This is a genomic window from Streptomyces sp. NPDC036984, from assembly GCF_055607665.1.
The window spans coordinates 173,015-227,673 of sequence record NZ_JBVJRL010000006.1; the positions used below are offsets into that span (position 1 = coordinate 173,015).

General features: G+C 72.1%; 51 protein-coding genes and 7 tRNA genes (2 of these 58 running past the window's edge). 22 read left to right on the plus strand and 36 right to left on the minus strand.

Features of this window, described 5'->3' with window-relative positions; all coding sequences use genetic code 11:
• Both ACZ7DL_RS14265 and ACZ7DL_RS14270 read right to left on the minus strand, forming a co-directional pair.
• On the minus strand, nt 1-981 hold the 5' portion of the coding sequence (locus ACZ7DL_RS14265; protein ID WP_470774296.1) for a hypothetical protein. It extends 273 nt beyond the left edge of the window; 981 of the gene's 1,254 nt are visible here — the first part of the coding sequence; the start codon lies at nt 979-981; its stop codon lies off the left edge, out of view.
• Nucleotides 978-1,544 carry a DUF4365 domain-containing protein gene (locus ACZ7DL_RS14270; RefSeq protein WP_470774297.1) on the minus strand — a complete coding sequence of 189 codons (567 nt, stop codon included), beginning with the start codon at nt 1,542-1,544 and terminating at the stop codon, nt 978-980. The genes ACZ7DL_RS14265 and ACZ7DL_RS14270 overlap by 4 nt, the downstream gene beginning before the upstream one ends.
• 168 nt (nt 1,545-1,712) lie before the next feature.
• Between ACZ7DL_RS14270 and ACZ7DL_RS14275 the strand changes: the two genes are divergently transcribed.
• Entirely contained in the window at nt 1,713-2,438 is a 726-nt protein-coding gene (locus tag ACZ7DL_RS14275) for an exonuclease domain-containing protein (protein ID WP_470774299.1), read from the plus strand.
• A 142-nt stretch (nt 2,439-2,580) separates the two neighbouring features.
• Here the strand turns inward: ACZ7DL_RS14275 and ACZ7DL_RS14280 are convergent.
• From ACZ7DL_RS14280 to ACZ7DL_RS14320, 9 genes are all read right to left on the minus strand, one after another.
• A tRNA-Val gene (locus tag ACZ7DL_RS14280) sits at nt 2,581-2,652 on the minus strand.
• Nucleotides 2,653-2,691: 39 nt separating this feature from the next.
• Nucleotides 2,692-3,138, minus strand: coding sequence for an SRPBCC family protein (locus tag ACZ7DL_RS14285; RefSeq protein ID WP_470774300.1), 447 nt, complete (start codon nt 3,136-3,138; stop codon nt 2,692-2,694).
• A gap of 124 nt (nt 3,139-3,262) precedes the next feature.
• The gene (locus tag ACZ7DL_RS14290) at nt 3,263-6,001 is read right to left on the minus strand and encodes an exo-rhamnogalacturonan lyase family protein (protein WP_470774301.1); all 2,739 of its coding nucleotides are present in this window, start codon (nt 5,999-6,001) and stop codon (nt 3,263-3,265) included.
• Nucleotides 6,002-6,137: 136 nt separating this feature from the next.
• Nucleotides 6,138-6,728 carry a hypothetical protein gene (locus ACZ7DL_RS14295; RefSeq protein WP_470774302.1) on the minus strand — a complete coding sequence of 197 codons (591 nt, stop codon included), beginning with the start codon at nt 6,726-6,728 and terminating at the stop codon, nt 6,138-6,140.
• Between the two features lie 3 nt (nt 6,729-6,731).
• Complete coding sequence (locus ACZ7DL_RS14300) at nt 6,732-7,643, minus strand: carbohydrate ABC transporter permease (RefSeq protein ID WP_470774303.1); 912 nt, start codon at nt 7,641-7,643, stop codon at nt 6,732-6,734.
• Nucleotides 7,640-8,599 (minus strand): carbohydrate ABC transporter permease, encoded by a 960-nt coding sequence (locus tag ACZ7DL_RS14305; protein ID WP_470774305.1) that lies wholly within the window; start codon nt 8,597-8,599, stop codon nt 7,640-7,642. The genes ACZ7DL_RS14300 and ACZ7DL_RS14305 overlap by 4 nt, the downstream gene beginning before the upstream one ends.
• Nucleotides 8,600-8,610: 11 nt before the next feature.
• Nucleotides 8,611-9,915, minus strand: coding sequence for an ABC transporter substrate-binding protein (locus ACZ7DL_RS14310; protein ID WP_470774307.1), 1,305 nt, complete (start codon nt 9,913-9,915; stop codon nt 8,611-8,613).
• 862 nt (nt 9,916-10,777) lie between these two features.
• Nucleotides 10,778-10,849 (minus strand) — tRNA-Val (locus ACZ7DL_RS14315).
• A gap of 85 nt (nt 10,850-10,934) precedes the next feature.
• Nucleotides 10,935-11,399: a TIGR02611 family protein gene (locus ACZ7DL_RS14320; protein ID WP_470774309.1), complete on the minus strand. Its 465-nt coding sequence runs from the start codon at nt 11,397-11,399 to the stop codon at nt 10,935-10,937.
• A 191-nt stretch (nt 11,400-11,590) separates the two neighbouring features.
• On the opposite strand from ACZ7DL_RS14320, the gene ACZ7DL_RS14325 reads away from it, so the two are divergent.
• Complete coding sequence (locus ACZ7DL_RS14325) at nt 11,591-12,004, plus strand: SsgA family sporulation/cell division regulator (RefSeq protein ID WP_004002642.1); 414 nt, start codon at nt 11,591-11,593, stop codon at nt 12,002-12,004.
• 293 nt (nt 12,005-12,297) lie between these two features.
• The gene (locus tag ACZ7DL_RS14330) at nt 12,298-12,858 is read left to right on the plus strand and encodes a CGNR zinc finger domain-containing protein (RefSeq protein ID WP_470774311.1); all 561 of its coding nucleotides are present in this window, start codon (nt 12,298-12,300) and stop codon (nt 12,856-12,858) included.
• A gap of 70 nt (nt 12,859-12,928) precedes the next feature.
• On the opposite strand, the gene ACZ7DL_RS14335 is transcribed toward ACZ7DL_RS14330, so the two are convergent.
• Entirely contained in the window at nt 12,929-13,081 is a 153-nt protein-coding gene (locus ACZ7DL_RS14335) for a hypothetical protein (protein WP_164932512.1), read from the minus strand.
• Nucleotides 13,082-13,235: 154 nt separating this feature from the next.
• A complete protein-coding gene (locus tag ACZ7DL_RS14340; protein ID WP_470774313.1) occupies nt 13,236-13,679 on the minus strand; it encodes a hypothetical protein in 444 nt (147 codons plus the stop codon).
• Between the two features lie 281 nt (nt 13,680-13,960).
• On the opposite strand from ACZ7DL_RS14340, the gene ACZ7DL_RS14345 reads away from it, so the two are divergent.
• Nucleotides 13,961-14,494 (plus strand): DsbA family protein, encoded by a 534-nt coding sequence (locus tag ACZ7DL_RS14345; RefSeq protein ID WP_470774316.1) that lies wholly within the window; start codon nt 13,961-13,963, stop codon nt 14,492-14,494.
• Nucleotides 14,495-14,561: 67 nt separating this feature from the next.
• On the opposite strand, the gene ACZ7DL_RS14350 is transcribed toward ACZ7DL_RS14345, so the two are convergent.
• The 3 genes from ACZ7DL_RS14350 to ACZ7DL_RS14360 form a co-directional block, all read right to left on the minus strand.
• Nucleotides 14,562-15,386 (minus strand): GNAT family N-acetyltransferase, encoded by an 825-nt coding sequence (locus ACZ7DL_RS14350; RefSeq protein WP_470774318.1) that lies wholly within the window; start codon nt 15,384-15,386, stop codon nt 14,562-14,564.
• A 91-nt stretch (nt 15,387-15,477) separates the two neighbouring features.
• A complete protein-coding gene (locus ACZ7DL_RS14355) occupies nt 15,478-16,299 on the minus strand; it encodes an aminotransferase class IV (RefSeq protein WP_470774320.1) in 822 nt (273 codons plus the stop codon).
• The gene (locus ACZ7DL_RS14360; RefSeq protein ID WP_470774321.1) at nt 16,296-17,339 is read right to left on the minus strand and encodes a chorismate-binding protein; all 1,044 of its coding nucleotides are present in this window, start codon (nt 17,337-17,339) and stop codon (nt 16,296-16,298) included. Before ACZ7DL_RS14360 ends, ACZ7DL_RS14355 begins: the two co-directional genes overlap by 4 nt.
• Nucleotides 17,340-17,517: 178 nt before the next feature.
• Here ACZ7DL_RS14360 and ACZ7DL_RS14365 point away from each other — a divergent pair.
• The 5 genes from ACZ7DL_RS14365 (at nt 17,518) to ACZ7DL_RS14385 (ending at nt 17,988) form a co-directional block, all read left to right on the plus strand.
• A tRNA-Gly gene (locus tag ACZ7DL_RS14365) sits at nt 17,518-17,590 on the plus strand.
• A gap of 38 nt (nt 17,591-17,628) precedes the next feature.
• A tRNA-Cys gene (locus ACZ7DL_RS14370) sits at nt 17,629-17,702 on the plus strand.
• 1 nt (nt 17,703) lies between these two features.
• Nucleotides 17,704-17,775, plus strand: a tRNA-Val gene (locus ACZ7DL_RS14375).
• 40 nt (nt 17,776-17,815) lie between these two features.
• Nucleotides 17,816-17,887 (plus strand) — tRNA-Val (locus tag ACZ7DL_RS14380).
• Between the two features lie 29 nt (nt 17,888-17,916).
• Nucleotides 17,917-17,988 (plus strand) — tRNA-Val (locus tag ACZ7DL_RS14385).
• A 52-nt stretch (nt 17,989-18,040) separates the two neighbouring features.
• On the opposite strand, the gene ACZ7DL_RS14390 is transcribed toward ACZ7DL_RS14385, so the two are convergent.
• From ACZ7DL_RS14390 to ACZ7DL_RS14400, 3 genes are all read right to left on the minus strand, one after another.
• Nucleotides 18,041-18,337 carry a TFIIB-type zinc ribbon-containing protein gene (locus ACZ7DL_RS14390; protein WP_470774322.1) on the minus strand — a complete coding sequence of 99 codons (297 nt, stop codon included), beginning with the start codon at nt 18,335-18,337 and terminating at the stop codon, nt 18,041-18,043.
• A gap of 104 nt (nt 18,338-18,441) precedes the next feature.
• Nucleotides 18,442-19,398, minus strand: a complete 957-nt coding sequence (locus ACZ7DL_RS14395) for a phosphotransferase (protein ID WP_470774323.1) — start codon at nt 19,396-19,398, stop codon at nt 18,442-18,444.
• A gap of 271 nt (nt 19,399-19,669) precedes the next feature.
• Entirely contained in the window at nt 19,670-19,846 is a 177-nt protein-coding gene (locus ACZ7DL_RS14400; RefSeq protein ID WP_361214742.1) for a hypothetical protein, read from the minus strand.
• Nucleotides 19,847-20,449: 603 nt separating this feature from the next.
• Between ACZ7DL_RS14400 and ACZ7DL_RS14405 the strand changes: the two genes are divergently transcribed.
• Nucleotides 20,450-21,934, plus strand: coding sequence for a serine/threonine-protein kinase (locus ACZ7DL_RS14405; protein ID WP_470774324.1), 1,485 nt, complete (start codon nt 20,450-20,452; stop codon nt 21,932-21,934).
• 99 nt (nt 21,935-22,033) lie between these two features.
• Here ACZ7DL_RS14405 and ACZ7DL_RS14410 read toward each other — a convergent pair whose 3' ends face one another.
• The 9 genes from ACZ7DL_RS14410 to ACZ7DL_RS14450 all read right to left on the minus strand — a co-directional run bounded on the left by ACZ7DL_RS14410 (nt 22,034) and on the right by ACZ7DL_RS14450 (nt 34,795).
• Complete coding sequence (locus ACZ7DL_RS14410) at nt 22,034-22,852, minus strand: TrmH family RNA methyltransferase (protein WP_470774325.1); 819 nt, start codon at nt 22,850-22,852, stop codon at nt 22,034-22,036.
• Nucleotides 22,853-22,946: 94 nt separating this feature from the next.
• Nucleotides 22,947-24,176 carry a uroporphyrinogen-III C-methyltransferase gene (gene cobA / locus ACZ7DL_RS14415; RefSeq protein WP_470774326.1) on the minus strand — a complete coding sequence of 410 codons (1,230 nt, stop codon included), beginning with the start codon at nt 24,174-24,176 and terminating at the stop codon, nt 22,947-22,949.
• A gap of 142 nt (nt 24,177-24,318) precedes the next feature.
• Nucleotides 24,319-28,674, minus strand: coding sequence for a nicotinate-nucleotide--dimethylbenzimidazole phosphoribosyltransferase (gene cobT / locus ACZ7DL_RS14420; RefSeq protein WP_470774327.1), 4,356 nt, complete (start codon nt 28,672-28,674; stop codon nt 24,319-24,321).
• A 342-nt stretch (nt 28,675-29,016) separates the two neighbouring features.
• On the minus strand, nt 29,017-30,240 hold the full coding sequence (gene cbiE / locus ACZ7DL_RS14425; protein WP_470774328.1) for a precorrin-6y C5,15-methyltransferase (decarboxylating) subunit CbiE: 1,224 nt from the start codon (nt 30,238-30,240) through the stop codon (nt 29,017-29,019).
• Nucleotides 30,241-30,344: 104 nt separating this feature from the next.
• On the minus strand, nt 30,345-30,983 hold the full coding sequence (locus tag ACZ7DL_RS14430) for a GNAT family N-acetyltransferase (protein WP_470774329.1): 639 nt from the start codon (nt 30,981-30,983) through the stop codon (nt 30,345-30,347).
• Nucleotides 30,984-31,137: 154 nt separating this feature from the next.
• Entirely contained in the window at nt 31,138-31,968 is an 831-nt protein-coding gene (locus ACZ7DL_RS14435; protein ID WP_470774331.1) for a MetQ/NlpA family ABC transporter substrate-binding protein, read from the minus strand.
• A 64-nt stretch (nt 31,969-32,032) separates the two neighbouring features.
• The gene (locus ACZ7DL_RS14440) at nt 32,033-32,770 is read right to left on the minus strand and encodes a methionine ABC transporter permease (protein WP_470774333.1); all 738 of its coding nucleotides are present in this window, start codon (nt 32,768-32,770) and stop codon (nt 32,033-32,035) included.
• Nucleotides 32,767-33,858, minus strand: a complete 1,092-nt coding sequence (locus tag ACZ7DL_RS14445) for a methionine ABC transporter ATP-binding protein (RefSeq protein ID WP_470774335.1) — start codon at nt 33,856-33,858, stop codon at nt 32,767-32,769. Before ACZ7DL_RS14445 ends, ACZ7DL_RS14440 begins: the two co-directional genes overlap by 4 nt.
• 286 nt (nt 33,859-34,144) lie before the next feature.
• On the minus strand, nt 34,145-34,795 hold the full coding sequence (locus ACZ7DL_RS14450) for an HAD family hydrolase (RefSeq protein WP_470774337.1): 651 nt from the start codon (nt 34,793-34,795) through the stop codon (nt 34,145-34,147).
• A 69-nt stretch (nt 34,796-34,864) separates the two neighbouring features.
• Here ACZ7DL_RS14450 and ACZ7DL_RS14455 point away from each other — a divergent pair, with 69 nt between their 5' ends.
• Nucleotides 34,865-35,224: a hypothetical protein gene (locus ACZ7DL_RS14455; RefSeq protein WP_470774339.1), complete on the plus strand. Its 360-nt coding sequence runs from the start codon at nt 34,865-34,867 to the stop codon at nt 35,222-35,224.
• Nucleotide 35,225: 1 nt separating this feature from the next.
• Entirely contained in the window at nt 35,226-35,645 is a 420-nt protein-coding gene (locus tag ACZ7DL_RS14460) for a hypothetical protein (protein ID WP_470774341.1), read from the plus strand.
• A gap of 93 nt (nt 35,646-35,738) precedes the next feature.
• Here ACZ7DL_RS14460 and ACZ7DL_RS14465 read toward each other — a convergent pair whose 3' ends face one another.
• From ACZ7DL_RS14465 to ACZ7DL_RS14475, 3 genes are all read right to left on the minus strand, one after another.
• Nucleotides 35,739-36,236 carry a GNAT family N-acetyltransferase gene (locus ACZ7DL_RS14465; protein ID WP_470774576.1) on the minus strand — a complete coding sequence of 166 codons (498 nt, stop codon included), beginning with the start codon at nt 36,234-36,236 and terminating at the stop codon, nt 35,739-35,741.
• A gap of 45 nt (nt 36,237-36,281) precedes the next feature.
• Nucleotides 36,282-36,788, minus strand: a complete 507-nt coding sequence (locus tag ACZ7DL_RS14470) for an RNA polymerase sigma factor (RefSeq protein ID WP_470774342.1) — start codon at nt 36,786-36,788, stop codon at nt 36,282-36,284.
• Between the two features lie 91 nt (nt 36,789-36,879).
• Nucleotides 36,880-38,055: a glycerophosphodiester phosphodiesterase gene (locus ACZ7DL_RS14475; protein WP_470774343.1), complete on the minus strand. Its 1,176-nt coding sequence runs from the start codon at nt 38,053-38,055 to the stop codon at nt 36,880-36,882.
• Between the two features lie 293 nt (nt 38,056-38,348).
• On the opposite strand from ACZ7DL_RS14475, the gene ACZ7DL_RS14480 reads away from it, so the two are divergent.
• Both ACZ7DL_RS14480 and ACZ7DL_RS14485 read left to right on the plus strand, forming a co-directional pair.
• On the plus strand, nt 38,349-39,071 hold the full coding sequence (locus ACZ7DL_RS14480) for a lysophospholipid acyltransferase family protein (protein ID WP_470774344.1): 723 nt from the start codon (nt 38,349-38,351) through the stop codon (nt 39,069-39,071).
• Nucleotides 39,072-39,196: 125 nt separating this feature from the next.
• Nucleotides 39,197-40,843 (plus strand): multicopper oxidase family protein, encoded by a 1,647-nt coding sequence (locus ACZ7DL_RS14485; protein WP_470774345.1) that lies wholly within the window; start codon nt 39,197-39,199, stop codon nt 40,841-40,843.
• A gap of 2 nt (nt 40,844-40,845) precedes the next feature.
• On the opposite strand, the gene ACZ7DL_RS14490 is transcribed toward ACZ7DL_RS14485, so the two are convergent.
• The 5 genes from ACZ7DL_RS14490 to ACZ7DL_RS14510 all read right to left on the minus strand — a co-directional run bounded on the left by ACZ7DL_RS14490 (nt 40,846) and on the right by ACZ7DL_RS14510 (nt 46,892).
• Nucleotides 40,846-42,369 carry an MFS transporter gene (locus tag ACZ7DL_RS14490; RefSeq protein WP_470774346.1) on the minus strand — a complete coding sequence of 508 codons (1,524 nt, stop codon included), beginning with the start codon at nt 42,367-42,369 and terminating at the stop codon, nt 40,846-40,848.
• Nucleotides 42,370-42,383: 14 nt separating this feature from the next.
• Complete coding sequence (locus ACZ7DL_RS14495) at nt 42,384-42,932, minus strand: TetR/AcrR family transcriptional regulator (RefSeq protein ID WP_470774347.1); 549 nt, start codon at nt 42,930-42,932, stop codon at nt 42,384-42,386.
• Nucleotides 42,933-43,014: 82 nt separating this feature from the next.
• Nucleotides 43,015-43,986 carry an aldo/keto reductase gene (locus ACZ7DL_RS14500; protein WP_470774348.1) on the minus strand — a complete coding sequence of 324 codons (972 nt, stop codon included), beginning with the start codon at nt 43,984-43,986 and terminating at the stop codon, nt 43,015-43,017.
• A 152-nt stretch (nt 43,987-44,138) separates the two neighbouring features.
• Nucleotides 44,139-45,572: an argininosuccinate lyase gene (gene argH, locus ACZ7DL_RS14505; RefSeq protein ID WP_470774350.1), complete on the minus strand. Its 1,434-nt coding sequence runs from the start codon at nt 45,570-45,572 to the stop codon at nt 44,139-44,141.
• Nucleotides 45,573-45,698: 126 nt separating this feature from the next.
• Nucleotides 45,699-46,892 carry an argininosuccinate synthase gene (locus ACZ7DL_RS14510; RefSeq protein ID WP_470774351.1) on the minus strand — a complete coding sequence of 398 codons (1,194 nt, stop codon included), beginning with the start codon at nt 46,890-46,892 and terminating at the stop codon, nt 45,699-45,701.
• 200 nt (nt 46,893-47,092) lie between these two features.
• Here ACZ7DL_RS14510 and ACZ7DL_RS14515 point away from each other — a divergent pair, with 200 nt between their 5' ends.
• The 8 genes from ACZ7DL_RS14515 to ACZ7DL_RS14550 all read left to right on the plus strand — a co-directional run.
• Nucleotides 47,093-47,956 carry a hypothetical protein gene (locus tag ACZ7DL_RS14515; RefSeq protein ID WP_470774352.1) on the plus strand — a complete coding sequence of 288 codons (864 nt, stop codon included), beginning with the start codon at nt 47,093-47,095 and terminating at the stop codon, nt 47,954-47,956.
• 136 nt (nt 47,957-48,092) lie between these two features.
• Nucleotides 48,093-48,680 (plus strand): pyridoxamine 5'-phosphate oxidase family protein, encoded by a 588-nt coding sequence (locus ACZ7DL_RS14520; protein ID WP_470774354.1) that lies wholly within the window; start codon nt 48,093-48,095, stop codon nt 48,678-48,680.
• A 3-nt stretch (nt 48,681-48,683) separates the two neighbouring features.
• A complete protein-coding gene (locus tag ACZ7DL_RS14525) occupies nt 48,684-49,388 on the plus strand; it encodes a L,D-transpeptidase family protein (protein WP_470774355.1) in 705 nt (234 codons plus the stop codon).
• A gap of 228 nt (nt 49,389-49,616) precedes the next feature.
• On the plus strand, nt 49,617-50,999 hold the full coding sequence (locus ACZ7DL_RS14530; RefSeq protein WP_470774357.1) for a ferredoxin reductase family protein: 1,383 nt from the start codon (nt 49,617-49,619) through the stop codon (nt 50,997-50,999).
• A 16-nt stretch (nt 51,000-51,015) separates the two neighbouring features.
• Nucleotides 51,016-51,774 carry an FMN-binding protein gene (locus tag ACZ7DL_RS14535; RefSeq protein WP_470774358.1) on the plus strand — a complete coding sequence of 253 codons (759 nt, stop codon included), beginning with the start codon at nt 51,016-51,018 and terminating at the stop codon, nt 51,772-51,774.
• A 52-nt stretch (nt 51,775-51,826) separates the two neighbouring features.
• A complete protein-coding gene (locus ACZ7DL_RS14540) occupies nt 51,827-52,567 on the plus strand; it encodes an FAD:protein FMN transferase (RefSeq protein ID WP_470774577.1) in 741 nt (246 codons plus the stop codon).
• A 155-nt stretch (nt 52,568-52,722) separates the two neighbouring features.
• Nucleotides 52,723-52,890: a hypothetical protein gene (locus ACZ7DL_RS14545; protein WP_470774359.1), complete on the plus strand. Its 168-nt coding sequence runs from the start codon at nt 52,723-52,725 to the stop codon at nt 52,888-52,890.
• An 87-nt stretch (nt 52,891-52,977) separates the two neighbouring features.
• A protein-coding gene (locus ACZ7DL_RS14550) for an ABC transporter ATP-binding protein (RefSeq protein WP_470774361.1) crosses the window boundary here: on the plus strand, nt 52,978-54,659 show its 5' portion. The gene runs 133 nt beyond the window's last position; only the first 1,682 of its 1,815 coding nucleotides appear in the window; the start codon lies at nt 52,978-52,980; its stop codon lies beyond the right edge, outside the window.

Genomic DNA, 54,659 nt, shown 5'->3' on the forward strand with positions numbered 1-54,659 from the left:
CTCGGCACCGGCGAGGACGCGCAGGCGTACGGTGCCCTCGCCGCCGGGGCCGGAGCGGCGCATGCGGACGACGGAGCCGGTGACGCGGACCGGCACGGAGGGTTCGGCGCGCAGATAGCGGGCGGCGGCCTCGCGGAGTGCGGGCAGGTCGCCGGGCGAGAATTCGACGGGTTCGGCGGAGGGGGCGCAGCCTTCGGGGACGCCGGCGCCGGGGGCCCAGGCGACGGCGACGCGGGCGCCCTCGCTGCCCCGGACGAGCGTGCTGAGGGCCTCGGTCAGTTCGCGGCTGACGCCGGCCTCGACCGCGCCGTCGAAGGCGTCCATGCCGCCGGTGGCCCGCTGGTAGTCGATGGCCTCGCGGGCGGCGTGGAGGGCATGGTGGAGGCGGACGGCGAGGGTGCGGCCGGTTGGTACGGGCGCGAAGGCGGTGAGGGTGCGGCCCTCGGCGGCGGGGCCGACGAGGACGTCCGCCAGGAGGGCGGCCGCGGCCCGGCGGTGGCGGGCGCCGTGGTAGCCGGCACGCGCGCGGGTGGCGAGAGCGGCGGCGAGCAGCAACTGCCGGGCGGCGCCGCGCAGGCGGTCGTCTGCGGACCAGGGGGCGGCACCGGCGGGGCCACCGGGGGTGTCGCGCCACCAGCGGATCTCGTCGCTGGGTACGGCGAGGGAGATCAGCACCTCGCGGGCGGCGGGGGTGTCGCTGCGGGTGAGGGCGTCGAGGGCTTCGCCGAGCAGGTCCTCGCTGTCGGGGAAGGAGCGGCTCTCGGGGACGAGCAGGCTGGTCCCGCCGCCGCCCGGGCCGGGCGGGGTCCAGCGGCCGTACCGGCCCGCGGCTCCGCCGCGCCGCTGCCAGCCGTGCCGGTGCAGCAGGGCGCCGAGCACGGCGGGGTCGACCTCGGCGGGCTGCGGGGGCCGGTGCCAGGGGAGGTCGTCGGGGTGGGGCCGGACCAGCCGTACCGGCTCCTCGGGGTGACGGTTCCTCATGGCCTGCCTCCCGTCCCGACCCGGGTCATGATCTCGCAGAGCGCCCGGTCGTCGAAGATGCGTGAGGTCGGGATCCGCACGGTGGTCCGGTGCCGGCCGGTGACGGGGTGGCCGGCGAGGTTGACCCAGTAGCAGCAGTGCCTGAGGTCGAGCCGGTCGTGGCTGGCGCGCAGCCAGTCGTCCTGGGAGCGCGGCACCAGCATGACGACCAGGATCTTGTGCACCGAGACCGGGGAGCGGGCGAGCTTGCGCAGGTGGTCGTTGTCGAGGGTGAAGGAGAAGAAGCGGCCCGGAGGGTTCGGCGCCACCTGGTAGGTGGCCTTCAACTGCACCTTGATGGTGACCTCGTCGTCGACGGTGTGTCCGGGCGCGCTGTGGCTGACGTGCCAGTCGATGCCGTTGTCCGGAAAGGGCTGGGACAGCGAGCAGCCGGCCGCGGCGGCGACCGCGTGCAGATAGCCGACCTGCAATGTCTCCATGCAGGCGGTGGTGGCGAGTGTGCCGCGAAAGGTGCCCGGACGCTCGGGCAGCAGCCCGCCCCGCTCGGGCTGCGCCATGGCCATGACCAACAGCCCTCCCAACCAGGAGTTTCCCCGTTGCGGGCCGCTGAACTGCAAAGACCCGTACTCCTGTTGTCTCCTCCCGGCGTACGGCGCAAACGGCCCGGGTATCACCAAACGGGCAGAAGACGGAACGTCACCTGCCATGGGCGGACGAGGAGTTGGGTTGGGATGACGACCTGGTACGAAGGGCCGCTGGCCGCCTTCGACACGGAGACGACGGGCGTGGACGTCGAGACCGACCGGATCGTGTCGGCCGCCGTCGTCGTCCAGGACGCGCCGGGGACCCGGCCCCGGGTCACCCGCTGGCTGGTGAACCCGGGCGTGCCGGTGCCGGAGGCGGCGACGGCGGTGCACGGACTGACGGAGGAACACCTCCAGCACAACGGCCGTTGGCCGGCGCCGGTGATGTACGAGATAGCCGAGCAGCTGGCCGAGCACGCGGCGCTGGGCCGCCCGCTGGTGGTGATGAACGCGCCGTTCGATCTGACGCTGCTGGACCGGGAGTTGCGCCGGCACCGCGCCTCGTCGCTGGACCGCTGGTTCGAGGCGACCCCGCTGCGGGTGCTGGACCCGCGGGTGCTGGACAAGCATCTGGACCGGTACCGCAAGGGCCGCCGCACCCTGACCGACCTGTGCGCGCACTACGGCGTGACACTCGAGGGCGCGCACGACGCGGCGGCGGACGCGCTGGCCGCGCTGGACGTCGTACGGGCCCTGGGCCGCCGGTTCGCGACCCGGCTGGAGCGCCTCTCCCCCGCCGAGCTGCACACGCTCCAGGCGAACTGGCACGCGGCCCAGGCGCGGGGGCTTCAGGCGTGGTTCGCGCGCAGCGGCTCGGAGGAGACCGTCAGCACGGAGTGGCCGCTCAGGCCGGAGCTGCCGGCAGCGGCGTGAGCCTCGCGGCTCCGGGCCGCGGCGACACCGAGGACGGGGGTGTGGGTGGCGGAGCCCCCACTGCGCGCGGCGTGGCCGCGCGCAACACGAAAAGAGCGACGTGGTCCGCGTTTTCTGCGGACACACGTCGCTCTCGCGAGCGTGGGCGATACTGGGTTCGAACCAGTGACCTCTTCGGTGTGAACGAAGCGCTCTCCCACTGAGCTAATCGCCCGGGAACGCACTGAACAATACAGGCCCCGGCAGGGTTCCTTCAAACCGCCTTCAGGTGGCGCAGCAGTCCGCGCCGCCCGGCCCGCATCATCAGGCGGTGATTGAGGCGGAAGAGGGGCCGTCCCACCACGGCGAGCCGCCTGAGCAGGGGTTTGCGTACGTGGACCTCCTGGTCGTACCGGGCGAGCGTGCCGGGGCCGCTCGCGGTGACCGTCCAGCGGGCCCAGCCGTCGATGTCCCCGGACAGGGTGACCTGGAGGACGCCGGCGGCGGGGTCCCGGCGGACCTCCCGCATGGTGGACGTGAGGCGGTACGGCAGCACGGACCGGATGGTGATCACGCCGGTGCCGTCCTCCAGGCGGGTCGCCGCCCGCACCTGCGGCCACCAGCGGGGATACTCCTCGGCCCGCTCCAGCGCCGCGTACACGGCGGCCGGCGGAGCGGGCAGGGACCACAGGCTGCGGAAGCGGTAGTGGTTCCGGTCCATGGGACGAGTGTGGCGCGAACCGGTGCATAAATCTGAGTACGCGTACTCATGCGCCAGATCGTGGCCGACGTCACACTGGGGCCGCGAGCGCCGCCGCCCGTGCGACGGCGCTCCCCCGATCCCGCTAGGCCGGCATCTTGTCCCCGAGCAGGGCCAGGTTCTCGATGGCGGCGAGGCCGTAGAGGGCGGTGTCGTTGGAGGACACCCAGGCCGCCTCGCTGCCCTGGACCAGGGTGGCCGGGCCGGTCAGCTTCTCGGTCTTCCACGGCGCGGACTCGGTGTAGCCGTCGGAGCCGTAGAACTTGGCCCAGGCGCGCTTGGCGAGGGCCGCGTCCCCGGTCTGTACGGCGGCGTAGGCGTCCAGGCGCGAGTGGCCCTGGAAGAGCAGCAGCGTGCCGAAGCCGGAGCCGTAGCGGGCCGCCTGTTCGGCCTTGGTGGCGTTGAAGTAGCGGCAGTAGTCGAGGTAGGCGTCCTTGAACTTCGGCATGTCGACGAGGTGGATCAGCTCGGCGCACAGCTCGCCCAGGCCGAAGACCGCCGAGAGGTGGGAGACGGACACCACGGGCTTGTCGGCGACGGCGAACCTGCCGGTGTCGATGTCGTACAGGCCGCTGCCCTGCACGAAACCGTTGGGCTGGGCGGCGATGGTCTCCATGGTCGACAGGACCCGCGCCTTGGCCTTCTCCCACTTCGGGCCCTTGCGCTCCCACTCCGTCAGCCAGGCCGACACCAGGCCGCTCCAGTCGGTGCCGAAACCGATGGACAGGGCGTGCGGGTCGGGGGTGTAGGGGTCGGTGCGGACCTTGCGCTGCGGGTCCAGGACGAGGAAGGTCTCGTCGGAGTCGACGTTGGCGTGCATGAGGTCGCCGACGCGTTCGTCCGCGGTGAGGAAGTAGTAGAAGCGCCGGTACGTCGTGTTGGCGATGCGCTGCTGCTTGGCGCTGTCGGCGAAGTGCTGCACGCCGTGCCGGGTGCCAAGGCCCGCCCACTTCCCGAGGTGGTAGACGTCGACCTCGCCGGTGTGCCGGGTCATCGCCTCGGCGAAACGGAAGATGTCGGAGCGGCCGCTTCTGAGATACGCGTACCAGAGCCACAGGTCGGGTGACAGCTCGGAGTTGTCCCAGGCGTAGCCGCCGACGTCGTACCGCCACACGTGCCGGGCCGAGTCGTAGGTGTGCATGATGTCGCCGTAGTCCCAGAAGCCGTACCAGCGGCGCATCTCCACCTGGTCCCGGTAGTAGGTGAAGAGGAAGTCGAGGTGGTCCTCGATCTTCGCCTTGGCCGGGGTGGAGCGGTCCGGCTCGGAGTACAGGCCGGGGCCGAAGACCTTGGCCTTGATGAGCTGCCTGGGCGGCGCGGCGAGCTGGGGCAGCACCCGTACGGCTTCGGCCTGCCGGGCGAGGGTCTCGGCGGCCGGGGTGGACTCGTTGGCCCAGAAGAGGAGTTCGGAGGTGCGGGCGATGCCGTAGGGGGTGCCGAACTCCGGCTCGTAGTCCTCGTAGGTGATGTTGAGACCTTCGAGCTGTTCGGCGTGCGTGTCCTGGCCCATGCCGTCGTGGTAGAAGCGCAGGTCCATGGGCTGGGCCTCGGGCGACCAGAGCCAGAGGGTGACGGTGGCCTCGTCGGTATGGGCGTCGCGGATGTCGAGCTGGGCGGGGAACTTCTCCCAGAAGTCCCTGAGGCCGAAGGAGAGTCCGCCGCTCGCGCCACCGACGTAGCCGAAGCCGGAGGCCCGCCTGCCGCCGCCGGCGCCGATCCAGCCGTAGCCCTTCTTGGTGCGCTTGCGGACGGTGAAGCCGTCGGCGGAGAGCTGGGCGAGGGTGTAGTCGCCCCAGTGCGGGATGTACTGGAGACGGGTGGTGACCCGCTGGTCCCAGGTGGCGGGGTCGGGCAGCTTCCTGCCCTCGTACTGGGCCGTCTGCACGGCCGCGCCCGGGTCGCGGCGCAGGCCGGTGATGCCCTGGACGGCCTCGCGCAGCAGGCCGGTGCCCTCGCCGCCGATGCGGATGTGGCGGTCGTAGGCCGCGTCGCGCATCGGCACGGTGAAGCGGACGCCGAAGCCGCGGATGAAGTCCCCGCTCGCCTTGCCGGGTTCCTGGGTGCCGTCATAGGTGATGGTGTGCACCATGCGGAAGGAGTCGGAGCCGGCGTAGAAGTAGAGGCGGAGGGAGAACGGCAGCCAGCTGCGGCTTCCCTTGCGGTGCTTGCCGTCGATGCGGACGACGGCCCGGACCGGTCCGTCCTGTTCGACGGTGACATCGGAGACGGCGCCGTCGAAGCGCTCGGTCTTGACCGCGCCCTGGTCCTCGTCCTCGATCTCGGGCTGCCGGACGAGGACGAGCCTGCCGTTCCTGGCGATCTCCGTGGTCCCGCGGGTGACGGACTTGATGATCGTGGAGCCGTTCTTGCCGATCTTCGCCGTGATGACGCCGGTGGAGACGTCGATGGTGCCGCCGCTTGCGTCGACGGTCACCTTCTTCGCGGGCTCCGCGGGAGTGCCCACGGCGAGCGTGAGCTTGCCGTGACCCGAACTCACCGCATGAGCCGTCCACTTCAGGGAGCCGTCGGGCCAGTAGGCGAGCGGCCAGGTCTGTACGGGGACGTCCTTGCCGTCGGAGTCCGTGACGGCGAAGGTCCGGTCCTCCTGGTGGGCGCCCATCGGCCAGGGCACGCCGACGGTGGCGCCGGGAGCGGCGCCGAGGCCGCCGTCCTCCAGCCAGTCCAGGGTGACCGGGTCGGCGCCGTCGGCGGCGGCGCTGGGCGCGGCCTCGGCGTCCTCGGCCCCCAGGGCCCAGCTGAACTGGGCGGCGGCTCCGGCGACGGCGGCGGCCTTGAGAAGGGACCTGCGGGGGATCGGGGACATGGCCTTTCCTTCCGAGTCAAACTGACCAGGGGCATGACAGAAACAGGTGCGGCGCGCCGGGCACCGACCTCGGACACGGGCCCGCACCGACCTCGGACACGGGCCCGCACCGACCTCGGACACGGGCGTCACCGGCTCAGCGGCGCCGGTACCGCTCCTCCACGGCGACGGCCGCCGCCGCGACGGCGCCGAGCACCGGGACCGCCAACGGCGCGATCAACAGGGCGGAACAGCAGGTCAGGACGGCTCCACCGACGAGCAGGAAGGAGCCGGCGGGGTCTCGGACGGTACGCCGCCCGGCGCCGGCGAGCAGTACCCGCCAGCGCTCCCCCGGTGCCCAGACCGCCGCCGCGCGCAGCCCGGCCACGGCGAGCCCGATCAGCGCGAAGAGGACCGCGGCCCCCACCAGCGGTCCGCCGGGCAGCCCGGCGCGTACGGCCTGGACGTCCACCCAGGCGAGCAGCGCGGCGGCCCACCCGGCGACGCCGACCACCCATCCGCCGCGCAGCGCGGACCGGAAGTCGGCGGTGAACTCCCGCCAGCCGCCGCCCTCATAAGCCGTCCGCCGACGCAGATGCCGGGCTCCGGCGGCGAACGCGGCCGGGTAGGTGACGACACCGAGGGAGGCGACCGCGATCCACACCCCGGTCAGCAGCGACTCGGCGAAGATCCCGAACCGCTCCGCCGGCAGGGACTCCCGGCGCGGCTTGACCCGGCTTGAGGACATGACTCAGCCCTTCAGTCCGGAGGTCGCCATGCCGTCGATCAGATAGCGCTGGAAGGCGAGGAAGAACAGCAGCACCGGCAGCAGCGCGACCAGCGACATGGCGATCATGCCGCCGTAGTTGGCGGCCACGCCGTCGGAGTCGCGGAACATCATCAGGCCCAGGGAGACGGTGTACTTGCCGGGCTCGTTCAGGTAGATCAGCGGGCCCATGAAGTCGTTCCAGGCGTTGATGAAGGTGAAGATGGCGCTGGTGATGAGCGCGGGCCGGCACAGCGGCAGCACGATCGACCAATAGATGCGCAGGTGCCCGCAGCCGTCGAGACGGGCGGCCTCGTCCAGTTCACGGGGCAGGTTCCGCATGAACTGCACCATGAGAAAGACGAAGAACGCCTCCGTGGCGAGGTATTTGCCGATCAGCAACGGCACATAGGTGTTGACCAGCTCCAGCTTCTGGAACATCACGTACTGCGGGATCAGCAGCACGTGATACGGCAGCAGAAGCGTGCCGATCATCAGGGAGAACAGCAGGTTGCGGCCCGCGAACCGGATGCGCGCGAAAGCGTACGCGGTCAGCGAGCAGGAGATCAGGACGCCGACCACTGCGCCGACCGCATAGAAAAGGGAGTTCTGGAAGAACGTCCAGATCGAGATGTCCGCGATGCCGTCGGCGAGGCCCTTGAAGTTGGACAGGATGGGACGGGACGGGACCAGCGTGAGGCTGTTGATGATGTCCTTGCTGGGCTTGACCGAGGCGCCGATCACCCAGACGACCGGGTAGAGGATCACGGCCAGGATGAGCAGGGCGCCGAGGTGCCAGGCGAGGGACCCGGTGCGCCGGCGGGTGAGTACGGGCCGCTTGGTGGCGGAGGGGGGTACACCCCGATCGAGCGGAGCCGAGAGAGGGGGGGTACTCATCGGGCGTCCTCCTCGTAGTGCACCCACTTCTTCTGGGACCAGAAGAGGACGGCCGTCACCAGGGCCACGGCGAGCAGCAGCATCCAGGCCATGGCGGAGGCGAAGCCCATCTGGGAGTTCTTGAAGCCCTGCTGGTAGAGGTAGCAGGTGTAGACGAGCGTGGCGTCCGCCGGTCCGCAGTAGGTGTTGGAGACGACGTAGGCCGAACCGAAGATCTGGAAGGAGTGGATGGTCTCCAGCAGCACGTTGAAGAACAGCACCGGGGAGATCATCGGCAGGGTGATGTTCCAGAACTTCCTGAGGGGCCCGGCGCCGTCCATCTCCGCCGCCTCGTACAGCTCCCTGGGCACCTGCTTGAGCCCGGCCAGGAAGATGACCATGGGCGCACCGAACTGCCACACCGTCAGCGCCACCAGGCTGTACAGCACCCAGTCCGCGTTGCCGACCCAGCCGCCGACGTGCCAGCCGAAGAAGGACTGTGTACGGTCCACGACCGCGCCGTCGGAGAACAGGGACCGCCAGACGAAGCCGACCGAGACGCTCGCACCGATGAGCGAGGGGGCGTAGAACGCGGCCCGGTAGAAGGCCTGGCCGCGGCGGCTCTGGGCGAGGAGCAGGGCGACACCGAGGGCGAGCAGCAGCTTCAGCGGGGTGCCGATGACGACGTACTTGGCTGTCACCTCCACCGACTTCTGCCAGCGCGGGTCGTCGAACATCTTGGTGAAGTTGTCGAACCCGACCCACTTCGGGGTGTTGAAGAGGTTGTAGTCGGTGAACGCGAAGTACAGCGACGCGACCATCGGGCCCGCGGTCAGCAGCAAGAAGCCGGCGATCCACGGGGACATGAAGAGGTAGCCGGCGAGGTTCTCCCGCCGGCGGCCCGGCCGCCCCGTTCTCGCGGTGGTGGCCGAGCGTGCGGTGCGGGTCGCGGGCGCGGAGTCCTTGACGAGCGTCACGGCGTTTCCCATCAGGCCTGGAAGGCGGCCTCGGCCTCGGTGAAGAACTGCTTCACCGCGTCCGAGACCTTCGCCTTGCCCTGTCCGAGGTCGCCGCCGATGCGCAGGAAGGCGGCCTCGATGGTGTCGGCACCGGAGGGGTGCGGGGTGATCGTGCCGAGGACGCCGGCCTTGGCGGTGTCCTCCTCGTACTGCGCGATCTCCTTGTTGATCGCGTCGGTCGGCCGGTACGCCTGGTACTGCTCGGTGCTCGCGAGGATGCCCCGGTCGTAGCCCATGATCTTGCCGACCTCGGGGTCGTGCACCATGAAGTCGATGAACTGCGCGACCTCCTTGGGATGCGAGGTGCGGGCGGAGGCGCTGAGCATCAGGGAGGCGAGGTACTGGCCGGTCTGCTTGCCGTCGGTGGTGGGGATCGGCGCGAGGCCGTACTCGCTGCCGCCCTCCGTCGAGTAGCGGACGGTGAAGTTGTCCCAGGTGAACTCCGAGGCGCCGTGACCAGCGGAGAGGGAGGACTTGGGCTGGTCCTGGGAGACGACCTTCGGGTCGGTGACGATGCCGGCCTTGACGCGGTTGTAGCCGTCGGTCCACCACTCCGTCAGGTCGGCCTTGTCGAAGCCGAGTCCGTCGTCGGTGAAGAACGCCTTGCCGTTCTGCCGGAGGTAGAGGTCGTACAGGTACATGATGGCGAAGTAGCCGGTGTCCCCCGGGACCTTCGTCTTGTCGTGGATGGTCTTCAGGGCTTTGAAGTACTCGTCCCAGGTCCAGCCCGGCTGCGGCTCGACGCCGGCCTTCCGGAAGACCTTCTTGTCGATGACGAGCGCCATGGTGTTGGAGCCGACCGGAATTCCGAGCTGCTTGCCGTCGACCTCGCCGACCTTCGTGACGCCCTCGCGGAAGTGATCCAGGCTCAGATTTTCGGCCTGCACCTGTGACTTCAGATCGAGGAGAATTCCTCGCTTGTCGTACTTGCGAAGGAATGTGACGGCGTTTTGGAAAACGTCCGGCGGATTTCCGCCGGCGGCCTGCGTCTGGAACTTCTCCCAGAAGGACTGATACGTCTGGAAGTCCGTCTTGACCTTGATCTTCGGGTACTTCTTCTCGAAGAGTGCGATCGTCTGATTGATCTTCTTGGCGCGCTCCTCGGCACCCCACCAGGAGTAACGGATCGTCACCGTCCCGTCCCCGGAACCGGTGCCGCTTCCGCAGCCGGTCGTCGCGGCGAGCCCGAGCGTGGCCGCCGAGGCTCCGGCCGCCTTCAGGATCGTACGCCTCTCAAGATTCCTGCTTCCCACAGTCGGGCCCTCCCGCAGCATCGTCGCCGCCGCCGGTCAACTGTCCTGAACGATGTCGAGCGACGTCATGAATCGTTTCAAGTAAGCGCTTGCTGGCACAAGGTACGGAGGGGTCCGGGGTGCGTCAATGATTCGGACAGGATTTTCTTGCGGGCGGCGGGGCGGGAGGCGGGCGCGGAGGCCGTTCGCGCAGGTGGGGGCAGCGGGGTCGACGGGGGGGGACCGGGGTGCGTGGGTGGCATCGGTGGCCGGTGGTCGGGGTGAGGGTGCGGGGAGGGCTGCCAGGGGGCGCTCCGAGCCGGTGGCGTGGCTGCCGGTGAGGCGGGGGTGCCCAGGGCTCCGGGAACCCGTGCGCCCAGGGGGGCGAAGCCGGGGGTTGTGCAACCGGCGGCCAGGTGAGGCTGGTCGCGGCGCTGCGGGCGACAGCCGGGGCGGGCACCGGTGGGGCAGGGCGGGCCCGGCGAGCGAGCGGGTGGGTACCGAGGGTCTGAAACGGTCGGAACGAGTACGTCCGACACCCAGGCCGGGGCCCGTCGCCCGCACCGGCCCGCGGGCTCCGGCTGCGCCGGCCCGGAGCCGCGCCCTCGGCGGGCGCCGGGCGACGGGCACGCCGGGCCGGGGGCACGCCGGACGGGGTCCACACCGGCCCGGGGGACGCCAACCGGGGGCGCGCCGAGGCCGCTGCCTGGGGTCCGGTCACGCTGATCCGGTGGTGGAGCGGCGGGCACGAGGAGTGTGAGCGGGCCGTCCGGACGCGGTGGAGTTCCAGGGATCGGCCCGGAACCCGCCCGCCTCAGGCGTCGGCCGACCCCGTGGCCGCCCGCCCAAGGCCCGCACACGCCGACGGCCCACCTGCTGGTAGCAGATGGGCCGTCGGTCCGGGTGGGCGATACTGGGTTCGAACCAGTGACCTCTTCGGTGTGAACGAAGCGCTCTCCCACTGAGCTAATCGCCCGGGCGCAGGAAGAACATTACCCCATGTCAGGGGGTGCTTCCGAACCAGGGCCGGGCGGCGGGCGCCGCCCCGCCCCGCGCCGGCGTCACTGATCCTTGATCTTCCAGGGCATGACGAGGCCGAACTTCCACAGGTAGATCCCGACCAGCACGCCGATGATCACCAGGCCGATCGCGGTCAGGGTGATGTTGCGGCGGCGCACCCTGGGGTCGAGGGCGCGCTGGGCCGCCTCGGTGACCTTGCGTTTCGTCCAGCGGAGCACCAGCTGGGCCCAGACGAACTCGGTCGCCCAGATCGCCATGCCGCCGAAGATCACCACCCAGCCGGGGCCGGGCAGCGGCAGCATGACGATGCCCACGCCGACCACCGCAAGGCCGACCACGAAGACGCCGACCTGCCAGCTCAGATGCAGGAGCCGGCGGGCCTTGATGAATTCCGGCGCGCGTGAGCCGAGCCCGCGCTCGGCCCCTTCGCCGGCCTCGGGCCGGTCCGTCTTCGCCTTCTCCGCTGTCACGGCGACCTCGCCCAGCTCGTCACTCCCCGTATTCATACAGACAAACCCTACCGGAGTGAATCAGGTCACCGGAATGGACGTAGGTCTGGTACGAGTTCTCGGCCGGAAGAGTTACGTAAAGGCACGCAAAACCCTCAGAGGGGTTTACAACGGCACCGTAGGTGGCATGTCGATTTCGCCGACGTGCGAATCCCCGAGCGCACACTGAGCGAAAGGCCCTGGCGCTTATGAACACCACGGTCAGCTGCGAGCTGCACCTGCGCCTCGTTGTGTCGAGCGAGTCCTCCCTGCCTGTCCCCGCAGGCCTGCGGTACGACACGGCCGACCCCTACGCCGTGCACGCCACCTTCCACACCGGAGCCGAGGAGACCGTCGAGTGGGTGTTCGCCCGCGACCTCCTCGCCGAGGGGCTGCACCGGCCCACCGGCACCGGCGACGTCCGCGTCTGGCCATCCCGCAGTCATGGTCAGGGCGTCGTGTGCATCGCCCTCAGCTCCCCGGAGGGGGAGGCCCTGCTCGAGGCCCCGGCGCGGGCCCTGGAGTCCTTCCTGAAGCGAACCGACGCCGCTGTGCCGCCCGGCACGGAACACCGGCACTTCGACCTGGATCAGGAGCTCTCGCACATCCTGGCGGAGAGCTAGGTCGCCGCCCTCCAAGCAGCCCGGCGCCGTCCACTCGGGGAGACGGCTCGGGCCAAGACAGCCGTATACGGCAACAGGCCGGCGCCGTCACCGTGAGCGTTCACGGGGCGGCGCCGGCCTGTGTGCGGGCTGCCGCCGCCGCTCGGGCGGCGGGTTCGGGAACCGCCGGCGGCACGCAGGCGTTCTACGGGCAGTAGAGGCCGGGCACGGGCCGGTACGGTGGGCGCGGTTGTCGCTACCATCGGCCAGCATCGGCGGGCGCCCGCCCGACCCCTCAGGCCAGGGAGCGAAACGTGCTGATCACCCACGACACCCGGTGCGCCCTCGACACCGTGGTGGATCTGGTGAACACCGCGCCGGAGGACGACGCGGCGGCGGACGGACTGCCCGATGTCCCGGCCCTCACGGAGTTCGTGCGTAACCACAAAATCAGCGATGTCGGCATGCTGTCGGAGTTCGACCTCTCGGCGGTGCGCCGGGTCCGGGGACGGTTCGCGGCGATCTTCGCGGCCCCGGACGCCCGGTCCGCGGCCGGGATGATCAACGACCTGGTGGCCGCGGCGGGCACCACCCCCCGGCTCACGGACCACGACGGCTACGACTGGCATGTGCACTACTTCGCACCAGGTGCCTCCGTCGCCGACCATCTCGCCGCCGACTGCGGGATGGCGCTCGCCTTCTTCGTGGTGGCCGGCGAGCAGGAGAGGCTGCGGCGCTGCGAGGCGCCGGACTGCCGGCGGGCGTTCGTGGATCTGTCCCGCAACCGCTCGCGCCGCTACTGCGACAGCCGCACCTGCGGAAACCGGCTGCATGTCGCCGCCTACCGGGCCCGGCGCAAGGAAGCGACGGGCTGAGACCCGCCGAGACACGGCGCCCGGTGCGACGTCGGTCCCGGCGGGTGACGCCGGGACGGACGTGTACGGCTCACAGCAACAGCAGGTCGTGCAGCGCAGCCATGAGGATCAGACACCCGATCACCGCAAGGAAGATCATCAGCGGTGGCTGGGAAAGGGCGAAGAGGCACCCGCGCGGCTCGTCCTTCGGCGGCGCGGCCTCGCTCTGTGTCGTGTCCAGCATCTCGCGGCAGATCATGACGCACCCGGCACCCCGCCCGCGATCACCGCAGAGGATCTTGCGGGAGTTCGCCGAATCCCGTGAGGTCTCGTTCGGCTGGTGAACGATTCCGGACGCCCGCGGACCCACTGTGTCGTTTCAGCGAGTCATGTGACTGTCATATGCCGTGCTTCTTGAGGATGGCCTCGATGTCGCTGAAGTCCTCGGAGGAGTCACCGGCCCGGGGGGCGGCGGCGGGGCGCGCCGCGGGGCGAGCCGTCCCGCCCAGCGACGGCGCCGAGGCCGCGGGCGCCACCGCGTCCCGCCCGGAGCGCCCGGCCGCCTTGCGCCCGGCACCGGCATCGCCGCGCCGGCGCTCCACGGCACGGGTCCCGGCGAACAGGAGCCAGGCCGCGCCCAGCACCCCGAAGCCCGCCCAGGCGGTGGGGCTCAGGGCGGTGTCGGCGAGCCAGCCGACGACACCGGTCATCACCAGGCCGATCGGCACGAGCGAGTAGGCCGCGATGCGGGCGGCGGCCAGGAAGCGCCTGCGGTAGGCCGTGACCACCGCGATGCCCAGGCCCGCCGCGGACACGGCGGAGCACACTGTCTCGGCAATCATCCGGTCCTCCTGGCGGGCTCGGGTTCGTCGCTTCCATCCTGCCTCGTCCGCTCCCCGCGATGCCACGCTCCGGCAGGACATCAGGGACATCTCCGGGTCGCCTCCTCCTGGAGTGCGGGTCCCGCAACGGGGCCGGGTGCCGAGGTCCGAGCCCCCTGGCCTCAGGAGCCGCCCAGATCCCCGGGGGAGCGGTCCCGAGCCGCCGGGATCCGCAGGGAGCGGTCCCGAGCCGCCGGGATCCCGATTGGGTCGCCCGCGTCCGGCCTGGAAGACTGGTGGGCATGAGCAACCCCTCCCCCGCACGCACCGATGCCCTCGTCCTCGACGTCTGGTGCGAACTCCAGTGCCCCGACTGCCGCAGCGCCCTGGACGACGTCCGCGCCCTGCGCGCCCGCTACGGCGACCGGCTGGAGCTGCGGCTGCGGCACTTCCCGCTGGAGAAGCACAAGCACGCCTTCGCCGCCGCCCAGGCCGCCGAGGAGGCGCTGGAGCAGGGCAAGGGCTGGCCGTACGTGGAGGCCGTGCTGGAGCGGGTCGAGGAGCTGGACCGTCAGGGAGAACCCTTCCTGGTCGAGGTGGCCCGGGAACTCGGGCTGGACGCCGAGGAGTTCGACACTGCGCTGATCGACGGCCGGCACATCCTGATCGTGGACGCCGACCAGGCCGAGGGCAAGGCGATCGGCGTGACCGGCACCCCGACGTACGTCATCGGCGGCGAACGCCTCGACGGCGGCAACGGCCAGGAGGGGCTGCGCGCGCGCATCGAGGAGATCGCGGACCGGCTGCTGGCGGAGCGGGACGGCCAGGAGGCCTGAGCCCGGAGGACCTGCTCCCCTCCCGGCCCTCGGGGAGCCTCGGGGTGACGTCCTGGTCGGACTGCGGCTACAGCAGGGGCTTGGTCAGGGAGTGGGTCACCGTCTCGTAGCCGAGTGACGCGTACAGCCGCTCGGCCGGGGTGTTGCCCGTGAACACGTTGAGGCCGAGGACCGTCCGGCCGGTCTCGATCGCCTGGCGTTCCGCCAGCAGCATGAGCGTACGGCCGTGTCCCCGGCCGCGATGGGCCGCGTCGGTCGCGACGTCGAACACGAAGGCCCGGTCCTCCTCCAGCGACAGCCACAGCGTGCCCACCCGGTCGCCCGCGTGTTCCAGCACGCTGAAGAGCACGCCGTCGGTCGCGAGCCCGTGCGGCAGCAGCCGCGTGTGGTCGGCGGCGGCCTTGGCGCGGGCCGCGGCGTCGGAGATGCCCCGCTCGATCCACGAGCGCGCGTACCGCTCGCTCTCCGTCTCCCGCCAGGCCGCGAACTCCGCCTCGGTCATCGGCCGTGCGTGGCTGCCCGGCGGCAGCGCGGGCGGAGCGGCGCCGAGGCGTTTCTCCATGCCGCGGTTGCGCAGGGTGTAACCGAGGGTGCCGAACAGGCGCAGGGCCGTCTCCGCCGCGGCCGGAACCACGGTCTCCATCTGGGCGCAGCCCCAGCCGCGGGCCACCTCCTCCGCGGCGAGCGCGGCCACGGTGCCCCGGCCGCGCCGCCGGTCGGGCTCGGCGATCCGCAACTCGATGATGCGGGCCACCGAGTCGCCGAGGGCCGGCGAGGTGCCGAGGTGGATCTCGCCGACGGGACGGCTGTTCACGCACACCGCGTAGCGGCGGGAACGGGTTCCGTCGGGGTGTTGCCGGAGCGGCTCGGCCGGCCGCAGGGTCGTGGTCATCACAGGTGTTCTACCCGCGACGACCGGCCGCGTCAGCCCGTTTTCCGCAGCGCTTTTCCGGCAGCCTGCCGGGCGTGGTCGTCGTCCGGGATCAGGGGTCCAGGTCGTGTCCGGAGCGCTCGGCGAAGATCCGCACGGCCTTGGCGGTCACCGGGCCCGCGGTGCCGGGCAGTTCGCGGTCGTCGACCTGGTGCACGGCCTGGACGTCCCGCAGTGTGGAGGTGAGGAAGACCTCGTCGGCGCGCTGGAGGACGTCCAGCGGCAGGTCGGTCTCCTTGGCGCCCGTCCACTCGGTCACCAGGGCCCGGGTGATGCCGGCCAGGCAGCCGGAGGCGACCGGCGGGGTGTGGATCTCGCCGTCCAGGACGACGAAGACGTTCGACCCGGTGCCCTCGCACAGCCGGCCCAGCGTGTTGCCGAACAGCGCCTCGGACGCGCCGCTTTGGTGGGCGCGGGCCAGGGCGACGACGTTCTCGGCGTACGAGGTCGTCTTCACGCCGGCCAGAGCACCGCGTTCGTTGCGGGTCCACGGGACGGTGATCACCGCGGTGGAGTCCGGGCGGCGGGTGGTCTCGCCGACGGCGACCACCAGGGTCGGGCCGTGCTCGCCGCGGTCGGAGCCGAGCGGGCCGTGGCCGCCGGTGTAGGTGATCCGCAGCCGGCCGAGCGGCATCGGATTGGCCTCCAGGACGGCCGCACAGGCGCGCCGCAGCTCGTCGTGGTCCGGGCTGGGCAGGCCGAGGGCGTGGGCCGAGCGGGTCAGCCGGTCGAGGTGCCGGGTGAGGGCGAACGGCTTGCCGTCGACCGCCTTCACGGTTTCGAAGACGCCGTCGCCGACGGTCAGCCCGTGGTCGAAGACCGAGACCCGGGCCGATTCCACGTCCCGCAGTGCGCCGTCCAGCCAGATCCTCATGTGAACGCCCCTTCGGTGTCCTCGTACGTCCCCGACGCTACCGCGAGCAGCCGGGAGGCCTTCAGCTCGGTCTCCCGCCACTCCCCCTCGGGGTCGGACCCCCAGGTGATGCCGGCCCCGCTCCCGAAGCGCAGGAGGCCCTCGGCCCGGTCGATCCAGAAGGTGCGGATGCCCACGGCGAGCTCGCCGGTGCCCCGATCGGCGTCGACCCAGCCGATGCCGCCGCAGTACGGGCCGCGGGGTGCCGTCTCCAGCGCCTCGATGATGCGCAGGGCGCTCGACTTGGGGGCGCCGGTGACCGACCCGGGCGGGAAGGCCGCGGCCAGCAGCTCCGGCCAGCCGGCGTCCGCCCGCAGCTCGCCGCGGACGGTGGAGACGAGGTGGACGAGCCCCGGGTGCTTCTCCACGGCGCACAGATCGGGGACGGTCACGCTGCCGGTCGCGCAGACGCGGCCGATGTCGTTGCGGACCAGGTCCACGATCATCACGTTCTCGGCGTAGTCCTTGTCCAGGAGGTCCGCCTCGGTGCGCCCGGTGCCCTTGATGGGGCCCGACTCGACGGTACGGCCGTCCCGGCGCAGGAACAGCTCCGGTGAGGCGGTGGCGATCTCCAAGCCGTGCTCCGGCAGCCGGATCGTTCCCGCGTACGGCGCCGGGTTGCCCCGGGCCAGCAGGGCGGTCAGGGCGTCCACGTCGGCGCCGGGGGCGACGGACGCGCTGAGCACCCGGCAGAGATTGGCCTGGTAGACCTCGCCGGCCGCGATGTGCTCGCGGATCCGGCGGACGGCCGCCGTGTACGCGGCGCGGTCCAGGGAGGAGATCCAGTCCCCCGGCTGCGGGCCCCGCCATCCTCCGGGCGCCGGCGCGGGCACCGGCTCGTGCCGTACGTCCGCGAAGCGGGCGCAGGTCAGCCGGCCCTCGAAGTCCGCGCAGACGGCCCAGAAGCCGGCGGAGTCCAGGGCGGCCGGATCGCTCGTGACGTCGAGGAGGCCGGTGGCGACACGGTCGCCGAACCGGGCGAGAGGAGGGTGGTGAAGCACGTGGTCGAGTCTAGGTCGGGTGTCCGGGAGGCGGCCCCGGGATATCCCGGAGGGGGCCCTGACCACGGGGTCCGCCGGGTGCACCGCAGCACGCTGCGCAAACGCGTTTTTGTGCTGGCCCGGGAATCCGCTAGAGTTCAACACGTCGCCGGGACGCGGAAGCGGACCGAAACGACAAGCGGACGTAGCTCAGTTGGTAGAGCGCAACCTTGCCAAGGTTGAGGTCGCGAGTTCGAGCCTCGTCGTCCGCTCGAAGGAAGAAGGGGTCATCCCGATCCCCTACACTCCTGGTGGAGTGGCCGAGAGGCGAGGCAACGGCCTGCAAAGCCGTCTACACGGGTTCAAATCCCGTCTCCACCTCCAAGGACGATTAGCTCAGCGGGAGAGCGCTTCCCTGACACGGAAGAGGTCACTGGTTCAATCCCAGTATCGTCCACTGGATCTACGGATCCTGGGTCTCTCGAAGATCCCCACCCGCGCGATTAGCTCAGCGGGAGAGCGCTTCCCTGACACGGAAGAGGTCACTGGTTCAATCCCAGTATCGCGCACTGTCTGTGACTCGTGAGTCACAGTCCGCGGACGATTAGCTCAGCGGGAGAGCGCTTCCCTGACACGGAAGAGGTCACTGGTTCAATCCCAGTATCGTCCACACAGCAAGAAGCCCCCGGCCGTCTCGTACGGCCGGGGGCTTCTGCGTGTGCTCAGCTGGAGAAGAGCATGTGGCCGAAGCTCTTGTGGCGGTGGTGCCCGTAGTGACCGTGGCCACCGTGCTGACCGCCGTGCGGGGCGCCCCAGGCGGGCGCGGCCGGGGCCGCCGGGTAGGCCTGCGGAGCGGGCGCGGGCGGCGGGGCCGGCTGGGACCACTGGGACTCCAGGCGGGTCAGCGCCTCCAGCTCGCCGTAGTCGAGGAAGATGCCGCGGCAGCCGCTGCACTGCTCGATCTGGACGCCGTTGCGGTTGTAGGTGTGCATCGGCGCATGGCACTTCGGACACTGCATGGTCGGCTCAACTCCTCGCCGGTCGGTCTTGCTTCGTGTTTCCCCAGGACAGACTCCGTGCGGCCCCGGGCGGTTGCAGCCTAGTGCGGGAATCCGGGCGCCGGTCAGGGGGTGGCGGACGGCATGCGCGCGCAGGCGTCGACGAGGGCCTGCTCCACCTCGTCCAGCGGGCGGTCCGCGGCGAGCGCCTTGGTGATCGCCAGGGCGGCGGTCTGCACGGTCAGCGCGCGGGCCGGGACGTCGAGGGCGGGCCAGGGGTCGCCGGCCGCGGGCACGGCCGGGCCGCGGGCCTGCCGGTACGCCGTCAGGAAGCGGGTCCACTCCTCGGGCGGGAGAAGTCCGCAGGCGTACCAGGCGGCGGGGCGGGCGAGGTCCCAGGCCGGGACCCCGGCCCCGAGATCGTCCACGTCGATGAGCTTCCACGGTCCGTCCGGTGCCGGGTGCCGGACGAGCTGGCCGAGGTGCAGATCGCCGTGGCAGAGGGCCGCGGGGGCGGGCATCGGGGCCGCTGCCCGGGCCCAGGCGGGCAGGGCGGCCCAAGCGCCCAGTACGGGGCCGGCGGCGGTGTGCGGCGCGGTACGGAGCGCCGCATGGAGCCGGCCGAGCGCGCGGGCGGCCTTGGCGGGGCCGCGCATCGGGGGCAGGCCGGTGGGGACGGGGCTGCGGTGCAGCCCGGCCAGGAGAGTGGCGACAGCCTCCCAGGGGGCCGCGTCCGGGTCGTCCGGGTCCACCGGGACGCCGTACGGCCAGCACGTCACGAGACGGTCGTGCAGGGGGGCCGGGGCGGGGGTGAGCGGGGGCAGGAGCAGGTCGGGAAGGCGCGCGGCCGTGGCGACGCGAAGGGTGAGCGCGGTGCGGTCGGTGTCCGGCGCGTGGGCCTTGGCGACGGTGCCGGCGTGGCGGACGACCGTGGTGTCGGAGCGGGTGGCGAGGGGGGTGCTGCCGCAGATGCAGGGGGTGGTGGGGGCGTGGGGGTGGGCGGTGGCTCTGGCCTTCGCGGCCAGCGCGGATATGAGGGCGGGCGTGTTCGGGTCTGCGGCGGGGTCGATGTCTGCGGTCAAGGCTGCCTCGGGCGGGGTGGACTGTTCGGCCGAGGGTACTGGGGGGCGGGCGCCGGGGGTTCGCTTGCCCGCGCCGGCGGGGTGCGCCGTGCTGCCGACGGGCGGGCATGGCTGCGGTCGCGGGGTGGGTGCCGAGGGGGTGGAACGGCTAATGCCGGCGCAGCTCCCCAGCTGCGCCGGCATTTGTGCCGTCCGCCGTACCCCCGTCCCCACGGGGTTTCATGGATGGATGTCCCCGCCCGGACCGCTCTTCCGGGCCTGGGGTCGCCGCTCAGCGCCCCAGCATCACACCCACGGACGACGCCTGTGTGGCCACCGTCTCCCAGCCGTCGAAGACGAGCAGGAGCAGGGCCGCCAGGGGAAGGGCCATGAGCGTCGCCACCAGGGGGTGGCGGCGGCCCGTGCGGCGGGGGGCGAACGCCGTGCGTCGCGGTGCCGTGTGGGCCATGGTCCCTCTCCTGACCGTTTCGGTTGTCATCGGCAGCGGCGGGTGCCTGACCTCGGGGGACGAGTGCTGCACCCGCCGCTTGACCTCAAATCTAGGCGCGCGACATCCGGCGGGCGTCATGCCTTCGTACCGAATCGCGGGCCTCCCGGAGGATGAGCCCTGACCTGTGGAGTACTCCCCTGGGTGGAGACGCGGTCCTACGTCTCGGGGTCTTCCCTGAGGAGGCGCCCGCTGTGTCCGGTCATTTCCGATGCGTCCTCCGGGGCGATCGGGGTGACTTCGATCACTGCGGGCGGGGCCGGGAGGGGTGTCCGAGACGGCTCGCGATCCGGGGCGCGGCCGGTCCCCCGGGCCGGCCGTGACCGTCGGCCGGCGGGCGGGCGGAGCCGGGCACGGTGTCCTCATGGAAGCCCAACCGCCCTTCGGCACCAGGTGGTTGGTCCCACCTGTGGTGTGAAGTCGCCCTCCCTCCGGGGTTCCTGACCGCGTTTCACCTGCCCCGTACGGCCCGCACAATCCGTCCGGCCGAGAGGGCGCGGCCTCTGCGCGCAGGCGGCCGTGGAAACGTAAGCTGTGCCTCGTCACAGGGACCGGGCAGCGGGGATGAACATGGCGATGATGCGCCTGAGGCGCGAGGACCCGCGCGTCGTCGGCTCGTTCAGGCTTCACCGACGGCTCGGCGCGGGCGGGATGGGCGTGGTCTATCTCGGCTCCGACAAGAAGGGGCAGCGGGTCGCGCTGAAGGTGATCCGGCCCGACCTGGCGGAGGACCAGGAGTTCCGGTCGCGGTTCGCGCGTGAGGTGTCGGCGGCCCGGCGTATCCGCGGCGGCTGCACGGCCCGGCTGGTCGCCGCCGACCTGGAGGCCGAGCGGCCCTGGTTCGCCACCCAGTACGTGCCCGGCCCTTCCCTGCACGACAAGGTCGCCGACGCGGGCCCGCTCGGCGCGGCGGACACGGCGGCGGTCGGCGCGGCCCTGTCCGAGGGGCTGGTCGCCGTGCACGAGGCCGGGGTCGTCCACCGGGACCTGAAGCCCTCCAACATCCTGCTGTCCCCGAAGGGGCCGCGGATCATCGACTTCGGCATCGCGTGGGCCACCGGTGCCTCCACGCTCACCCACGTGGGCACCGCGGTCGGCTCCCCCGGCTTCCTCGCCCCCGAGCAGGTGCGCGGCGCGGCGGTCACGCCGGCCACCGACGTCTTCTCCCTGGGCGCCACCCTGGCCTACGCCTCCACCGGTGACTCGCCCTTCGGACACGGCAGTTCCGAGGTGATGCTGTACCGGGTGGTGCATGAGGAGCCGCAGCTGTACGGCGTGCCGGACGCGCTCGCCCCGCTGATCCGGGCCTGCCTGGCGAAGGATCCCGACGAGCGCCCGAGCACCCTCCAGCTGTCGCTGCGGCTCAAGGAGATCGCCGCCCGGGAGGCGCAGGGCCTGACCGACGTACGACCGCCCGTGCCGCGCGCCGCCGAGGCGGACCGGCCCACCGGGCGGCTCGCCGACACCTATCCCGACCAGCAGCGCGTCCAGCGGCGTACCTCCCCGGGTACGCCGCTGCCGCGCGGGGGCACCCCGTCCCGGGGCGTGCCGTCGCGCGGCGGTCCGGCCTCGCGGGGCGATGTGCCGTCGCGGGGCGGGCCGTCCTCGCGCGGTGACGTCCCGTCCCGTGGGGGCGTGGCCTCGCGGGGCGGCAGCGGTGCGCGCGGTGGCGGTGCCGTCTCCTCCCGGCCGGGTGTGCCGCGTCACACCCCGGCGCCGCGCGGCGGCGGCCCGCGCTCCGGCAGTGGCGGCCGGCCCGCTCCGCGCAGCGGTTCCGGGCGGCCGGGGCAGCGGCCCTCGTGGACCTGGTGGCGGCCGGCCAATCCGCGGCTGCTGCGGCAGCGGCTGTTCGTGTTCGTGGTGGTGACGCTGCTGGTGGCGCTGGGCATCGCGGTGGCCCAGGGCTGCCAGGGCCCGGCGCGCGGGCTCGGCGGCGACGACGGCGTCCAGCGGCAGCGGCACGCACAGCCGAGCTACGTGCTGCCGGGCGACGGCAAGGTCATGCCGGACCCGTACAAGTCGACTCTGAGCCACGACGCCGGGAACTGAACGGCAGACGGTCGAGACGGCCGACGCCGCTCCGGCCGGGCAAGCAGCTGTGCCGGAACGTCAGCCCGGACCGGGAATCCAGCTGTGCCGGACCGCCGGTCAGGACGCCGGCCGGCCCGTCGCCACCGCGTAGAACGCCACCGCGGCCGCCGCGCCCACGTTCAGGGAGTCGACGCCGTGGGACATCGGGATGCGGACCCATTCGTCGGCGGCTACCAGCGCCTGGGTGGAGAGTCCGTCGCCCTCGGCACCGAGCATGAGCGCCACCCGGTCCATCCGGTGCGGAGCGGCCTCGTCCAGGGTGCGGGCCTTGTCGTCCGGGGTGAGCGCGAGCAAGGTGAAGCCGGCCTCGCGGACCGATTCCAGGCCCTTCGGCCAGGTCTCCAGACGGGCGTACGGCACCGAGAACACCGCGCCCATGGAGACCTTGACGCTCCGCCGGTACAGCGGGTCGGCGCAGTCGGGCGACAGCAGGACCGCGTCCATGCCGAGAGCCGCCGCCGAGCGGAAGATCGCGCCGATGTTGGTGTGGTCGTTGACCGACTCCATGACGACGACCCGCCGGGCGGAGCGGAGCAGTTCGACGGCCGTCGGCAGCGGCTTGCGCTGCATGGAGGCGAGGGCGCCGCGGTGCACGTGGTAGCCGGTGACGCGTTCGGCGAGTTCCGGGCTGACGGCGTACACCGGGGCCGGGAGCTCGTCGATGACATCGCGCATGACGTCGATCCACTTGGCCGAGAGCAGCATCGACCGCATCTCGTAGCCGGCTTCCTTGGCCCTGCGGATGACCTTTTCGCCCTCGGCGATGAACAGACCCTCGGCGGGCTCGCGCTTGCGGCGCAGCTCCACGTCGGTCAGGCCTGTGTAGTCGGAGAGGCGCGGGTCGTCGGGATCCTCGACGGTGATGAGATCGGCCACAGGGTGATACTGCCTTGTCCTGGGTGTGGTGCCAACGGCTGGGCGGGGGTGGGTTACCCCGGGTTACGCGAGATCAAGCCAAGGTCGTGGACCGTCACGGCGTCTCGGGGCCGACCCGCACGACCTCGCCGACGACGATGACCGCCGGCGGCTTCACGTCCTCGGCGCGTACCGTCTCGGCGACCGTGGCCAGGGTGGCGTCCACGCGCCGCTGGGCGGCCGTGGTCCCCTCCTGGACCAGGGCGACCGGGGTCTCGGGGGACTTGCCGTGCGCGACGAGCGTCTCGGCGATCTTCCCGATCTTGTCGACGCCCATGAGGATCACGAGCGTGCCGGTGAGCTTGGCCAGCGACGGCCAGTCGACCAGGGAGCGCTCGTCGTCGGGCGCCACATGGCCGCTGACCACGGTGAACTCATGGGCCACTCCCCGGTGCGTGACCGGGATGCCGGCCGCGCCCGGCACCGAGATCGAGCTGGAGATGCCCGGGACCACCGTGCACGGGATGCCGGCCTCGGCCAGCGCCTGGACCTCCTCCATGCCCCGGCCGAAGACGAACGGGTCACCGCCCTTGAGCCGGACGACCGCCTTGCCCTGCTTGGCGTGCTCGATGAGCGCGTTGTTGATGGCCTCCTGGGCCATGTAGCGGCCGTACGGGATCTTCGCCGCGTCGATCACCTCGACATGCGACGGGAGTTCGGCGAGCAGGTCGCGCGGGCCGAGCCGGTCGGCGATGACGACGTCCGCCTCGGCGAGGAGGCGCCGGCCGCGGACCGTGATCAGGTCGGGGTCGCCGGGGCCACCGCCGACCAGGGCCACGCCAGGGGTGCGGGTGCGGTGGTGCGGGGCGACCAGCGTGCCGTCGCGCAGGCCCTCGACGACCGCGTCCCGGATGGCGGCGGTGTGCCGGGGGTCACGGCCACGCGCGTGCGTGGTCAGTACGGCCACGGTGACGCCCTCGCTGTGGCCGGTCGCCGGGGTCCACGCCGTCGCCTGGTCGGCGTCGTCGGAGCGGACACACCAGACACGGTGCCGCTCCGCCTCGGCGGAGGCCCGCGTGTTGGCCTCGGGGTCGCTGGTGGCGATGAGGGCGTACCAGGCCTCGGCGAGGTCGCCGTCCTCGTACGCGCGCCTCAGCCAGGTGATCTCGCCCGCGTCCGCCATGGCCTCCACCGAAGGGGTGGCCTCGGGAGACACGAGGACGATGTCCGCGCCTGCTGCGATGAGCGCCGGGAGGCGGCGCTGGGCGACCTGGCCGCCACCGAGGACGACCACGCGGCGGCCGGAGAGGCGGAGGCCTACGGGGTAGGCGGGGTGTTCGGCCATGAGGGGCGACTCCTCGTGCAGCTGTGCGATGGGCGCGCTGCACCTTCGGAGCGGCCCTGACGTGCAGATTTTAGGGTGTGGGCAGGGACCGGGACACGGGTGGTCCGACAGCTGAAACACCGGACCACCCGTCCTGCGGGGCCTACTTCTCGGTGACGCCCGCCGAATCGAAGGTGGCCACCTCGTGCATCGCCCGCGCCGTGCTCTGCACCAGCGGCAGCGCGAGCAGCGCGCCCGTGCCCTCGCCGAGGCGGAGGTCGAGGTCGACCAGCGGGCGCAGGCCGAGCTTGTTGAGGGCGGCGACGTGGCCGGGTTCGGCGCTGCGGTGGCCGGCGATGCAGGCCGCGAGGACCTCGGGGGCGATCGCGCGGGCCACGAGAGCCGCCGCACCGGCGCTCACGCCGTCCAGGATCACCGGCGTGCGCAGCGAGGCTCCGCCGAGCAGCAGACCGACCATGGCCGCGTGCTCGAAGCCGCCGATCGCCGCGAGGACGCCGATCGGGTCGGCCGGGTCCGGCTGATGGAGCTCCAGGGCGCGGCGGACGACGTCGGTCTTGCGGGCGAGGGTCTCGTCGTTGATGCCCGTGCCGCGGCCGGTCACCTCGGCCGGGTCGGCACCGGTGAAGACGGAGATCAGCGCGGCCGACGCGGTGGTGTTGGCGATGCCCATCTCACCGGTGAGCAGGGCCTTGTTGCCGGCCGCCACCAGGTCGCGGGCGGTCTCGATGCCCACCTCGATGGCCGCCTTGACCTCCTCGCGGGTCATGGCGGGGCCGGTGGTCATGTCGGAGGTGCCGCCGCGGATCTTGCGGGGCAGCAGGCCCGGGGTGGCCGGCAGGTCGGCGGCGACACCCACGTCCACGACGCACACCTCGGCGCCGACCTGGTTGGCGAAGGCGTTGCAGACGGCTCCCCCGCCGAGGAAGTTGGCCACCATCTGGGCGGTGACCTCCTGCGGCCACGGGGTGACGCCCTGGGCGTGCACGCCGTGGTCCCCGGCGAAGATGGCGACGGCGGCGGGCTCCGGGATCGGCGGCGGGCACTGCCTGGACAGCCCGGACAGCTGGGCGGAGATGATCTCCAGCATGCCCAGCGCGCCGGCCGGCTTGGTCATGCGCTTCTGACGCTCCCACGCCTCGCCGAGCGCCTTGGCGTCCAGCGGGCGGATCTGTGCGACGGTCTCGGCGAGCAGGTCGTGGGGTTCCTCTCCGGGCAGGGCGCGGCGGCCGTACGTCTCCTCGTGCACCACCCAGGACAGGGGGCGTCGCTTGGACCAGCCGGCCTGCATCAGCTCGGGCTCGTCCGGGAACTCGTCGACGTACCCGACACACAGGTAGGCGACGACTTCAAGGTGCTCGGGCAGGCCGAGCGCGCGGACCATCTCCCGCTCGTCGAAGAAGCTGACCCAGCCGACGCCGAGGCCTTCGGCGCGGGCGGCGAGCCAGAGGTTCTCCACCGCGAGCGCCGAGGAGTAGGGCGCCATCTGCGGCTGGGTGTGACGGCCGAGGGTGTGACGGCCGCCGCGGGTGGGGTCTGCTGTGACGACGATGTTGACCGGGGTGTCGAGGATGGCCTCGATCTTCAGTTCCTTGAACTGCTTGGCCCGGCCCTTCGGCAGCGACTTGGCGTAGGCCTCGCGCTGACGCATCGCCAGTTCGTGCATGGTCCGCCGGGTCTCGGCGGACCGGATCACGACGAAGTCCCAGGGCTGCGAGTGGCCGACGGAGGGCGCGGTGTGCGCGGCCTCCAGGACTCTGAGCAGCACCTCGTGCGGGATGGGATCGCTGCGGAAGCCGTTGCGGATGTCGCGGCGCTCGCGCATCACCTTCAGCACGGCCTCGCGCTCGGCGTCGGCGTATCCGGGCGCGGCCGGGCCGGTGGACTCTCGTGCTTCCGCCACTTCGGCCGTGCCCTCTTCCTGGTCGGCGGCCCTGGTCTCCAGGTCCTCCGCGTGCTGTACGACATCGGGGACGGGCTGCGCGTCCGGCGCGGCGCCCGGCTCGCCCTCCCGGGGCGCGGGCACGGTGGCCACCGGCTCCGGCTGCTCCTGCGGGCCCTGGGGCCCCTGGGGCCCGTCCGCCGCCAGGACCTCCGCCGGTACGACGAGCGGCTGCGGCGGGGTGGGCGCCAGGTGCGGGGTGGTGGGCACCTGGCCCTCCACCGGCACGAACTGGCCGAGCGGCTGCTCCGGGTGCTGCGGCTGCGGGGCCACCGCGGGGTCGGGTACGGCGGTGACCGGCGCCTGCGGCTGGAGCTGCGGGCCGGCGGCCGGTGCCGGGGTGCCGGGCTGCCCGGCCGCGCTCCGCTCGGCGGTCTGCACTGCCTGCGGCTGCGGCTGCGGCTGCGGTACGGCGGACACGGTCGTGGCGTCGGCGTCCTGCGGAACGCTCTCGGCGAGCTGCGGCCCCTGCACCTGCAGCACGGCCGGCTCGGTCATCACCTCGGCGGCCTCGGGCACGCCGGCGCCGACGGTCTGGGCGGGCACGTCGGCCTGCGGCGCTTCGGCGGGCGGTGCCTGGACCAGGAGTGCCTCGGCCTGCGGTGCCTGGGCCTGCGGCGCCTGCGCCTCGGGGGTCGGCGCGACGGGCGTGCCGGGCTCCTGGGGGGCGGCCTCCGCTGCGGCCGGTACGACACCAGGGGCGTCGGTGACGGCCGGGGCCGGCTGCGCCGGGGCGGCGGGGTCGGTGGCGGCCGCGCCCTGCGGGGCGACGGGCTCGACGGCGGGGACAGCCGTCGGGTCGGGGGCCTCGGCGGCAGGGACGTCGGCGGGCTGGGCCGGGTCCTGGGCGGCCACTGCGCCGGGGGCGTCGGCCACGTCCTGAGCGGTGACCGCGTCGGTGGCGGCCGTCACGTCCTGAGCGGCCGTCGCGTCCTGAGCGGCGGTCGCGTCCGCGGACGGGACCGTGTCCTGGGCGGCCATGGGCTCCCGGGCCGCCTGGGCGGAGTCGGTGGGCTGCGGGGCGTCGGCGAGCTGGACGGCGTCGCCGGGCTGGGCCGCCGTAGCCGGCTGCGCCACCTCGGCGGGCGGCGCGGCCTGCACCGGCTCGGCGGCTACGGCCGGCTGACCGGGCACGGCCTCGGCGGGCGGCGCGGCCTGGGCCGACTCCATGGCCGCGGCCGGCTGAGCGGTCTCGGCCGCCACCGTCTCGGTCTCCGCGGCGGCCGCGGCACCGGGAGCCTCCGCGGCCTGAGCGACCTGCGCGGCTTCCGTGCCCTCGGGCGCCGGAACGGTCTGGTCCGGGAGCTGTGCCCCGCCCTGATCGGTGCCGGTCCCGGCTTCCGGGGCCGGCGCCGGACCCTGTGCACCGCCCGGCACCTCGGCGGTCTGCCCCGCCGCTGCGGGCACCTGCCCGGGCTCCCCGTCGGGCGCGGATACAGCAGGCGCGGATACGGCAGGCGCGGGTACGGCGCCCTCGGCAGCCGGCACGGCCTGCTCCGCCGGGGCCGCCTCGGCCGAGAGAACTCCGTCGACGACGGTCACCGGAGCCGGCGCACCATCGACAAGCTGTGCCACAGGAACCGCAGGTCCCTCGGAGCCGGCCTGCTCGGCCGGCACCGCAACACCCTCGGCACCCTGCTCCACCGGAACCGGCGCACCCTCGGCACCCTGCTCCACCGGAACCGGCGCACCCTCGGCGCCCTGCTCCACCGGAAGCGGGAAGCCCTCGGCACCCGCTCCGCCCTGCTCAGCCGCGGCCTGCACGCTCTCGGCCGCCGGAACCGCCGGCGCGCCGTACACCCCGTCATGGCCGTGCACCGGCTGCACCCCGTCATGGGCGTGCACGACTGCCTGGGCCGTTGCCTGGGCGCCGTCGCCGGGCTGCACCTGTGCCGCGGCCTGGTGTGCGAGGCGGGCCACCGCGGCCTGGGCGGCGTCGGCCGGCTCGGGGGGCGCGGGCGGACTGACCGTTTCCGCAGCCGGGGCCTGGACGCCGACCTGGGCCGGGGCGGCCGGGGCCGCACCCCAGGGGGCCGCGCTCTGCGGGGCCATGTCGTGCAGCGGCTGCGCGTCGAGGTATTCGGGGCCGGCGGTCGGCGGCCCGGGCTGGCGCACCGGCGCACCGGCGGGGCCGCGGTCGGCGAGGGAGCGGACCGGGCTGGCGGAGGCGTCCGGGATCGGCGGGCCGAGGTGCAGCGGGCGGCGCTGCGGCTGCGGCGCGGCCACCGGCTCGTGCGGCGCCGAGAGGATCGGTGACGGCGGCGCGGAGGCCGGGCCGGGGTCGGGCAGCCGAACGCCGCTGAGGTCGACGGAGCCGCTGTCCCGGCCGCTCATCTCGTGCGGGCCCGGCTCGTGGACGGCCTCGACCACCGGTTCCGGAGCGGGTGGCGGCACCTCGTTGCCCCACGCGCCCTGGGCACCCGGCAGCAGCAGGTCTTCGTCCTCGGCGTGTGCGTCGGAGAGGTAGGTGTACGCGCCGTGCGCAAGGACGCCCGGCTGTTCCACCATGCCTGCGCTCTCCGGCTGCCCCTCGCCCGGGACCTGGCCGGTGTCGGTCATGCGTACCCCTCGCCCATCGGTTAGTGCTTCTACGACCAGCTCACCCGGAACGGCGCACCGACCGCCCCGCAGTGAAGAACGAGCGTCCGTGCCCAGCGGCACGAACGACCCGCCGGAAAAGGCGACAAAGCCATTCAGTGGCATTGTCCCGGCCGTTCCGCCGTCGCGACAGCATGATCCGCGACAGTCCGCTGTGGACTGCGCCACGTTGCGCGTCCTCCGGTTCCGCCGTACCACACCCACCCCAATACGGGTGTGCGTTCCGGACATTGGCGAACGAAGTTCGGGCCACCGGTGCGGTACAACGATCGGCCAGCCTACCGCGCCGGTACGACAACAGGATCACGGGGCGCGGTCGGGCAGTACCCCGCTGAGCAGGAACGCGACACTCCGCTCGGTCTCGGTCCAGGCACGGGTGTCGAGTTCGACGGACTGGAGCAGGGCGCACTCGACGCGGTACCCGTGCTCGGTCAGATCGCGGCCGACGAGTTCGGCCGCGTCGCGGGTGGCGGCGTGCGTGACGATGCGCTGCGGGCGCCGGTCGGCGACCGCGGAGACGACGGCCGGTCCCCCGCCGCCGACCCGTACGACGTCCGGCTCGGGCAGGTTTTCGAGGACGTGCGGGGCGGTGCCGCAGACGGCCTGGAGCTGGACGCCGAACCGGCGCGCGGCCCCCTCGGCGCGGGCGCAGGCCGCGGGGTCGCGATCGACGGCGATGACGGCCGCGCCGGCCCGCGCGGCCTCGGTGGCGAACGCGCCGGAGCCGCAGCCGATGTCCCACACCAGGTCGCCGACCCGGGGCCCGAGGCGGGCGAGTTGGGCGGCGCGGAGCAGTTCCCGCTCGCCCTCGCCGAGCCCTCCGCCCGGTCCGGCGCCGTAGCTCTCGTCGGGCTGCACCCAGCCGCGCGGGCCGGCGCCCGGGTCGCGCCCGGCGATCCAGCCGCCGCCCTCCCCCGCGCCGACGGGTCCGCCGATGACGATCACGACGTTGGGGTCGCGCCAGGTGTGGTCGGCGGCCTTGTCGGAGGTGACGACGGTGACCTGTTCGCGTTCGGTGCCGAGTTCCTCGCAGATGACGAAGGTGCGGTGGACGCCTTCCAGCAGGAGGCCGAGTTCGGCGGGGCCGGCGCCCGGCGCGGTGAGGACGGCGACCTTGGTGTGGGCGCGGCAGACGTTGACGGCCCGGCGCAGGGTGCGCGGGTGGGCGACGACGACCTGGGCGTCGTCCCAGGGCATGCCGGCGCGGGCGAAGGCGGCGGCCACCGAGGAGACGGCGGGGACGACCTCCACCTCCAGGCCGAACTCGGGCGCGCGCAGCGCCCGTACGACGCCGAAGAAGCCGGGGTCGCCGTCGGCGAACACGACCGCGGTGCCGCGGTGGGCGGCGATGCGGCGGGCGGCCAGGGCGAGGCTGCCGAGGCGGATGCGCTCGGCGGTGGGCGGCAGCTCGGGCAGCGCCAGGTGGTGGGCGGCACCCGCCACGAGGGTGGCGGCGCCGAGGGCGGCCCGTGCCGCGTCGGTCAGCGGCGAGCCGTCCCAGCCGATCACCGTGACCCGGTCGGCCATCGTCGTCAGTCTCCAGTGGTTCTGCGCAGGTCTTGGGGGCGAAGAGCCCGGGGCGGGCTCCGTGAGGGTATCCGGTGCGGTGCGAAGGCCGGTCGCCCGCGGGCTCAGTTCCAGTCCGAGTACGACGTGAAACCGCCCGTGTCGGCCAGCTGCTCGCTGACTCCGGCGAGGTCCTCCGGCAGCAGGCTCCAGACGATGACGTCCGTGCGCACCTCGGTCCAGGCACCGTCGTCGGTCCTGGTCCGCGCTATCCAGGCGTTGCGGAGGACACCCTCGCTGATACAGCCGATCTTCTGGGCGACCTGCTGGGAGGCGGTGTTGTCGGCGGCGGTGCGCAGTTCGAGCCGCTCGAACTTCCGGTCGTGGAAGAGCCACTGGGCGGTGGCGAGGGCGGCCTCGGAGGCGTAGCCCTCGCCGCGGGCCCAGGGGGCGATGACGTAGGCGATCTCACTGGAGCGGACGCGCCAGTCGGTGTTCCTCAGGTGCACGATGCCGACGAGCCGCTGGGTGAGGAACTCGGTGACGGCGAGCACGATGCCGCGGCCCTCGGTGCGTTCGTCGGGGGCGAGCCGGGTGATCCACCGGCGGGCGTCGGACGCGGTGTAGGGGTGGGGAACGGTGGTCCAGGCGACGACCTGCTCGTCGTTCATCATCTCGGCCAGGGCGGGCACGTCGTCCTCGTCGAAGGGGCGCAGCACCAACCGCTCCGTGCTGATGGAGATGTTGGGGAAGGTGCTCGTCATGCGCCGCTCCGTTACCTTCGGGAATCCTCGGAAGACCTCAGGGCCGTCAGGCCTGCTGAACTGCCCAGCATGCAGCATGAAACCACTCGACCGCACGACGGGGTCCACACCCGGTGAGGGAGTGGACCCCGGCAGTTGCACCGACGGCGAGGACTCAGAAGGACGCGATGACCGAGCCCTGGTACTTGTCCTCGATGAACTTCTTGACCTCGGGCGAGGTGAGGAGCTTGGCGAGCTTCTTGACCCGCGGGTCCTTCTCGTTGCCCTCCTTCACGGCGAGGAAGTTGCCGTACGGGTTGTCCTTCGCGGACTCCAGGACGAGGGCTTCCTTCGCCGGCTTCAGGCCCGCGGAGATGGCGTAGTTGCCGTTGACCACGGCCGCGTCCACGTCGTCCAGGGAGCGCGGGGTCTGAGCCGCCTCGACCTCCTTGAACGTGAGGTTCTTGGGGTTCTTGGTGATGTCCCGCGGGGTGGCCTCGTTGCCGGTGCCGTCCTTGAGGGTGATGAGCCCGTTGGCGGCGAGCAGCTTCAGGGCGCGGGCCTCGTTGACGGCGTCGTTCGGGACGGCGATGGTCGCACCGCTCTTGAGGTCGTCGGCCTTCTTGACCTTGTGGGAGTACAGGCCGAGCGGCTCCAGGTGCACCGTGACGACGGGCACGATGTGGGTGCCGCGCTTCTTGTTGAAGTCGTCCAGGTACGGCTGGTTCTGGAAGTAGTTGGCGCCCACCGAACCGTCCTCGGTCGCCGTGTTCGGCGCGATGTAGTCGGTGAACTCCCTGACCTCCAGGTCGAGGCCTGCCTTCTTCGCCAGCTTGTCCTTGACGAAGTTGAGGATCTCGGCGTGCGGGGTCGGGCTCGCGGCGACGATCAGCGGGCCGCTGGTGTCGGAGGAGCCGGAGTCGTTGCCGGAGCCGCAGGCGGTCAGCCCGAAGGTGAGGGCTGCGGCGGCGAGGACGGCGGTGGTGAGCTTGGCGGTGTTACGCACGAAAAGTGCCTTTCCTGAAGGGTGGTGCGGCCCCGTGTACGGGCACGGGGAGTCTTGGGGGTGCTCAGGCGACCTTGCTGACGTCGGCCGCGGCCGGCTCCTTCGCCTTCAGCAGGCGGAGCTTGGGTACCGGGCCGGAGCGCGCGCCGCGGCGGTGCAGGGAGCGGGCGGCGAAGTCGCCGGCGAACTGGATGAGAGAGATGACGACGGCGAGGATCGCCACGGTGATCCACATCAGCTCGGTCTCGAAGCGCTGGTAGCCGTAGCGGACGGCGAGGTCGCCGAGGCCGCCGCCGCCGACCGTGCCGGCCATGGCGGAGTAGCCGATGAGGGCGATGATCGTGGTGGTGGTGCTGGCGATCAGCGAGGGCAGGGCCTCGGGGACGAGGACCTTGCGGACGATCGTCCAGGTGTTGCCGCCCATGGACTGCACGGCCTCGACCAGCCCGTGGTCCACTTCGCGGACGGCCGTCTCGACCAGGCGGGCGAAGAAGGGGATGCCGCCGATGGCCAGCGGCACGATCGCCGCGGTGGTTCCGATGGTCGTGCCGGTGACCCAGCGCGTGAAGGTCATCAGCGCGACCATCAGGATGATGAACGGCATGGACCGGCCGATGTTCACGATCTGGCCGATCACCTTGTTGGCGACGACGTTCTGGAGCAGGCCGCCTCGGTCCGTGAGGACGAGGAGGATGCCGAGCGGAAGGCCGGCGACGACGGCGATCAGGGTGGACCAGAGCACCATGGCGAACGTCTCGGAACACGCCTGCGACAGCAGCGGCTGCATCTCCGACCAGGTCACTTGGCACCTTCCTTGACCAGCAGGGCCTCCTGGCCCACGACGTCGATCTCCAGGCCCTGTTCGCGCAGGAACCCGATCGGCACCACGTTGTCCTCGTAGCGGCCGGGCAGTTCGATGCGCATACGGCCGACCTGGAGGCCGCCGACGGTGTCGATGGCGGCGCCGAGGATCGAGATGTCGATGTTGTAGGTGCGCGAGAGCTGGGAGATGACCGGCTGGGTGGCGGCCTCGCCGTGGAAGGTGACGTCGAGGACGGTCCGGTCGGCGCCGGTGGCCTCGCCGCCCACCGGGAACAGCGCGGCGGCGAGCGTGGAGCCCGGGGTGGCGAGCAGTTCGCTGACCGTGCCGGACTCGACGATCCGGCCGTTCTCCATGAGGGCGGCGGAGTCGCAGATCGACTTCACGACGTCCATCTCGTGCGTGATGAGCAGGACGGTCAGGCCCAGCTGCCGGTTCAGGTCGCGCAGCAGCTGGAGGATGGAGCGGGTGGTCTCCGGGTCGAGGGCGCTGGTGGCCTCGTCGGACAGCAGCACCTTGGGGTCGCCGGCCAGGGCGCGGGCGATGCCGACGCGCTGCTTCTGGCCGCCGGAGAGCTGGGCGGGGTAGGCCTTGGCCTTGTCGGCGAGGCCGACCAGGTCGAGCAGCTCCAGCGCCTTGCGGGAGCGTGCCCGGCCCGCCTGGCCGAGGATCTCCAGCGGCAGCTCGACGTTGTCCTGCACGGTCCGCGAGGAGAGCAGGTTGAAGTGCTGGAAGACCATGCCGATCCGGCTGCGTGCCCGGCGCAGTTCCCGGCCGGCGCGCGGGCCGCGGCCGGCCAGGGCGGTGAGGTCCTGCCCGGCGACGGTCACGGTGCCCGAGGTGGGGCGCTCCAGCAGGTTGACGCAGCGGATGAGGGAGGACTTGCCGGCACCGGACTGGCCGATGACGCCGTAGACCTCGCCTTCGCGGACGTGGAGATCGACGCCGTCGAGGGCGGTGACCTCACGGCCGCGGGAGCGGTAGACCTTGGTCAGGCCCGAGGTGGTGATCACGTGGGTTTCCGTCACTGTCGAGTGCGCGGGCGTGGGTGTGCCCGGGCACGGGTGCATGCGGTTCAGGCATGGAAGTGGCCGTGCGTCTCGTACGGCTATGGCGCACGGACATGCCACGGCTCTCGCTTCGGGGCGCGAGGCTCAGCTGATGCGGGGGCCCTCTAGAAGGCGCACATTCGACACATCAGGCGACACATACAACGAGCACCGGGCGTCATGGTCGCCTCGGTCGCAAGGGTGCGGCAGCTCGTCGTGGTCATGCGATCAGTAAACCAGACGCACGGTCCTGACCGGACGCCGCTGTCCGGATACTGGACAGCGGCGGACAGCCCGGTCCGGGACCTCAGCGGCGGACGGAGATTTCCACGTCCCGGTCGGTGACCAGTGCGGACAAGGCCGCCAGGTCCTTCACCACCAGGTCGGCGTCCAGTTCCTCCGCGCGGTGGGTTGTGGCCAACGCCACGGTGGTCATTCCGGCGGCGCGGCCCGCCTGGAGTCCGGCCGGGGCGTCCTCGAAGACGACACAATCGGCCGGGTCGACGCCGAGCCGCCGGGCGGCGAGCAGGTAGGGCTCGGGGTCGGGCTTGCCGCGCGTGATGTCGTCGGCGGCGATCAGCGTCTTGGGCAGGATGCCCACGGCGTCCAGGCGGGCCTCGGCGAGCCGCCGGGTGGCGGAGGTGACGACGGCCCAGGTCTCAGCCGGCAGGGAGTCGAGGAAGTCCCGGGTGCCGGGCAGGAGCCGCACGCCACCACCGGGCACGTCGTCCACCTCCAGCTGCTCGACCCGGGCGACCGCCTCCGCCACGAGGTGGGCGGGCAGCAGATCGGCGACTATCTCGGCGGCGGGCCGCCCGTGCAGCGCCACCCGCCCGAACTCCTCGGCCGTGATCCCGTACTCCCGGGCCCAGCGGGTCCAGCAGCGCTCGACGGAGTCGAGGGAGGAGACGAGAGTGCCGTCGTTGTCGAACAGGAGGGCGCGTGCGTGGATCGTCATGGTCTAGACCCTACGGTGTACGGCGGGGGCGGCGGCCTCGGGCCGTTTCGGCCGTAATAGGGTCACGGCATGCTCAATGCCCTGACGCTGGTGACCGGTGTCGCCGCGCTGCTGCTCGCCGCCTGGTGCGGCTGGGCCGCCTATCGCGACCAGCCGACGAAGGACTGGCACTTCATCGGCATGGCCGTGGTGTCGCTGCTGGCCGTCGTCCAGCTGGTGATCGGGATCGTGCAGCTGGCGCGGGGCGAGAAGCCGGAGCAGGGCACGACGATCTTCGTGGCGTATCTGCTGGGCGCGTTCGCGTGTGTTCCGGCGGCGGGCCTGATGTCACTGGCCGAGCGCACCCGCTGGGGTTCGGTGACGGTGGCCGCCGGCGGTGTGGTGCTGGCCGTGCTGGAAGTGCGGCTCTTCGACATCTGGGGAGGCTGAGGTGACGGCGGTGGAGGAGAAGCCGGCCCGGCTGATCAGCGGGCCGGGCATGCTGCTCGTCTGGTTCTACGGCGTGATGGTCGTGGGGGCGGTGTCGCGGTCGGCGTACCAGATGGCCACGGAGTTCGACCGGGCGCCGCTCAGTTATTCTCTGTCGGCCCTGGCCGGGGTCGTGTACGGGTTCATCACGTACACGCTGATCCGGGGGGGTGAGACCGCCCGGCGGGCAGCACTGGTGTGCTGCGCCGCCGAGCTCGCCGGAGTGCTGATCGTCGGCACCTGGACGCTGGTCGACCGCTCGGCCTTCCCGGACGCCACCGTCTGGTCGTTCTACGGGGCGGGGTACGTCTTCATTCCGGTGCTGCTGCCGCTCTCCGCGATGTACTGGCTCAGGAAGGCCCGGATCGCGCGGGGCGCCTGAGCCGCGTCGGCGGCTGCGGCGGTCCGTGGTGTGTCGCGCCCGCGCGGCGGAGCCGCATGTCGATACAGCCCCGCGCCCCGTCGGGGCGCTGCCTCAGGCCGTGGCCACGTACGTGCCCGCCTGCTTCTCGAGGATGATCATCTCCACCCCGTCGCTGCCCTTGGCCCGGCCCACCGTCTGGTAGCCGACCCGGCGGTACAGGCGCAGGTTGCCCTCGCTGCGGTGGCCGGTGAACAGGCGGAACCTGGTGGCGCCCCGCTCCTCGACCAACGCCGCTTCGGCCGCGCGCAGCAGCCGCGCGCCGATGCCGTGGCCTTGGAGGCGCGGGTGGACGCAGAGCTTGCCGATGGCCGCCGCGCCGTCCTCGGTCACCTTGCCGCGCACCGAGCCGACCACCTCCTCGCCGAGCCGGGCGACGAAGACGCAGTCGGAGGAGACCTCCTGGCGGACGGAGTCCAGGGTCTGCACGAGCGGGTCGATGCGGTAGTTGCCGTACAGCGCCGCCTCGCTCTGGAAGCACAGGTACTGGAGCCTGAAGATCTGCTCCGCGTCCTGTTCGGTCGCCGCCGAGATGGTCACGCTCATGCCCATGTGCGCATGCCTCCCGCTCACCTGATCACCTGTCGTCCCCCACTCCTATCCCCGCACTTCGCAGGCCGCAACCTCCGGGGTGAGCAATCGACGCAGACATCCAAGACATCGGGAACGTTCCGGGCCGAGACTGCCCTGTGAGATACCCAACTCCCCCGCGATTTCCCGGTATGTCAGGTCCTTCGGCGAGAGCAGCGCCTCCAGGAGGCGGGGGCAGCGGCCGGGCAGACGGCGGACCGCGTCCCGCAGGGCGCGGTACCGGGCGGCGGTCAGGACGAGTTGTTCGGGCCCGGGCCGCACCTCGTCGGCCGGCTCATCGTCGTACGGCCGTTCGAGGCGGGTGGTGCGCCGGCTGCGGCGGGCCTCGGCGCGGACGGCCTTGCGCAGCCAGCCGTGCGGGTCCCGCGGCGGTCCGTCGGTCTCCAGCCGCTCCAGGAGGCGGAGCCAGACGGCCTGCTCCAGGTCGTTCGGCTCGCCTCCGGAGGCATATGCCTCGGCGGCCGCCTCGGCGGTGAGCAGCGGGCGCAGGGTGGCTACCAGGTCGTGCGTCATATGCGGAACGACGAGCCGTCCCGGCGGCGGGTTGCCGGGGCGGCACACAGTCACCCCGAACGGGTGTCGGCCGGCGCGCCGGTTGACGCGGTCAGCCGCCCAGGAAGTCGGCGCGGGCGAGCACGCCGGTGTCGGCGTTGTCGGTGAAGACACCGTCGATACCGGTCGCGAAGTACGTCTTGAACGCGCCGAAGACGTCGCCGTAGCCGTCGGCCGTGCTGCCCTTGCGGTACTCGGCCGGCAGGAAGGGGTTCTCGTTGCGCAGGGTGTAGGGGTGCAGGATCAGGCCCACCTTGTGCGCGTCCGAGACCAGGGTGGTCGGCTCGGCCAGGGTGCCGTCCGCGTTCCTCGGGATGACGAGGTCCAGGGTCGGGCCGATGCCCTGCGCGTATCCGGCGATCTCGCGCAGGCCCTTGGGTGTGATGAGGTCGGCGACCGTGCGCGGGTCGTTCGCCTCGACGAAGTCGTACGGGCGGCTGTTCGCCGCGGAGAGCAGGACGACGAGCGGGTTGTCGACGAGCTGGTTCAGCCTCTGGATGCTGCTGGGCTCGAAGGACTGGAGGATGACCGGGGAGTTGCGGCTGTCCTTGTGGTACTTGCGCAGCAGCTTCGCCACCCGCTCCTCCAGGCCGAGGCCCAGCGTGCGGAAGTAGGTGGGGTGCTTGGTCTCGGGGTAGATCCAGACCTGTTTGCCCCGCTTGCGGGTCTCTTCGTCCTGCCACTTCAGGACCTCTTCGAAGGTGGGTATCTCCCAGCGGCCGTTGTAGAGGGTGTTGTGCGGGCGGTTGGCCGGGATGCGCTCGACGGCGCGCAGCGTCTTCAGCTCGGCGAGCGTGAAGTCCTCGGTGAACCAGCCGGTGGTGGGGACCCCGTCCAGGACCTTGGTGGTCTTGCGGTCGGCGAACTCCGGGTGGGAGGCGACGTCCGTCGTACCGCCGATCTCCGGCTCGTGCCGGCAGACCAGGTGGCCGTCCTTGGTGGGCACCAGGTCGCCCGCCTCGACCACGTCGGCGCCCAGGTCCAGGGCCAAGGCGTACGAGCCGAAGGTGTGCTCGGGGCGGTAACCGCTGGCGCCCCGGTGGCCGATGACGGTCGGCACCGGCAGGCTCCTCAGGCCGCGGCCGCCGTGCCCCGCCGTCCGGGCCTCGGCGGCCCGCGCCGCGCCGGGCAGGCCGAGGACCGCTCCGCCCGCGCCGAGCACCGCGGCGCCGAGGAGCGCCCGCCGTCCCGTTGTCCGCTGCTGCCCGTTCGCCTGGTCGCTGCCCATGAGCGCCCTCCTGCCGCCTTCGTCCGTCGGTGCGGGCCGATCGTAGGGGCGTACACATGACGGGAGGGAGGCCCTGGTTCGAACACGCGGGTGAACTCGGGTGTCGTGCGGGCGGCGGAACCTGACGGGCCGTCCGCGCCGGGGCCCCTGACCCGCGCGATGTCCGTCACATCATCGCAAGGCCGTTACGCGCCGTCCTCCGCGGAGCACCGCAGGTAAACCCGTGTCAATACTTCGTAAGACCTCGGTGAACCGGGCGTCCCCGATGTGCGCGCGGACCGCGCCCCCGAGTAATGTCCTCACCTGCACAGACTCATAACGCCCCCTCGACATCGGAGGACCCGTTGTCCCGCTTCGCGCTCATCAAGGCAGTGCTCGGACCGATCATGCGCCTGATGTTCCGCCCACAGGTGGAGGGCGCGGAGAACATCCCCGGGGACGGCCCGGTCATTCTGGCCGGTAATCACCTCACCTTCATCGATTCCATCGTGCTGCCCCTGGTCACCAAGCGGCAGGTGTTCTTCATCGGCAAGGACGAGTACGTCACCGGCAAGGGCCTCAAGGGCCGGCTGATGGCGTGGTTCTTCACGGGCGTCGGCATGATCCCGGTGGACCGGGACGGGGCGAGCGGCGGCGTGGCCGCGCTGATGACGGGCCGGCGGATCCTGGAGGAGGGCCGGATCTTCGGCATCTACCCCGAGGGCACGCGTTCTCCCGACGGGCGGCTGTACCGCGGGCGCACGGGTATCGCGCGGCTGACGCTGATGACCGGTGCGCCGGTCGTTCCCTTCGCCATGATCGGCACGGACAAGCTCCAGCCGGGCGGCCGTGGCATCCCGCGGCCCGGCCGGGTCACCGTCCGCTTCGGCGAGCCCCTGGAGTTCTCGCGCTACGAGGGCATGGACCGGGACCGGTACGTGCTGCGGGCGGTGACCGACTCCGTGATGGCGGAGGTCATGCGGCTGTCGGGCCAGGAGTACGTGGACATGTACGCCACGAAGGCGAAGGCCGCCTAGCGCCATCCGACGGACGGGCGCCGCATACGCGTCCGTCCGCCTGCCGGTGGAATCTACCGGCGACACATCGGGCATTCGGCCGTATGCAAGCGGCCGTATGACCACACAACATGTCTGATTCAGACATGTACAAACCTTCTCGGCGCACTCTGCTCCGCACCCCGATCGCCGCCGCCGGCGCGGGATTCCTGGCAGCCTGCACCAGCTCCGGTTCCGAGCCCAGCTCCGGTCCCGAGCCCGGTTCCGGCCCCCAACGCGCGAGCGGTGGGGAGAAGTTCGTCCCGGACGGGCCCAAGGGATTCGTCAACCCCTCGGATCCGGAGGTCCTCGCAGCCGAGCGGAAACGCGGGTCCGGCCGCGCCCGCACCGTCAGCTTCACCGCGGCCGAGGCCGAGCTGGACCTGGGTGGGCGGACGGTGCGCACATGGGCGTACAACGAGGAGGTACCGGGCCCGCTGGTGCGGGTCACCGCCGGCGAGGTGCTCGACCTGACGCTCGCCAACCGCCTGCCCGCCACGACCACGCTGCACTCGCACGGGGTCCGGCTGCGCTGTGACATGGACGGCGTGCCGGACCTGACCCAGCGGGCCATCCACCCCGGCTCCGACTTCCGCTACCGCTTCGCCGTCGAGCACCCGGGAACCTACCTGCTCCACTCCCACGTCGGGATGCAGCCCGACCGGGCCCTGTACGCGCCGCTCGTCGTCGACGATCCCAGGGAACCCCTCTCCTACGACAAGGAGTGGGTCGTGGTGCTGGACGACTGGCTCGACGGCGTCGAGGGCTCCACCCCCGAGCAGGTGCTGAGCCAGCTCAAGCCCGGCGGCTCCATGGACATGGGGGGCATGGCCATGGGTCCCGGCCACGGCAGCCCGAGCCCCGGCCGGTCGGCGAGCGCGCGTCCGTCGCCGTCCAGGAAGTCCATGGGCCCCGACCGGGTGCTGCACAAGTCCCACAGCCGCATGCTCCACGGGGACGGCGGCAGCGTCGCCTACCCGCACTACCTGGTCAACGGACGCCTGCCCGGCGATCCGTCGGTGTTCCGCTGCCGTCCCGGCGACCGCGTGCGGCTGCGCATCATCAACGCCGGTTCCGAGACGGCCTTCAGGGTCGCGCTGGGCGACCACAAGATGACCGTCACGCACACCGACGGCTATCCGGTGCAGCACAAGAGGACCGACGCTCTGCTGGTCGGCATGGCGGAGCGGTACGACGTCCTGATCACCGCGCGGGACGGCGTCTTCCCGCTGGTCGCGCTCCCCGAGGGCAAGAAGGGCAAGGCCCTCGCCGTACTGCGCACCGACAAGGGCACCGGGAACCTTCCCCCGGCCGGCGTCCGCCCGGACGAGCTCGACGGGAAGACCGTCCCCGCGCGCCGTCTGGTGCCCGAGGACTCGGTGGCGCTCGACGACCGTGACCCCGACCGCGAGATGCGCATCAGGATCACCGGCACCATGGAGAAGTTCGACTGGGGGTTCGACCACAAGCCCTACTCCGCGCAGCAGCGCCATGCCGTCCGCGCCGGTGAGCGGGTGCGGCTCACCCTCATCAACGCCACGGACATGTGGCATCCGATGCACCTGCACGGCCACACCTTCTCGCTGACCGGTATCGACTCCGTGGGCGCGCGCAAGGACACCGCGCTCGTGCTGCCGCACCGGAAGCTGGTGATCGACTTCGACGCCGACAATCCGGGGCTGTGGATGCTGCACTGTCACAACCAGTACCACTCGGAGAGCGGGATGATGACGGTGCTGGGGTACAAGCGCTGACGTCAGCGCGCGCCGTCCAACTGCTGTCCCTTCAGCAGGAACCACGCCACCGCCGCTGCCGCCAGCAGGACCGCCGCTCCTGCCGCCGAGGCCAGGTGGAGGCCGTGGACGAAGCTGTCCCGGGCCGCGCCGAGCAGTGCCTCCGCCTGGTGCGCAGGCATGTGCGCCGAGGCCTGCGTCGCCGCGCCCAGGGACTCGTGGGCCTCGGCCGGGGTGCCGGCCGGGCCCGGGAAACCGCGGTAGACGCCGGTCACGATCGAGCCCAGCAGGGCGATGCCCAGGGCCGCGCCGAGTTCGTACGCCGTCTCGGAGACCGCCGAGGCCGCGCCCGCCTGCTCCTTGGGGACGCCGGAGAGGATGACTTCGGCGGTCACCGTGAAGGAGAAGCCCGCGCCGACGCCCACGACCAGCAGGGCGGCGCCGAGGACCGGGTAGGCGGTGGACTGGCCGACGGTCGTCAGGGCGGCCAGGGCGACACCGACCGCGGCCAGTCCGCCCGCGACCACCGTGCGGACCGCGAAGCGCCGGGCGGCGCGGCCCGCGATCAGACCGGCCGCCACCGCGCCGACCGCCGCGGGCAGTTCGGCCAGGCCCGCCTCGAAGGGGCGCCGGTCCTGGACGAGCTGGAGGAACTGGGAGAGGAAGAACACCAGGCCGGACATGCCGAGGACGGTCAGCAGATCGGCGAGGACCGCTCCGCTGAAGCCCCGGCGCCTGAACAGGCGCATGTCCAGCAGCGGCACGGGCATGGTCAGCTGGCGGCGGACGAAGCCGTACAGGGCGGCCGCGCCGAGCAGGCCGGAGCCGAGGGTGATCCCGGTGAATCCGTGGGTGGCGGCCTCCTTGACCGCGTAGACGACGGCGATCATGCCGACGAGCGACAGGGCCACGCTGATCAGGTCCCAGGGGCCCGGGTTCGGGTTGCGGGACTCGGGCAGCGTGCGGATGCCGACCAGGACCAGGACGGCCATCACCGGCAGGTTGATGAGGAAGACCGAGCCCCACCAGAAGTGCTCCAGCAGGAATCCGCCGGCGATGGGGCCGACGGCCGTACCGGCGGAGGCGGTGGCGCCCCAGATGCCGACGGCGATGCTGCGCTCGCGCGGGTCGTGGAAGATGTTGCGGATCAGGGCCAGGGTGGCGGGCATCAGGGTGGCGCCCGCGACGCCGAGCAGCGCCCGGGCCAGGATCATCAGTTCCGGTGTCGTCGCGTAGGCGCCCAGCACGGACAGCGCTCCGAACGCCGTGGCACCGCCCAGCAGGATCCGCTTGCGGCCGATGCGGTCGCCGAGGCTGCCCATGGAGACCAGCAGACCGGCGATGACGAAGGAGTAGACGTCGCCGATCCACAGCAGCTGGGTGCCGGAGGGGTGCAGGTCTTCGCTGATGTAGGGGGTCGCCAGGCCGAGAACGGTGGCGTCGACGGCCACCAGCAGCACGGCCAGGACCAGGACGGAGAGCGCGAGCCAGCGGCCCGGGCGCCTCACCTCCTCGGTCGCGGGTGCCGGCTGCAAGGTGCTGGTCATGATTCCTCTCTTCGTTACGCGTGGGTGCGTCGTGCGCCGCCCAGCAGCAGCTCGACGATCATGTAGGTGAAGTCCTTGGCGGCCACCCGACCTTCGGCCACCGCCCAGGCGCCGGATCCCAGCAGGCCGTAGAGCGCCTCGGTGAGCCAGGCCGGGGTGAGGTCGATGCGGAACTCGCCGGTCTCCTGGCCGCGCCGGAACAGGGCCGTGAGGCGTTCGTCGATGCGCGCCCAGCCCTGGTTCTGCTCCTCGCCCTCGAACAGCTGGTTCTCGGTGTAGAGGAACGCGAGGAGTCCGGCGGCGGGTTCGATCGCGCGGACCAGCCGGTGTACGGCCTCGGCCGCGGGGCCCTCGTCCAGGCGGGCCGTGTCCAGCGCCGCCTCGCACTCCGCGATACCGAGCGCCTCCAGGGCGCGGACGAGCGCGTCACGGCCGGCGAAGTGACGGTGCAGCGTGGCCCGGCTGATCCCGGCGGCCTTGGCGACCTCGTCCATCGTCGCGGTGGCTTTCCGGGTCAGCAGGGCGGCTGCGCTGCGCAGTACGTGGTCACGATCGAGGGCCATGAGACAAAGATAGCCCATGTGAGACATCTTTGTCTCACTGTAGGCACGCATGACTCATACGTGCTGGTCAGAGGTGTGATCGTCAGTGCCAGGGCAGCCGGCCGCGCCGCTCCCAGTAGGTGTGCGGGTCCTCCGCCAGCGTGGCGAGCAGGGTCAGCTGGTCCACGTCGAGGTCGACGGCGGGGGCGTGCAGGTTGGAGACGAGCTGTGGGACCGTCGCGGCGCCCGAGAGGACGACGCCCGCCCACGGCCGGCGCAGGATCCAGGCGAGGGCGACGGCATCGCAGCCGAGTCCCGTCGCGGCGGCCACGTCCTTCAGCGCGTCCGGGGCATGCGGTGCGGCCAGCCGGCCGTTGGCCATGCCCTCCTTGACGATCACGGTGAGCCCGGCGTCGTGGGCCTCGGCGAGGGCGGAGTCGGCCGAGGTCTCCAGGACGTTGTACGTCGACTGCACGGTGCGGAAGAGGGGCGCGCCGTCGACCGTCACGGCGAGCGCGGCGCGGATCGCGTCGGCCTGCGCCGGGCCGCTGGTGGAGAAACCGATGGTCAGGCCACCGGCGGCGGCTTCCGCCAGCCTGGCGTGGAGATCCTTGTCGGTGAGCGCGGGGCTGTCCGGGGTCACCGAGTGGATCTGGTAGAGGTCGAGCCGGTCGCCGAGGAGGGCGTCGGTCTCGGCGCGCTGCCGTTCGTAGGTGGCAAGGCTGTGGTCCTTGACCTCGTGCGTCTCGGCGTCCGCCGACCAGCCGGCCGTGTAGGTGTAGCCCCATTTGCTGCCGACGACCACGTCGTCGATGTCCGGGCGGGCGTTCAGCCAGTCGGAGAGGAACTCCTCCGAACGGCCGTAGGAGCGGGCTACGTCGAAGTAGCGGACGCCCTGGGCGTAGGCGGCGTCGAGGAGTTCGTGGGTGCGGGTGCGGAGGGCTTCGACGCTGCGGTTCTCGCCGAGGTCCTCTTCTCGGCCGAGGTTGATGTAGCCGGGGCGACCGACGGCGGCCAGACCGAGGCCGATGTGACAGGTGGGGGTCGTTGCTGTGGCCAGTCGCGCGAAGGGCATCGCGGGCTCCGTTCGGTCGGCTCCGGTACGGCTCCGACCAACGTAACCCTTGATGACCTTCGGCTCAGAACTCGGCTGGTGCGGTGTTTCGGCGAGTGCGGGTACGTAGGGGCGTCGCGCAGTTCCCCGCGCCCCTTTCGGGGCGCCCCGCTTCAGCTCTTCTTCTTCGCTTCCGCCCACTGGTGCTGGCGTGCCACGTCCGCCTTGACCTCCGTCAGCTGGACGGCGACCGCACTGGGTGCCGTACCGCCTCGGCCGTTGCGGGAGGCGAGGGCGCCGGGGACGTTGAGGACGGACCGCACCTCCGGAGTGAGGTGGGCGGAGATCTTCGCGAACTGCTCGTCCGTGAGGTCGTCCAGCTCCTTGCCCTCGGCCTCGGCGACCTTGACGCACTCTCCCGCGACCTCGTGCGCGACGCGGAACGGCACGCCCTGCTTGACCAGCCACTCGGCGATGTCGGTGGCGAGCGAGAACCCGGCCGGGGCCAGCTCCTCCATGCGCTCGCGGTGGACGGTGAGCGTGGCGATCATGCCGGTGAAGGCGGGGAGCAGCACCTCCAGCTGGTCACAGGAGTCGAAGACCGGCTCCTTGTCCTCCTGAAGGTCGCGGTTGTAGGCGAGGGGCAGGGCCTTCAGGGTCGCGAGGAGACCGGTCAGATTGCCGATCAGGCGGCCCGACTTGCCCCGGGCCAGCTCGGCGATGTCCGGGTTCTTCTTCTGCGGCATGATCGACGAGCCCGTGGAGAAGGCGTCGTGCAGGGTGACGAAGGAGAACTCCTTCGTGTTCCAGATGATGATCTCCTCGGCGATCCGGGAGAGGTTCACGCCGATCATCGCGGTGATGAAGGCGAACTCCGCGACGAAGTCACGGGAGGCCGTGCCGTCGATGGAGTTGCCGGCGCTGCCGTGCTCGAAACCGAGGTCCTCGGCCACCGCCTCCGGGTCCAGGCCGAGCGAGGAACCCGCGAGGGCACCGGAGCCGTACGGCGACACCGCCGTCCGCTCGTCCCACTGGCGCAGCCGCTCGGCGTCCCGGGACAGGGACTGCACATGGGCGAGCACATGGTGGGCGAAGAGCACCGGCTGGGCGTGCTGGAGGTGGGTCCGGCCGGGCATCGCCACGTCCGGGTGGGCCTCGGCCAGGCCGATCAGCGCGTCCTGGAGATCGGCGATCAGCCCGCCGATGATCCGGGCGTGGTCGCGCAGGTACATCCGGAAGAGGGTGGCGACCTGGTCGTTGCGGGACCGGCCGGCGCGGAGCTTGCCGCCGAGGTCGGGGCCGAGGCGCTCCAGGAGGCCGCGCTCCAGGGCCGTGTGGACGTCCTCGTCGGCGATGGTGCCGACGAAGGAGCCGTCGGCCACGTCCGCTTCCAGCCGGTCGAGCCCGGCGAGCATCCGGGTCAGCTCGTCGTCCGTGAGGAGCCCCGCCTTGTTGAGCACGCGCGCGTGGGCGCGCGAACCGGCGATGTCGTAGGGCGCGAGCCGCCAGTCGAAGTGGACGGACGCGGACAGCTTCGCCAGGGCCTCGGCGGGGCCGTCGGCGAAACGGCCGCCCCAGAGCCGTACGTCACCGCTGTTGCTGCTCACTTGCGTGCTCCTCGAAAGCTCTTGATGTGCTGTCAGCCGTGGATGTGCCACCGCCTCCCCACCCTTCCAGGCGGGGAGGCGGCTGTCAGGCTGATGCGGGTGAGGTGACCCGAAGGCCGTACGTGCTCAGACCAGGTCGCGCTTGGCCGCGATCTTCGACGACAGGCTGTAGATGTCGATGAAGCCCTTGGCCGCGGACTGGTCGAACGTGTCGCCCGTGTCGTAGGTCGCGAGGTTGAAGTCGTACAGCGACTCCTCGGAGCGCCGGCCGGTGACGACCGCGCGGCCGCCGTGCAGGGTCATCCGGATGTCGCCGGTGACGTGCTGGTTCGCCTCGTTGATGAAGCCGTCCAGGGCGCGCTTGAGCGGGGAGAACCACTGGCCGTCGTAGACGAGCTCGCCCCAGCGCTGCTCGACCTGCCGCTTGTAGCGGGCCAGCTCGCGCTCGACGGTGACGTTCTCCAGCTCCTGGTGGGCGGTGATCAGGGCGATCGCGCCCGGAGCCTCGTAGACCTCGCGGGACTTGATGCCGACGAGGCGGTCCTCGACCATGTCGATCCGGCCGATGCCCTGGGCGCCGGCGCGCTCGTTGAGCTGCTGGATGGCCTGGAGGACGGTGACGGGCTTGCCGTCGATGGCGACCGGGACGCCCTCCTTGAAGCTGATGATCACCTCGTCGGCGTCGCGCGGGACGGCCGGGTTGGAGGTGTACTCGTAGATGTCCTCGATCGGGGCGTTCCAGATGTCCTCCAGGAAGCCCGTCTCGACCGCGCGCCCGAAGACGTTCTGGTCGATGGAGTACGGGGACTTCTTGGTGGTGGCGATCGGGAGCTGCTTGTCCTCGCAGAAGGCGATCGCCTTGTCCCGGGTCATCGCGTAGTCGCGGACCGGGGCGATGCACTTCAGGTCGGGGGCGAGGGCGACGATGCCGGCCTCGAAGCGGACCTGGTCGTTGCCCTTGCCGGTGCAGCCGTGGGCGACCGTGGTGGCGCCGTGCTTCTTGGCGGCGGAGACCAGGTGCTTGACGATCGTCGGCCGGGACAGGGCGGAGACCAGCGGGTAGCGGTCCATGTAGAGGGCGTTGGCCTTGATCGCCGGGAGGCAGTACTCGTCGGCGAACTCGTCCCTGGCGTCCGCGACCTCGGCCTCGACCGCGCCGCACGCGAGGGCGCGCTTGCGGATGACGTCCAGGTCCTCGCCGCCCTGGCCGACGTCGACCGCAACGGCGATGACCTCGGCGCCCGTCTCCTCGGCGATCCAGCCGATGGCGACGGAGGTGTCCAGACCGCCTGAGTAGGCGAGTACGACGCGCTCGGTCACGGGTTTCTCCTCACAGTGCATTCGCTGACATGCATGAGTATGCAGGGCTCTGCATGTTTCGTCAATCAGCCTCCCGAGTGATCGGAGTTCCGGAGATCGTTGAACGGCGGAAACCGCTTACTCGTACTCCTCCCCGAACGCAGGCGCCGCGTTGCTCAGACCGTGACCAGTCCCGCTCCCGACCCAAGTGAGGCAACCGCATGTCCAGGGCTCTTCCGAAGTACAACCAGCGCCGTGTGGCGGTCATCGGCGGCGCGGCCGCCGTGGTGCTGTCCGGCGCGGTGATCGCCGGCTCGGCCCTCGCCGGCACCCCCGCCAAGAGCACCGACGCGACCGGCGCCCGCACGCTCGCAGCCGGCCCCGGGACGATCACCTGCCCGGACGTCGCCTCGCGGCTGCCGGCCGTACCCGCCTCGGCGAAGGCCGAGGTCGACCGCAACCTCGCCCTGCTCCGGACCCAGATCCAGGAGGCGGACAAGCGGCTGAAGGACACGGTCGGCCAGGGCGGCCCGAACTTCGTCGACAACGCGATCCTCGGCCCCCTCAAGAACAAGCGCGTGGCCACGGTCAACCGCATCGCCACGGCGATCGGGCGTACGGCGGCCAAGCCGACCGGGCTGGACGCGCTCGCGCCCTGCACGCTGAACACGGGCGGTGACGCGGGCGGCAACGCGAACGCGGGCGGCGGCCAGGCGGCTCCCGGTGCCACCGCGAGCGGCGCGGCGAACCAGCAGCCGGGCGGCGGCGCGGCGGCGGGCGGAAAGACCGCGGCGGGCACGATCACCTGCCCGGACGTCGCCTCCCGGCTGCCCGCCGTGCCCGCCCCGGCGAAGGCCGAGGTCGACCGCAACCTCGCCCTGCTCCGGACCCAGATCCAGGAGGCGAACAAGCGGCTGAAGGACACGGTCGGCCAGGGCGGCCCGAACTTCGTCGACAACGCGATCCTCGGCCCCCTCAAGGACAAGCGCGTCTCGACCATCGACCGCATCGCCATCGCCATCGGCCGCACCTCCGCCAAGCCGGCGGGTCTGGACTCGCTGGCCGCCTGCACCCTCACGAAGTGAGGTGACGGGCAGTCGTGGCCGCCCCCGGGGACGCGCAGGCCGGTCGCCGTCCACGGGGCGGCCACGGCAGATCCGGAGCAACCGGATCCGGCAATTACTCAGACAGCCGAAGAAATCCCCCCGATAATCGTTAGACATGGGAAAGACCTATGAGCGCATAGACGGCAGGCTGCGCACGTTCATCGAGGAACAGCCCCTCTTCTTCACCGCGACCGCCCCGCTCTCCGGCGACGGAACGGTCAACCTCTCCCCCAAGGGCCTCAAGGGCTCGTTCGTCGTGCTGGACGAACGCACCGTGGCCTACCTTGACTTCGCCGGGTCCAACGCCGAGACGATCGCACACCTCAGGGAGAACGGGCGGATCACCCTCATGTGGTGTGCCTTCCAGGGCCCGCCGAACATCGTGCGCGTGCACGGCCGGGGCGAGCCGGTCTTCCGTGACGACCCGCGCTTTTCCGAACTGCTCCGCCGCTTCCCGGACATCGACCCGGACCCGCACGGCCTGCGCGCGATCATCGTCGTGCACGCCGAACTGGTCCGGGACACCTGCGGGTACGCCGTCCCCCGCATGGCGTACGAAGAGGACCGTGACCTGCACGCCAAGCGCTTCGCCCGCGAGGACGACGCGTCGCTGAACGCGTACTTCACGAAGAAGGAGCACATCGCGACGAGCCTGGACGGACTACCCGGGCTGCCGTTGCCGCTGCCGCCGTCTACCGTCTGAGCCATGCACCCCGGTGTGGTCCTCGCCCTCGCCTCCGTCTCCTGTCTCGCCCTGCTCGGTGCCGCGCCCGAACCCGGCCCGGCGCCGCTGCCGGCGCGGATGGCGGACACCGGCGGCGGCAGCCAGCTGATCGTCGCCCAGGCCCCGGGCACCGGCGCCACGACGGGGACGGTCAGCTGGTGGGACCTGCGGGACGGCCGGTGGGTCCAGGCCGGTTCGGCACCGGCCCGGTTCGGGGCGGGCGGACTGGTGGAGGGCGGCACCCGCAAGCAGGACACGAACACCACGCCGACCGGCCTGTACGACCTCCCCTTCGGCTTCGGGATCAAGGCCGCGCCGGCCGGGACGGCCGTCGAGTACCGGACCGTCGAGGAGAGTTCCTGGTGGTGCCAGGACAACGACTCCCGCTCGTACAACCGTTGGGTCGACCCGCTGCCCGCCGACTGCCGTGCCGCCGAGTCCGAGCATCTCGTCGACTTCCAGGAGCAGTACGCGTACGGCCTGGTCATCGGCTTCAACTACGACCGGCCCGTGCGGGGGCGCGGGGCGGGGATCTTCCTGCACGTCAACGGGCCGGCCGCGACGGCCGGTTGCGTGTCGGTGCCGGAGACCGACATGCGGCGGATCCTGCTGTGGGCGGTGCCCGGGAAGAAGCCGCACATGGCCATCGGCACGGTGGACGGGGCCACGGCGGTCACTCGGTACTGACGGTGCCGTGCGCGGTCCTCGCGGACGCCGGGGCCGTCGTCGTGGACCGAGAGGCGGGCCGTTCCCGCCTCGGTCTGCAGGGTCACCCGACACCGTGTCGGGAGCCACCTGCACCAGTGACGGCTATCGCCAGTCACGTCAGTCCGCCCTCGACTCGGCGGCCCTCTGAACACTCGGCGCACCCGGCACGTATCTGTGGGCCAAGGGTCAAGTCCCCCCGGAGGAACCGTGACCACCACGCTCGCAGGCGGACGTGCCGCCCGCCGACAGACGATGCGCCGCATCCGCCCGCGCCGCTCCCCGGCCGTCCCGCTGCTGCTCGCCGTCTGGGCGGGCGCGGTGGCCGTGCTGTGGCTGTGGTGGCAGCACACCCCCTCCATCGCCGACGACACCGGCCGGATCCTGGGCGCGGGCCGGATCACCGGCCTGCTGGCCGGCTATCTGATGGCGCTGGTCGTGCTCCAGATGGCGCGCGTCCCGGCGCTGGAGCGGCGGGTCGGCTCCGACCGGGTGGCCCGCTGGCACGCGATGAGCGGCCGGTACACGCTGTGCCTGGTCGTGGCGCACGTCTTCCTCACCATGTGGGGGTACGCGCGCCAGGCGGGCAGGTCGCTCGGCGACATCGTCCGGCAGACGACCGACTCCATCGACCAGCTGCCGGACATGGGCAAGGCCGCCATCGGCACGGGACTGTTCGTGGTCATCGGCCTGACGTCGATCGGCGGGATCCGCCGCCGGCTGCCGTACGACGCCTGGTACCACGTCCACCTGCTGACGTACGCGGCGGTGTTCCTGACGTTCTGGCACCAGATCAGCACCGGCAACGAGTTCGCGGTGGAGCCCACCGCCAAGACCTTCTGGTACGGCCTGTACGGCGTGGTCACCGCGCTGGTGGTCTGGTACCGGATCCTCACCCCGATCCGGCTGAACCTGCGGCACCGCATGCGGGTGGAGGCGGTGATCGAGGAGACGCCGGGGATCGTGTCGGTGCTGATCGGCGGGCGGAAGCTGCACCGGATGGGCGCGGAGGCGGGCCAGTTCTTCCGGTGGCGGTTCCTCGCCCCGGGGATGCGCTTCAGCTCGCACCCGTACTCCCTCTCGGCGGCCCCCCGCCCCGACATGCTGCGGATCACGGTGAAGGCGATCGGCGACCACAGCAGCCGGCTGCGGGAGCTGACGCCCGGTACGAAGGTGTGGGCGGAGGGCCCGTACGGCGCGCTCACCGCGCAGCGGCGCAGCCGGGGCAAGGTGCTGCTGGTGGCGGGCGGGGTCGGTATCACGCCGATGCGCGCGCTGTTCGAGACGCTGCCCGGGGCCGCCGGGGACATCACGCTCCTCTACCGGGCCAACACCACCCAGGACCTCGCCCTGTGGGACGAGCTGGCGGCGATCGCCGAGGAGCGGGGCGCCCGGCTGATGTACGCGGTGAACAGCCCGGAGGGCGAGCGGCCGGACATCTCCGCGGAGAATCTCCGGCGGAAGGTCCCGGACATCGAGTCGCATGACGTGTTCATGTGCGGTCCGCCCGGGTTCGCGCAGTCGGTGTACGAGGCCCTGCGCGAGGCGGGGGTGCCGGCCCGCCGTATCCACCACGAGTCGTTCGAGATGTGAGCGGAGCTGCGAAGCGATGAGGAAGAGCCACCCCGTTCGGCGGGTCGTGCTGGCCACCGCCGCGACCGTGTCCGGAGTCGTGCTGATGCTGTCGTTGAAGCCGGCGTCGGATCCGGCCGCCGCGTCGGCGGCGGGCGTAGCCCCGCAGCAGACGGCGGCGGGGCAGGAGTCGCCGCAGGGCGGCGCCCAGGCCGCGGCCGGCTCCGGCACGGTGACCGGTGACGCGGCGCAGACGCAGTACGGGGCCGTGCAGGTACGGCTGACCGTCAACGGCGGGAAGATCACCGGGGCGGAGGCGGTCCAGGCGCCCAAGGGCGGCCTCAGCGACCAGAAGACACAACTCGCCGTCCCCAAGCTCAACCAGGAGGCGGTGGCCGCGCAGAGCGCCGACATCGACGCCGTGTCCGGAGCCACCTACACGAGCGAGGGGTACCGGAAGTCGCTCCAGTCGGCGCTGGACAAGATGAAGCCGGCGTCCGGGGGTTCGTCCGGTTCCGCGCAGGCCCGCACGGTCACCGGGAAGGCCGTACGGACCCAGTACGGGCCGGTCCAGGTGCGGGTCACGCTCAGCGGCGGGAAGATCACCGAGGCGGAGGCGGTCCAGGCCCCGAAGGGCGGCCTCAGCGACCAGAAGACACAGCTCGCCGTCCCCAAGCTCAACCAGGAGGCGGTGGCCGCGCAGAGCGCCGACATCGACGCCGTGTCCGGAGCCACCTACACCAGCACCGGCTATCGGCAGTCCCTCCAGTCGGCGCTGGACCAGGCCGGTGGCTGACGCGGTGGCCGAGCAGGCGCAGACGCCCGGGGTGCGTCATGCGGAGGAGGTCATGGGGACGGTCTTCTCCTTCGACGTCCGCGGCGGGGAACCGGGCGCGGTACGGGCGGCCCTCGCCGAGGCCGTCGCCGGGCTGCACCGGGCGGACGCGGTCTTCAGCACGTACCGCGAGGACAGCGAGGTGTCGCGGCTGGCCCGGGGCGAGCTGAGCGTGGCGGGGTGCGCTCCGGAGGTGGCCGAGGTGCTGGAGCTGGCGGCCGAGGCGGAGCGGGTGAGCGAGGGGTGGTTCAGCACCCGCTACCAGGGCTCGCCGGATCCCACCGGCATCGTCAAGGGGTGGGCTGCCGAGCGGGCGGCGCGGGCACTGGCGGAGGTGGCCGGGGTGCGCGGGGTGAGCGTCAACGGGGGCGGGGACGTCCAGCTGCTCGGCGTGCCGGAGCCGCAGCGGGCGTGGCGGGTGGGGGTGGCCGATCCGCTCCGGCCCGGCGGGCTGGCCGCGGTGATCTCGGCGGCCGGCGTGCCGGAGCTGGCGGTGGCCACCTCCGGTACGGCGGAGCGGGGGGCGCACATCGTGGATCCGCGCACGGGTCGGCCGGCGGTGACGGACCTGGTGGCGGTGACGGTGGTGGGACCCGGGCTGACCTGGGTGGACTGCTGGGCCACGGCGGCGTTCGCGATGGGCTCGCGGGCGGGGCTCGCCTGGCTGGAGTCGCTGCCGGACGTGGAGGGGCTGCTGATCACCGCGGGGGACGAGGTGCGGTGCACCGGAGGGCTGGCCGCGCGTCTGGGCTGAACACCGCCGGATGTATCGAACAGGCCGCCCGAATCACCGGAAGACGCCGTCGGAATCGCCGGAAAAAACGGTGTCTCGCGCTTTTTTCGCCGGATCGCCATCCGATGCCCGTCCTGAGACGTATCCCGTGTGAGGCAAGTTTCAGGAGGCACCGCATGGCGATCTTCAGCAGCCTGCTGCCGGCGAAGCACCGCAACCGCGACGGCGACACGTCGTCCCGGCACGACAGCAGCCGGCACGGGCACCGTCACGACCACGGCCGGCGCCACGGGCACGACCACGGCCACGACCGCGGCGGCAGCGACGGCCACGACCGCTACTGACCGCACGAGGCTGAGCGGACCGGAGACAGGAGGCCCCGGTCCGCTTCACCCCCGGTCCGCTTCCCCCGTACCCGAGGAACGCATCCCATGGCGCACGTCCTGCGGCGTCTGCTGTCGGTGGGCGAGACCTCCGACGCCGTGGTCGAGGCCGCGCCTCCGGTGCCCCCGCGCGAGGTGTTCCGGCGGTTCTGGCCGTACACGCGCGGCGGCCGGCGGTGGCTCGTGCCGCTCGCGCTGCTCGGCCTGGCCGGGCCCGCCGTCGACGCCGCGGAGATCTGGCTCTTCAAGATCGTGGTCGACGATGTCCTCGTCCCGCGGGACCTCGGCCCCTTCCTGTGGATCGCGCCCGCCTATCTGGGGCTGATCGTCTGCTCCGGCGTGCTGGCCTTCGCCGACGGCCTGACGTCCACCTGGGTCGGTGAGCGTTTCCTGCTCGCCCTGCGCTCCGCCGTGTTCCGGCACGTCCAGGGGCTGTCGCTCGGCTTCTTCGAGCGCCGGCGGCTCGGGGACGTGCTGTCCCGGGTCACGGGCGATGTCGACGCGGTGGAGACGTTCCTCCTCTCCGGCCTGGCGGACGCCCTCTACTACCTGATCCGCCTGGCCGTCTTCCTCGGCCTGCTGTTCTACCTGAGCTGGGACCTGACCGTGCTCGCCCTGATCATCGTGCCCCTGTTCTGGGGCGCCGCCCGGCACTTCTCGCGGCTGGTCAAGGACGCGGCGCGGGAGCGCAGGCGCCGCAGCGGCGCGCTCAGCGCCATCGCCGAGGAGTCGCTGGGCAACGTGGCCCTGGTGCAGGCGTACAACCGGCAGGCGTGGGAGGAGCGCCGTTTCGAGCGGGAGAACGTCGGCCGGTTCCGGGCGGCGATGGCCTCGGCGCGCATCCGGGGCGTCTACGGACCCGTGGTCGAGATCATCGAGGTGGCCGGTGGTCTCGCAGTGATGGGCCTGGGCACGTGGAAGCTGGCCCAGGGGCAGCTCACCCTCGGCGGGCTGCTGGTCTTCCTCGCCTTGATCGGCAAGCTGTACAGCCCGGTCCGTGGCCTGTCCCGCCTCGGCACCACCTTCTACGCGGCCTCCGCCTCGGCGGAGCGGATCATCGAGCTGCTCGACCAGCGGCCCCAGGTGGCCGAGGCCCCGGACGCGCGGCGGATTCGCCGCGCGCGGGGTGCCGTGGAGTTCGACGGCGTGTGGTTCCGCTATCCGGGCAGCCCGTCCTGGGCCCTGTCCGAGGTGTCCTTCCAGGTGGCACCCGGGGAGACCCTGGCGCTGGTCGGGGCGAGCGGGGCGGGCAAGTCGACGGTCGCCAAGCTGCAGCTGCGCTTCTACGACCCCGACCGGGGGACGGTCCGCCTCGACGGCACCGACCTGCGCGAACTCGCCCTGTCCGACCTGCGGGAGAGCGTCGCGGTGGTGCTCCAGGAAACCCTCGTCTTCCACGGCACCGTGCGGGACAACATCGCCTACGGCCGGCCGGGGGCCACGGACGCGGACATCGTGGCGGCGGCACGCGCGGCGGACGCGCACGAGTTCGTGGAGCGGCTCCCGGAGGGCTACGACACCATGGTCGGCCAGCGCGGCCGGACGCTCTCCGGCGGACAGTGCCAGCGCCTGGCGATCGCCCGCGCGATGATCAGGGACGCACCCGTGCTCCTCCTGGACGAGCCCACCGCCGGGCTGGACGTGCGGTCGGGCCGGCGCGTCATGGACCCGCTGCGCCGGCTCATGGCCGGGCGGACGACCCTCGTCATCTCCCACAACCTGCTGACCGT

Excerpts from the sequence above, each read along its gene's own strand:
- ACZ7DL_RS14270 (WP_470774297.1), bottom strand. The coding sequence starts at position 1,544 with ATGGCCATGGCGCAGCCCGAGCGGGGCGGGCTGCTGCCCGAGCGTCCG.
- ACZ7DL_RS14275 (WP_470774299.1), top strand. The coding sequence starts at position 1,713 with ATGACGACCTGGTACGAAGGGCCGCTGGCCGCCTTCGACACGGAGACG.
- ACZ7DL_RS14285 (WP_470774300.1), bottom strand. The coding sequence starts at position 3,138 with ATGGACCGGAACCACTACCGCTTCCGCAGCCTGTGGTCCCTGCCCGCT.
- ACZ7DL_RS14290 (WP_470774301.1), bottom strand. The coding sequence starts at position 6,001 with ATGTCCCCGATCCCCCGCAGGTCCCTTCTCAAGGCCGCCGCCGTCGCC.
- ACZ7DL_RS14295 (WP_470774302.1), bottom strand. The coding sequence starts at position 6,728 with ATGTCCTCAAGCCGGGTCAAGCCGCGCCGGGAGTCCCTGCCGGCGGAG.
- ACZ7DL_RS14300 (WP_470774303.1), bottom strand. The coding sequence starts at position 7,643 with ATGAGTACCCCCCCTCTCTCGGCTCCGCTCGATCGGGGTGTACCCCCC.
- ACZ7DL_RS14310 (WP_470774307.1), bottom strand. The coding sequence starts at position 9,915 with ATGCTGCGGGAGGGCCCGACTGTGGGAAGCAGGAATCTTGAGAGGCGT.
- ACZ7DL_RS14320 (WP_470774309.1), bottom strand. The coding sequence starts at position 11,399 with ATGAATACGGGGAGTGACGAGCTGGGCGAGGTCGCCGTGACAGCGGAG.
- ACZ7DL_RS14325 (WP_004002642.1), top strand. The coding sequence starts at position 11,591 with ATGAACACCACGGTCAGCTGCGAGCTGCACCTGCGCCTCGTTGTGTCG.
- ACZ7DL_RS14335 (WP_164932512.1), bottom strand. The coding sequence starts at position 13,081 with ATGCTGGACACGACACAGAGCGAGGCCGCGCCGCCGAAGGACGAGCCG.
- ACZ7DL_RS14340 (WP_470774313.1), bottom strand. The coding sequence starts at position 13,679 with ATGATTGCCGAGACAGTGTGCTCCGCCGTGTCCGCGGCGGGCCTGGGC.
- ACZ7DL_RS14345 (WP_470774316.1), top strand. The coding sequence starts at position 13,961 with ATGAGCAACCCCTCCCCCGCACGCACCGATGCCCTCGTCCTCGACGTC.
- ACZ7DL_RS14350 (WP_470774318.1), bottom strand. The coding sequence starts at position 15,386 with ATGACCACGACCCTGCGGCCGGCCGAGCCGCTCCGGCAACACCCCGAC.
- ACZ7DL_RS14355 (WP_470774320.1), bottom strand. The coding sequence starts at position 16,299 with ATGAGGATCTGGCTGGACGGCGCACTGCGGGACGTGGAATCGGCCCGG.
- ACZ7DL_RS14390 (WP_470774322.1), bottom strand. The coding sequence starts at position 18,337 with ATGCAGTGTCCGAAGTGCCATGCGCCGATGCACACCTACAACCGCAAC.
- ACZ7DL_RS14400 (WP_361214742.1), bottom strand. The coding sequence starts at position 19,846 with ATGGCCCACACGGCACCGCGACGCACGGCGTTCGCCCCCCGCCGCACG.
- ACZ7DL_RS14405 (WP_470774324.1), top strand. The coding sequence starts at position 20,450 with ATGAACATGGCGATGATGCGCCTGAGGCGCGAGGACCCGCGCGTCGTC.
- cobA (WP_470774326.1), bottom strand. The coding sequence starts at position 24,176 with ATGGCCGAACACCCCGCCTACCCCGTAGGCCTCCGCCTCTCCGGCCGC.
- cobT (WP_470774327.1), bottom strand. The coding sequence starts at position 28,674 with ATGACCGACACCGGCCAGGTCCCGGGCGAGGGGCAGCCGGAGAGCGCA.
- cbiE (WP_470774328.1), bottom strand. The coding sequence starts at position 30,240 with ATGGCCGACCGGGTCACGGTGATCGGCTGGGACGGCTCGCCGCTGACC.
- ACZ7DL_RS14430 (WP_470774329.1), bottom strand. The coding sequence starts at position 30,983 with ATGACGAGCACCTTCCCCAACATCTCCATCAGCACGGAGCGGTTGGTG.
- ACZ7DL_RS14445 (WP_470774335.1), bottom strand. The coding sequence starts at position 33,858 with ATGCACCCGTGCCCGGGCACACCCACGCCCGCGCACTCGACAGTGACG.
- ACZ7DL_RS14450 (WP_470774337.1), bottom strand. The coding sequence starts at position 34,795 with ATGACGATCCACGCACGCGCCCTCCTGTTCGACAACGACGGCACTCTC.
- ACZ7DL_RS14455 (WP_470774339.1), top strand. The coding sequence starts at position 34,865 with ATGCTCAATGCCCTGACGCTGGTGACCGGTGTCGCCGCGCTGCTGCTC.
- ACZ7DL_RS14465 (WP_470774576.1), bottom strand. The coding sequence starts at position 36,236 with ATGGGCATGAGCGTGACCATCTCGGCGGCGACCGAACAGGACGCGGAG.
- ACZ7DL_RS14470 (WP_470774342.1), bottom strand. The coding sequence starts at position 36,788 with ATGACGCACGACCTGGTAGCCACCCTGCGCCCGCTGCTCACCGCCGAG.
- ACZ7DL_RS14475 (WP_470774343.1), bottom strand. The coding sequence starts at position 38,055 with ATGGGCAGCGACCAGGCGAACGGGCAGCAGCGGACAACGGGACGGCGG.
- ACZ7DL_RS14480 (WP_470774344.1), top strand. The coding sequence starts at position 38,349 with ATGTCCTCACCTGCACAGACTCATAACGCCCCCTCGACATCGGAGGAC.
- ACZ7DL_RS14485 (WP_470774345.1), top strand. The coding sequence starts at position 39,197 with ATGTACAAACCTTCTCGGCGCACTCTGCTCCGCACCCCGATCGCCGCC.
- ACZ7DL_RS14490 (WP_470774346.1), bottom strand. The coding sequence starts at position 42,369 with ATGACCAGCACCTTGCAGCCGGCACCCGCGACCGAGGAGGTGAGGCGC.
- ACZ7DL_RS14495 (WP_470774347.1), bottom strand. The coding sequence starts at position 42,932 with ATGGCCCTCGATCGTGACCACGTACTGCGCAGCGCAGCCGCCCTGCTG.
- ACZ7DL_RS14500 (WP_470774348.1), bottom strand. The coding sequence starts at position 43,986 with ATGCCCTTCGCGCGACTGGCCACAGCAACGACCCCCACCTGTCACATC.
- ACZ7DL_RS14515 (WP_470774352.1), top strand. The coding sequence starts at position 47,093 with ATGTCCAGGGCTCTTCCGAAGTACAACCAGCGCCGTGTGGCGGTCATC.
- ACZ7DL_RS14520 (WP_470774354.1), top strand. The coding sequence starts at position 48,093 with ATGGGAAAGACCTATGAGCGCATAGACGGCAGGCTGCGCACGTTCATC.
- ACZ7DL_RS14525 (WP_470774355.1), top strand. The coding sequence starts at position 48,684 with ATGCACCCCGGTGTGGTCCTCGCCCTCGCCTCCGTCTCCTGTCTCGCC.
- ACZ7DL_RS14535 (WP_470774358.1), top strand. The coding sequence starts at position 51,016 with ATGAGGAAGAGCCACCCCGTTCGGCGGGTCGTGCTGGCCACCGCCGCG.
- ACZ7DL_RS14540 (WP_470774577.1), top strand. The coding sequence starts at position 51,827 with ATGGGGACGGTCTTCTCCTTCGACGTCCGCGGCGGGGAACCGGGCGCG.
- ACZ7DL_RS14545 (WP_470774359.1), top strand. The coding sequence starts at position 52,723 with ATGGCGATCTTCAGCAGCCTGCTGCCGGCGAAGCACCGCAACCGCGAC.